This is a genomic window from Acidisphaera sp. S103, from assembly GCF_009765975.1.
Taxonomy (GTDB): domain Bacteria; phylum Pseudomonadota; class Alphaproteobacteria; order Acetobacterales; family Acetobacteraceae; genus Rhodopila.
Genome location: NZ_LMUJ01000064.1, coordinates 338496 through 383589, shown reverse-complemented (window position 1 = coordinate 383589; position 45094 = coordinate 338496). Strand labels below are relative to the sequence as shown.

The window sequence follows — 45094 nt, the reverse complement described above, 5'->3', positions numbered from 1 at the left end:
CGTCGCAATTGCCCGCGTCATTGCTCGAACCCTGCCACGCTGCCCTTGCTGCCAGCACATCACACGCAGAATGAACTTATGACACAGTAAGACTAGTGTCCTGCCCCAGAAGTTCGTCGCATTCTGCGACGGATTTCTGGGATCGGCAGGCCACTGAAAACAAAGAGCTAGTGTCCCGACCGATCTACGCGGCATCCGCCAGGACCAGCCGCCGGCGTGGCACGGCGCGCAACGGCATCGCGGCGTAAACGTCCTTGACCGCCTCGGTCAGGGTGACGCCAGCCAGTCCGGGCATCATCCGGCGCCCCAGCCGCTCAAACAGCGGGGCGCTCCGCAGCACGACACGTATTTGTGACGGGGGCATCCACAGGGCGGCGTCACGCCGTTCGATCCGGAACAAGCCGCCGGCCAGAAGCCGGCCGAGCTGGCCGGTGGAGTAGGGCAGACCATGGCCGAAGGGGGTGCTCTCGCGATAGGCCCACATGCCGCTCCGGTTCGGCACCACGATCAGCAGGCGCCCGTCGTCCTTCAGTACGCGCCAAGCCTCGCGCAGCAGGCGGCGGGCGTTTTCCGCCATCTCCAGCCCATGGACCAGCACGATGCGGTCGAAGGTCAGGTCGCCGAACGGCAGGTTGTCCTCCTCCGCGGCGCAGGACAGGCTGGCGTAGCCAGGCGGCCAGCGGGCGGCGCCCATTTGCGCCGGGGTCAGGGCGATGCAGCGGGCCGCCTGGTCGCGCCAAAGTCGCAGGTACGGCATGGCGTAGCCGATACCGAGCACTGATTCGCCCTGGACCGAGGGCCACATCGCCGACAGCCTTTCGCGCAGGACGCGCGCGGTCACGGCACCGCGTGCCGACCCGTAGAACTCGGCGACAATGTGGGCGTCGGCTGTCATGTGCGTTCTATAGCACGTCCGGCGGTTTCCGATCGAATGAACGCGTGTTAGGCTGCCCGCATGACAGTCACAGCATCCCCCGTCCCCATCCTGAAGGACAACTACGCCTGGCTGCTGCGCGACAGCGGCACGGGCGCCACCGCGATCGTTGACCCGGCCGACGCCGAACCGATCATCGAAGCCATTGAAAAGGCTGGCGGGCGGCTGGACATGATCCTGCTGACCCATCACCACGCCGACCATACCGCTGGCGTCGATGAGGTTCGCGCTCGTTTCAAATGTCCCGTGGTCGGCGCCGCGGCCGATCAGCACCGGCTGCCGAAGTTGGATGAGGCGGTCAAGGAAGGCGACACCGTGCGCCTCGGCAATGCGACCGCGCAGGTGATCGACACGCCGGGCCACACCCGCGGGCAGATCAACTTCTTTTTCCCCGACGGCGATATCCTGCTGTCCGGCGACACGCTGTTCAGCCTCGGCTGCGGCCGGCTGATCGAGGGCACGCCGCAGGAAATGTTCGCCAGCCTGCGCAAACTGGCCGCGCTGCCGCCCGACACGCTGGTCTGCTGCGGTCATGAATACACCGAGAGCAATGCGCGTTTTGCCCTGGCGGTCGATGCGGATAACGCCGCGCTGCACGAGTTCGTCGGCAAGGTCGAGCAGTTGCGCGCCGCAGGCCAGCCCAGCGTGCCGTCCGTCCTGCGCGACGAACTGAAAGCGAACCCGTTCCTGATGGCGCCGGATGCGGCTCGGTTCGCGGTGCTGCGTGCGCAGAAAGATAAATTCTGAGGAGATCGACGTCTGTGAAGCTCTACTACTCGGCGACCAGCCCCTATGTCCGGAAAGTCATGGCATGCGCGATCGTGCGTGGCCTGGGTGGCCGGATCGAAAAACATGCGAGCAATCCGCATGCATCGCCCGCCGATCTGGTGGCCGACAATCCGGTTTCGAAAGTGCCGTGCCTGATCACGGATGACGGGTTGTCGCTGTTCGGCAGCCAGTTGGTTTGTGAGTATCTCGATAGCCTGGGCGATGAATTGCCGCTGTTCCCCGAACATGGAGCGGCGCGGTGGCGTGCACTGAAATTCCAGTCGCTGGGGGATGGCATCCTCGATGCCGCGGTGCCCTGCCGTGGTGAGCAGGGCAGGCCGTCGGAAGCCGCTCGGGATGCGGTGATCGAGCGCTATAAGGCCGCCATCAGCCGGTCGGTTGACGTGCTGGGGGCTGATCCGCCGCATAAGCATGTGGATATCGGGTCCATCACCGTTGCCTGCGCGCTGGGATACCTGGATTTCCGCTTCGCGTCCGATCCGTGGCGTTCAGGACATCCGAAGCTGGCGGCCTGGTATGAAGGGTTCGTCCAGAACAAGGGACTGGCGGAGACCGCACCCGCGTAGGGCCGTTGCATCGCGACTGAAATCGACGGGTATGGTCCCCGCTGTCGTGGCGGGGCGCCAGTCCGGGTTATTTATTTGGATCAGATGGCCTGGACTAACCGCCGGGCTATGACGAGGTGATATGGCAACGTCGACGTGACGTGGCGTAAAAGTCGGCCGGACGGGATTTTCAGTACTCGAACTGATACGTAATCCCGATGCTGGCCGCATCGCCGCTGCTGGCGGCGCCGGTGGCGGAGGTCGATCCGGAACCGGCGGTGGTTTCCAGCTTCAGGCCTTTGGCGAGGTCGATCTGTACGGTCGCCTGGGTCCCGCCGCCGGAGGCGCTTTGCTGTGCCCCGACATAGACACCGCGCGCCACGTATCGTCCGGCTTGCAGTGTCGGGGCGCCGGTGCTGCTGCTGCCGATCGACAGGCGATCGAGCCCCAAGCCCGTTCTCAGGCTTTCCAGTGGATCGAATCCCGCCGTGGCGCCCGACAGCGAGGCCAGTGCCGCCGCGATCTGGGCCAACTGCAGCGCACTCAGTTTCGATGTGCTCGTGTTGAACAGAAGCTGCGAGAGGATCTCGTCCTGCGGCATATCGGGCACGCTGGATAGCGTGATCTTGGGGTCCGATGCGTAGCCGCTGACGGTCAGGGTCGCGACAATCGAGGCGGTCGTCGATGTCGCCACGAAGTGGATCGAGGGGTTGGCAATGCCGGCGCCGCTGAAATCGATCGTTCCCTCGGTGAAGTTCAGCGTGGTGCCGATGACGCTGAGCGTTCCCTGGCGCAGATGCAGGCCGCCGTCCGGGATCGGTTGCGTCGCTGTCCCATGAATGTGGATGGTACCGCCAAGTTCCGCGTTGAGGCCGCGGCCGCGGATGAAGACCTGCTGTGGAGCGCTGATCGTCAGGTTCAGCGCGATCGACGATTGGGTCGCGGGCGGCGGTGGGGGGGGCGGCGGGGCGCTCGCGTTGCGGACGGGCAGGACCGCCACGCCTGGTGGCAGCTTGTCGGGAATCCGGATGTCCGCGCGCCTGACATGCAGTGTGCCGCCGGCTTGCAAATTGCCTTTGATGTCGCCTTGCACAGTCAGATTGGCGTCGATCATGGCGCTCATCAGGTCGCTGGCCAGGGCGCGTGCGTTGTTGGCGGTGAAGTGCAGATCGACCGGCATATCGCCGGCCAGGCTGATCGAGCCGCTGCCGCCGAGGGTGCCCGGACCGGCCTTGCCGCTGAACTGGGTGAGTCGGATGGTATCGCCGGTGGCCTGGATCGAGGCGGACAGATCGCTGACATGGGCGCCGATCGTGTAATCCGCCAGGTCGCCCTTGCTGAGTTGCGCGGTGCCGCTGGCGAGCGGGGACGCCGCAGTGCCGGTCACGCTGGCGTTCAGGTCGACTTCACCCCGGGCTCGGCGGCCTTCGGCGGTCAGCAACGGATCCAGCATGGCCAGATCGACATGGCCGTCGGTTTTCAGGTTCAACGCGCCCGTCTGGGACAGTGGGACCGAACCGGTGACCGAGAGATGCGACGGACCCGCCGTCAGTTTGGTGTCGAGTTGAGCCGAGGTGCCTTGCAGGACAGCGTTTGCGGTCAGGTTGGCCGCGGGCAGGGCCTGTCCGGGGCCCTGGCGTTGCCGTAACCCGGTTGCGGTCAGTTTGATGGTGCCTTGCGGGTGTGCGGTGGTGCCGTTGAGGCGTGCGTCGGCGGCAATCATGCCGTCGGCGGCGAAGGCGGGGTTGACGATGCTGCCGATATTGGCCGGCAGGTTGCGCAGCGAGGCGGTCAGATCAAGTTTGCTGCCCGCGCTGCCGGAAAGGGTCAGTTCCGCTTGCTGGAAACCCAGGCGCAGACGGTCGACCGACACGCCGTCAGCGAAGGTGAGTTTTGCCGGGGCGAGCAGTCGCAGGGTCTGCTGTTTCCAGGTTGCCTCCAGCTTGGCCAGCGCCACGGTGCGCGCCTGGACGTTCAGCGTGGCGGCGGTGGTCAGCTTCGCGGCGGCGCCGGCCACTGCCGGGGCGTTGGCGTCGATGGTGATGCCGAGGGCGTCGATTGGGCCTTTGGCGGTGACGCGTGCAGTCGCCGATTGGGTGGTTCCGGCGGATACGCCGTCGGCCGCGAAGGTGGCATCGACGGCCGGGTGTCCAGTCGGATCGGTGACCGTGGCGTTCAGCACCGCCTTGGCGATCGCCGCCGTGCCGGGCAACGCGGCGTCGCGCACGGTCAGTGCCAGTTTGGCCGCCCTGTCGTCCGACTCCAGGGTGGCGTTGGCCTGGCCGGTGATCTTGCGTCCCAGTAGGGGCTCCAGATCCGCGAGACGGCCGAGATCGACGTGCAGGTTGCCGATGGGAAGCGTCGCCGGCGGCGTCAGGCTGGCGGTCCCGCCAGCTTTGAGCGACTTCCAGGATGCCTGGTCGATGCTGACCTTGAACGCGCCGGCGGCCTCATCCGCCGTCAGCGCGAGCGACAGCGGCGCGTCCAGCAATTTGCCGTCGGCGTTGACCGTCGCATGGGGAGCACCGGGCAGGCCCGTGGCGTCCACCTTGGCGGTGATGTGGCCGGATGAGTAACCTTTTGCGGCCAGATCGGCGCCGAGTTCCGCCTGCACTGCGAGATCGTTCAACGTACCGCCGGCGTGGCCCTTCACGTCCAGCCGGCCGGACAGGTTGGGTTGGATGGCGGTCAGGTCGGCCAAGGCGACGGTCCAGTCGGCGTTGACCGTCTGGTCGGACAGGCCACCCTGGGCTGTCACCGTCAGCGACTTTCCATTCAGCGTCAGGTGCGAGAGGCTGATGTCCTGGCCATGCATGGACGCCGCCACGTCGATCGTGCCGCCGTCGCCGATCAGTGCCGGAACCGGCGCCATGCCGCCGGTGATGGCGACCTTGCCCTTGGCGGAGGTGGTGGTTGTCCCGTTTTGCATCTCCGCCTGGATCATAATATCGGTGCTGCCATGCACGTCGGCGCCGCCGGCTTCCGCAAAGGGCGACACGTCCGGTAGCACCAGATGCGCCTGGACCCGCTGAACGCCCGCGGTCTTGGCGGTGCCGTCGAGGGAGAGCAGCGGATGATGCACCGCGAAGGTTACCGGCCTGTCCGGCGCGTCCAGCCGAACGGATGCATCGAGTGTGACCGGGTTTGCGGCGAAGAGGCTTGGCTTCGGCCCGGGAATGTCCAGGTTGCTTACTGTCGCGTGCAATTGGACCTGGCCGGCATTGCCGTTCACGTCCGCGGCCAGGGCACCGATCTGGACGCCTCCGGCGCTGAGCGACGCTATTTGTACGGTGCCCTTGGCGTCGGGTCTGGTGAACGGGCCATGCACGGTGGCGTCCACCAGGACCGATTGCCAGGAGACGCCTGCGGCGGGCGTCATGGCGGGGGCGTTTGCCTTCACCGCGAGGTCGGCGACCTGGTGGGTCAGATCGACGGTGCCGGACACCGAAGCGGTCAGCGGGCCGGCGGTCACTCCCACCTGGGTGCCCAGCGCGTCTTTCGGACCGTTGATCGAGGCCTGGATCGAGACGGCACCCAGGTCGGGAAGATGGGCGATACTGGCGATGAGGCCCCTGGTGGGCTCCTGCGCCGTGACCGTGGCCTGGATGGCGTCCGGTGCGATGCGGCCGGTGACGGTGTAATGGCCGGGGCTGTCCAGGCGATGAACGTCGAGTTGGACCGAACCCTCGGTCAGCGTTTGCAGCGTTGCCGAACCGTCCAGGGCCAGCGTGGCGGCGGTGCCGGCGACCGGCGCGCCGATGATCGCCTTGCCGACGTGAAGCTGGCGCAGGTCGACCTGGACCGGCAGATTGAACGTGCCGCTGCTGCTGGACTGGCCACTGGATACGGGCAGGCGGGCGACATCCACCGTCTCGGCCTGCAATTGGTCTATCAGCACGGTGCGGTTCAGCAGATCCGATGGCGACCAATCGAGAGTCGCATTGGTCACGGTGACGTAGGGGCCTCTGGCGTCCGATACCTCGATCCGGCCAACCCGCAATGCATCGGGGAAACGGCCGGCCAAGCCCTCGATCCGGACCATCCCACCGGTCAGGCTGGCTGTTTCATTCTGTATGAAGCGGCGGCCGGGATTGACATTGGCCAGGATCAGCACGGCGGCGACGGCCAGCACCGGGATCGCCAGCAGGATCAGGAGGACCACGGCGGCCCATTTCAGCACGCGTCTCAAAACGCCTGTCCGATACCGATATAGACTTCAAGCGAATCGCCGCCCGGCAGCTTGTTCAGCGGAACCGCGACATCCAGCCGGATCGGGCCGATCGAGGTGTAATAGCGTGCGCCGATGCCGGCCCCGGCGTGCCAGTTGCTGGTAAACGGTGCTCCGTTCGCGCTGACCTGCCCCACGTCCATGAACCCCACGATGCCGTAGTTCTTCAGGATACGCTGCCGCCACTCCACGGTTCCCGTCGAGATAGCGGTGCCGCCCATTGGTGTCCCATCCTTGAACTGCGGTCCCAGCGTCTGATAGCGGTAGCCGCGCACCGTGGCACTCCCACCGGCGTAGAAGCGCTGATCGGGCGGAAGGCCGAACACGCCGGCACCGGACACCTCGCCGACCAGGCCGCGCAGGGCCAGCACGCTGCGGCCATTGCCGAAGATGTCGAAATAGGTCGAGCCGGCGATCTGGGTGATGAAGAAAGTCGTGCTGGGGGTACCGAGCGACTCGGTCGGGGTGATGGAGAACGTCGCCCGTATCCCGTGGGTCGGATCGAACAGGCTGGTGGTGCTGTCGTATTTCAGGCTGGCCGGGATGCCGATCAGATTGTAGGTGCGGGTGACGTCTTCCTGCTCGATCGACTCCTGCTCCGCCGACAGGCCGATACTGGCGGTCCAATGCGGGCTCAGCTTGCGGTTGAGGGCGATTTTCTCCATCAGCGCGGTCTGGTCGTAGGCCTGCAGGCTTTGCTTGATGGCGTTCAGGTCGAGTTCCAACGTCTGGTCGCGCGCCAGGTAATCAGGCTTGAGGAATTGCGCGCCGAGGGCGTAACCGGGTTTGGTGACGGCGTCGCCGCCCAGGTTGATTGACCCGGTGATATTCAATTGTTCGGCGTTGCCGAACAGGTTGCGGTCGTGCCAGGCGGTGGTGAGGTCGATACCCAGATCGGTCGAGTAGGCGACGCCCAGGTCGACCGCGTGCAGTGGCCGTTCGGTCAGGTCGAAACTGATCGGCAATTGCCCGTTGGGATCGAGTGCCGAGGCTGGCACCGCCCTGACCACCGAGAACACCCCGATGGAGGACAGGTCGAGGCGGGCTTTTTCGATCGTTTCCGGATTGAATTTCTCGCCCTGGTGCAACAGCAGGCGCTTCCGGACGAAGGACTCATGCATGTCCTTCAGGCCATTGATGCTGACGGGGCCGATATCGGCCTGGGGGCCGGTGACCGGCTGAAAATCCACATCGAGCAGGTCCTGGTCCGGATGCAGGATCGCCACCGGGGTGGGAACCTTGGCCAGTGGGTAGCCGTCGGCTTCCAGGGCTGCCAGCAAACGGCCTTGCGCCGCCAGGACGTCCGCCGCCATCGCGGGGTCGCCCGGCTTGATCTGAAGGTGGGGTGGAATGTCGGGCGGCACCGTGGTGGAGATGGTGACGGTGCCCAGCTTGAAGCGCGGACCCAGGTCGAAGGCGATCGCGACCTCCAGTGGTGGCTTTGCCGGGGCATTGTCGATGAAGGCGGGCAGGGCCGGATCGTCCAGCTTGTGGCCGGCGATCGTCGTGGAGACTGTCGCCTTGTAGTAGCCGAAGCTGTGCAGGGCGGTTTCGAATCGCCCGGCATCCTTGCGTGCCCGTTCGGCCATGGCGAAACCCGCCACGGGGGCGGATTTCTGCAGCGAGATCAGGGTGGAACTGCCCTTCAGGGCGGCGTCGAGCGCATCATCGCCGGTTGGCTTCAGGGTGACGGTGTAGGGCTGCGGATCGGCCGCCAGCAATCGTTCGGCCAGGAAGATGCCGATCAAAACAATGAGTGAGGCGGCAAGCCACCGCACGGCGGTCGGCAAGCGTGTACGGAGGCGGCGCATGGACGAAGCTTAACCACAAAATGTCCGGTTGGCTTTGGTCGAACGGTCACGGTTACGCCATTGTTCGTTTGGATCACTGGGGCTATCCAAATCGGCATGGGAAACGAGTCGCGACCGGGTCGGAATCATAATGATGGCCGTCCGAACCGGCGATCCAACCTGATGCCCGACCTGAATCGGGTGCCGGGATTTCTGCTGCAATTGCCGAGTGGCCGTGACGGCTGGCTAGTGGCGCGCAGGGTCCGGGTTGTCCGCCGGGCACTCGCGGTATTGGCGTGGACGATCTCGGCGATGCCGATCCAGGCCGTGTGCCTGGTTTTGCCAGGACATGCGAAGGTCGCGTTTGCTCGGTTGTACTGGGCGGCGTTCGCCCACCTGATCGGAATCGAGGTTCGGGTCGTCGGCACGGCGGCCAAGCGTAACGGCGGCCGGCCGGTAGTGTTTGTGTCGAACCATTCCTCCTGGGTTGATATTCCCGTGATCGGGGGGGTGCTGGATGGTTGCTTTGTCGCCAAGGGTGAGGTTGCGACCTGGCCGGTCATCCGCACGATCGCCCGGCTGGGACGATCGGTGTTCGTATCGAGGGCCCGGTTGTCCACCGGCAAGGAGCGCGACCTGATGTGCGCGGTGCTGAGGGCGGGCGACAACCTGATTCTGTTCCCGGAAGGCACCAGTTCCGACGGATCGCGGGTGCTGCCGTTCCGCACCTCTTTCTTTGCGCTGGCCGAGGCGAAGGCGGGTGAAAACCTGGCCGATCTGCCACTGATCCAGCCGGTTTCGGTTGTTTATGACCGGTTGGGCGGTTTGCCGGCGGGACGAGCCAGCCGGCCGGTGTTTGCGTGGTATGGCGATATGGACATCGCCTCGCATTTCTGGCGCCTGGCGCAGCATATCGGGCTGCGGGCGACCGTGCTGTTGCATACGCCACTCGATCCGGCCCATTTCGAGGACCGCAAAGCGCTGTCGCGGGCGGTCTGGCAGATCGTCGCCGATGGGGCCTCGACGCTGCGGCAGAACCGTCCCGCGAGTCCGCTGGATGCGCCGGAGCAACGTGCCTCCGGCGAGGCGGCGTTCGTCTGACGATCAGTCCATCTTCACCAGCCGATGGTGCTTCCGGCCGGCTGACAGCTTGATCGCCCCCTCCTGGAGTTGGTCAGCGGCCACCAGGTGTCCTTCCTCGGTGACGGCGACGTCGTTGACTTTTGCGCCGCCGCCGCGGATCAGGCGGCGCGCCTCGGCGTTGCTGGCGGCCAGGCCGGCAAGGACGAACAGCCGGAAGGCTGGAATGCCTGCCTGCAATTCCGCTCTTGGCAGCGTGACGCTTGGAAGGTTCGCCGCCGCTTCGCCTTCCTCGAAGGCCTGGCGTGCGGTTTCGGCGGCCTGGGCCGCGCGTTCGGCACCGTGCGCGAGGGTGGTCGCCGCGGTGGCCAGGATCTTTTTCGCCTCATTGATCTCGGCGCCGCCCAGGGCTTCGAGTCTGGCGATTTCGTCGAGCGGCAGATCGGTGAACAGGCGCAGGAAGCGGCCGACGTCGGCGTCCTCGGTATTGCGCCAGAATTGCCAGTAGTCGTAGGCGGACAGCCGGTCCCGGGTCAGCCAGATCGCGCCCTGGGCCGTCTTGCCCATCTTGCCGCCGGACGCGGTGGTGATCAGCGGCGTGGTCAGGCCGTAGACCGCCTTGCCGTCGGTGCGCCGGGTCAGCTCCATGCCGGCGACGATATTGCCCCACTGATCCGATCCGCCGATCTGCAACGTGACGCCATGGCGGCGGCTGAGTTCGCGGAAATCGTAGCTTTGCAGGATCATGTAGTTGAATTCGAGGAAGGTCAGCGGCTGCTCCCGGTCTAGCCGCAGTTTTACGGAGTCGAAGCCAAGCATGCGGTTGATGGTGAAGTGGACTCCGATGTCCCGCAGCAGCGGGATGTAGCCCAGTTGGTCCAGCCAGTCCGCGTTGTTGGCGAGCATGGCCTGCGACGGGCCTTCGCCGAATCGCAGGAAGGGTGCGAAGCATTGGCGGATGCCCACCATGTTGGCGGCGATGGTTTCGTCGGTCAGCATCTGGCGGGCCTCGTCCTTGCCCGAGGGATCGCCGATCCGTGTCGTGCCTCCGCCCAGCAGCACCACCGGCTTGTGGCCGTGTTTCTGCAAAAGCCGGAGAATCATGATCTGCACCAGGCTGCCGACATGCAGGCTGTCCGCGGTGCAGTCGAAGCCGATATAGGCCGCGATCGGGCCGGCCTGCATCGCGGCGCGCAGGGCGTCGATGTCGGTGCACTGAAAGACGAAGCCGCGGGCGATGGCTTCGTCGAGAAAAGAATCGGTCGTCATGACGAGGTATCCGTGGTTTGCAGACCACGCGAGTTATCACACAGCAGGGCGGGGGGAAAATGCCGCGAACGATAGGGCTGATGAGCGGAACGTCGCTGGATGGGGTCGATGCCGCCTGGCTGGAAACCGACGGGGTCACGGTCACCGCGTTCGGACCGACCCTGACGATTCCTTATGATAACGTCCTGCGCGCGGATCTTCGGGCAATCCTGGATCGGGCACCGGGGCTGATGCCGGATGATCCGGGGCTGGCCGGTGCTGTGGTTCGGCTAACCGATTACCATGTCCAGGCCGTCGAGGCGCTTGGTCGGCCGGCCGACCTGATTGGCTTTCATGGGCAGACCATCCTGCACCAGCCGGATCGGCGCCGCACCTGGCAGATCGGCGATGCCGCCCGGTTGGCGCGCCGGCTGGGCGTGCCGGTGGCGCACGATTTCCGGTCCGCCGACGTCGCCGCGGGCGGGCAGGGGGCGCCGTTTGCCCCGGTTTATCACGGTGCCCTGGCGACCGGTCTGGCGAAACCGCTGGCAGTCTTGAACATTGGCGGAGTCGCCAATGTCACCTGGATCGGGGCGGATGGGGCGTTGCTCGCGTTCGATACCGGGCCGGGGAACGGGCCACTCGATGACTGGGTGTTCCGTCATACCGGCCAGGCATTCGATCGGGATGGTGCGCTGGCCCGAGCGGGCCGAGTGGATAACAACGTCCTCGCGCGGCTGATGTCGCATGCGTATTTCGGATTACCCGGACCCAAGTCGCTCGACCGGCTCGATTTTGCTCAGGCGCTGGCTGATAGCGGGCTATCCGGGCTGTCCGCCGCCGATGGGGCGGCGACATTGGTGCGGTTCACCGTCGCGTCGATCGCGGCCGCCGCACTGCCCGAACCGCCGACGCGCTGGCTGGTTTGCGGGGGAGGGCGGCTGAACCCGGCGATCATGGACGGTCTTCGGCAGGCGTTGGCTGTCCCGGTCGAACCGGTTGAAACCACCGGATGGGGCGGCGATGCGCTGGAAGCTCAGTGCTTCGGTTTCCTGGCCGCTCGGGTTGTGGCCGGATTGCCGTTGAGCTTTCCCTCCACGACGGGAGTGCCGGCACCAATGCCGGGCGGAAAGATCGCTATGCCTGGTTAGCTGACCGGCCCGGGCGGCGGCCGAGGGCCGCGCCGACGGGTCATCGGACAGGGGTCAGTCGGCGGCGAGCGCCATCTGCTTGCGGGCAATCGCCTTGCCGCAGAAATCGTCGATCGCGTCCGACACGGTGTCGGCGTGACTGGCGAAAACATGGTCCGCGCCGGGGATGACCCGGTAGTCGACATGCACGTTCTTCTGAGTGTTCAGTTTGTCGACAAGCTTGCGCACCGCGGGTTCCGGCACCAGTTCGTCGGTGTCGCCATGCAGCATCAGGCCGCCGCAGGGACAGGGTGCGAGGAAGCCAAAATCGTAGTGGTTGGCCGGCGGCGCGACGCTGACCCAGCCGGAAATCTCCGGCCGGCGCATCAACAACTGCATGCCGATGAAGGCGCCGAAGGAATAGCCGGCGATCCACAGCCCGCCATGGCCCGGATTGACCGCCTGCATCCAGTCGAGTGCCGCCGCCGCATCGCCGATCTCACCAATGCCGCCGTCATAGCGGCCCTGGCTGCGGCCGACACCGCGAAAGTTGAAGCGCATCACCGAGCAACCAAGCTTCTGAAAAGCCTGGTACATGGAATAGGTGATGCGGTTGTTCATAGTCCCGCCATGCAGCGGATGAGGATGTAATATCAGGGCGACCGGCGCACCCGGCTCCTTCGAATGATGGTAGCGACCTTCGAGCCGGCCGTCAGGGCCGGCGAACATTACCTCTGGCATGGCAATACGAAACCTGTTTCTGTCCCACCGGCAACGCATGCACCGAAGCCACCGCGGCTTTGGGCACCCCTGCCGGGCCTGCTGTTTGTAACGAGCCGGGAAGTTCCCCGCTTGGCCCGTACGGTCCCCCTTAAATAGGAACGCAATCCCTTGATGTCAGTTCCACGACATCCAATCAACCATCAAATCTTGACCTGTGGGGTCGGAAATTTTAGGCTTGGTGGAGGACTTCGTGGGGAGTTCCGGGTTCGCGTCTCCTTTTGCCTTCTCACCAACCTGCCTGCGACGGGCCCTCTGCGGAGCTCATTCGTCCAGCCAGGAAAGTGTTATAGGACAAGTGAAGCGATCTTTCATAATGGAAATGTCGCATGGCTTTCATGTTCCTGCATGAGACAGTCGAGGCCCTTAGGGACCGAATCTTCCCCTTATGGTATTCGAAGGCGCGCTATTTTTGCTATCTATGCGTGTATGTAATTCTTTCGGATAAACCAGACTATGCTCCGTTTGGCCAATATGAACGTATTATAGGTTGTATTTCTCGCCAACTTAGACACGTGATCGCCTGGCCGCATGGCCGGCATGCGGTAATTTGACAAGCCATGCAACTTTCCACCAAGGGCCGTTATGCCGTCATGGCGATGGTTGACCTCGCAACCCGCGAGACGACCGACCGGCCGAACGACCTGAGCTGCCTCGCCGACATCGCCGACCGCCAGCAACTCAGCCAGTCATACCTGGAGCAGTTGTTCGGCAAACTGCGGCGGGCGGGCCTGGTGCGGGCGGCGCGCGGTCCCGGCGGCGGCTACCGGCTGGCGCGTGCGTCGTCCGAGATTGCCATCGCCGACATCGTCGCGGCGGTGGACGAACCGATCAAGGCCACGCGATGCGAGATCGGCGGCGGCGGGTGCATGATCGCCCCCGGGCCGCACCCGGGGATGGCCGTCTGCGGCGAAAAGTGCCAGACGCACGATCTTTGGGCCGAACTGGGGCACCAGATCGCCTTGTTCTTGCGCAGGGTGACCCTGGCCGACGTCGTTTTGGGTCGCGTGGCGGGACGAGCCGCCTGCCCGACGCCAAAGGCGGCTCAAAATGACTGAGATGCGCTACCTCGACGCCAACGCGACCCAGCCGTTGCGGCCGGCAGCGCGGGACGCGGTCATGGCGGCGTTCGCGGCCTCCGGCAATCCGTCGTCGGTGCACCAACCCGGCCGTCACGTTCGCCGCATCATGGAAGACGCTCGGGAGGTGATCGCGGCCCGGTTCGGCGGGCAGCCGCAGGACCTGGTGTTCACCTCGGGCGGCACCGAGGCGGACGCGGCGGCAATCCATGCGATGTCCCCGGGGCGTCGCCTTGTGATCAGCGCGATCGAGCACGACGCCGTCCGGTCGGCCGCCGTTGGCGCGGCCGTGGCGCCGGTGGGCCGGGATGGTATCGTCGACCTCGCGATGCTGGAGGCACGGCTGGCCGACGGCGAGGCGTCGCTGGTCTGCATGATGCTGGCCAATAATGAAACGGGTGTGATCCAGCCGGTGCGGGAGGCGGCGGCGGTTTGCCGCCGGCATGGTGCGCTGCTGCACGTGGATGCGATCCAGGCGGCTGGGCGCATGCCGGTCCATCTCGGCCAACTGGGTGCGCACAGCCTGGCGATTTCCTCGCACAAGCTGGGCGGTCCGGCGGGCGTGGGTGCCTTGCTGCTGGCGCCGGACGCGCCGTTCGCCGAGGCACTGATTGGTGGTGGCGGCCAGGAACGCGGCCGGCGTGGCGGCACCCCTTCGGTGGCGCTGATCGCCGGGTTCGCGGCGGCGGCCCAGGCCAGCGAGGGTGATGATCTGGTCCGGTTGGCTGGTCTGCGCGATGCGGCCGAACAGGCGGCGGTCGCGTGTGGTGCGGTGGTGTGCGGTGATCCGGCCCACCGTCTGCCGAACACGACCTGCCTGGCGTTGCCGAATGCCGCCGCCGGGGTGCAGGTGATCGCGCTTGATCTGGAGGGGATCGCCGTCAGCGCGGGGGCGGCTTGCAGTTCCGGCAAAGTGCAGACCAGCCACGTGTTGCAGGCGATGGGCCTTGGCGCGCTGGCCGGACAGGCGATCCGCGTCTCGCTGCCGTGGAATGTCACGCCGGCGGACATCGACGCCTTCGTGGCCGCTTACAAACGCGTGGCTGGGCGGCTTTGTCCCACCCTGGCCCCGCACGCCGCCTGACCCTAATTGACTGTCATGACCGAAGCTCCACCCCGCCCCAACCAGCCGGTGTATCTGGATAACCAGGCGACGACGCGGTGCGATCCGCGCGTCGTCCAGGTGATGCTGCCGTATTTCTCCGAGGAATATGGCAATCCCCACAGCGCGGAACACGTCATGGGCCGCAAGGCTGAAGCCGCTGTCGAAACCGCCAGGGCGCAGGTCGCGGCGCTGATCGGCGCCGAGGTCAGGGAGGTCATTTTCACCTCCGGGGCGACCGAATCCAACAATATCGCGATCAAGGGGGCGGCGCGGTTCGCCGCCAGCATGGGCGATCCGCGCCGCCGGGTCATCACCGTGGCGACCGAACACAAATGCGTCCTGGAAGCCGCCGCCGACCTGGCGGCCGAAGGATTCGAGCCGGTCGTGCTGCCGGTGCGGCCGGACGGGTTGCTCGATCCCGAGGTGCTGCGGGAGGCGTTGGCGGTGCCGACGCTGCTGGTCAGCGTGATGGCGGTGAACAATGAGACCGGGGTTATTCAGGACATTCCCGGACTGGCGGCGATCGCGAAAGCGGCGGGCGCGCTGTTCCATACCGACGTGGCGCAGGCGACAGGCAAAATCCCGCTCGACCTGACCGGCTGGAAGGTCGACCTGGCTTCGGTCAGTGGCCACAAGCTGTATGGCCCAAAGGGAGTCGGCGCGTTGTTCGTCCGCCGTCGTCCGCGTGTGCGCGTCGCGGCGCTGTTTTCCGGCGGCGGGCAAGAGAGGGGGCTGCGGTCCGGCACCCTGCCGGCGATGCTGATCGTGGGCCTGGGCGAGGCCTGCCGTCTGGCAGCGGCGGAAATGGCGGCGGAAGCCGAACGGGTCGGGCAGTTGCGGCTGGGACTGCTGGAGCGGTTGCGGCGAGACATTCCTGGCATCCAGGTCAATGGCAGCTTCGAGACACGAATTTCCGGCAATCTCAACGTGACGTTCCCGGGGGCGACCGCCACCGCGCTGATGGAAGCTGTGCCGGATTTGTGTGTGTCCACCGGGTCGGCCTGCTCCTCCGCCGAGGTTGAGCCGTCCTATGTCCTGCGGGCGTTGGGGCTTTCCGATCAGGAGGCGGCGCGGACCTTGCGCATTGGGATCGGACGCTTTACCTCGCCCGCGGATATCGACTACGCCGCCGCGGCGCTGTCCGCGGCCCATGCCGCCTGCGAAGCGGCTCCTCCCGACATCAAGGCCTGATCCGAATGACGTTCCCCGATGCCTAAGATGACCTTTATCGAGCGCGACGGCACCCGTCGCGAGGTCGGCGCGCCGATGGGCCTGTCGGTGCTGGAGATCGCCCACAAGCACGGAGTGGATATCGAGGGCGCATGCGAGGGATCGCTGGCGTGCTCCACCTGCCACGTCATCGTCGATGCAGCCTGGTTCAAGAAGCTGGAAGCACCCACCGAGGATGAGGAGGACATGCTGGACCTCGCGTTCGGCCTGACCCAGACCTCGCGCCTGGGCTGCCAGTTGGTGATGAGTCCTGAACTCGACGGTTTGGTGGTGAAGTTGCCGGCCGGAACGCGGAACGCACAGGGCTGATCATGCGCGTCGTGGTCGCCATGTCCGGAGGCGTGGACAGCAGCGTCGTTGCCGGCCTGCTGCACGAGGCGGGGCATGAGGTCATCGGCGTCACCCTGCAGCTTTACGACCACGGTGCGGCGACGGGCCGCAAGGGCGCCTGTTGCGCCGGCCAGGATATCCACGATGCGCGGCGTGTGGCCGACCGCCTGGGCATCTCGCACTACGTGATCGATGCCGAGGAACGGTTCGCCAAGGCGGTGATCGGAAACTTCGCGGACAGCTACGCGCAGGGCGAAACTCCGGTGCCGTGCATCACCTGTAACCAGACGGTGAAGTTCGCCGATCTGTCGGCGCTGGCGCGTGACCTGGGGGCCGAACGTCTCGCCACCGGCCATTATGTGCGCCGGATGGATGGGCCGGATGGCGCCGAACTGCACAGGGCGACGGATCCGGCGCGGGATCAGAGCTGGTTCCTGTTCGCGACGACACGGCCGCAGCTCGATATGTGCCTGTTTCCGCTGGGCGGCATGGAAGACAAGCGCACGGTGCGCGATGTGGCGCAGCGGCTGGGGCTTGGCGTGGCGGAGAAGCCGGACAGCCAGGATATCTGCTTCGTCCCCTCCGGCGCCTACACGGATGTCATCGCCAAGACGCGTCCCGACGCTCTGGCGGCCGGTGAGATCGTCACCGCCGATGGGCGCATCGTCGGAAGCCACGACGGCATTGCCCGCTATACGGTGGGGCAGGGCAAGCGTCTCGGGTCCGCGGCGGTGCTGGATGGGCAGCGCCAGGTCGTGGTGGCCACCGAACCCGGCCGGCGGCGCGTCGTCGTGGGACCGCGTGGGACGGGCACTCATACCGTGCAGTTGCGTGACGTGAACTGGCTGATTCCCATGCCGGCCCATGACCTGCGCTGCGCGGTGAAGCTGCGGGCGCGTGAAGAGCCTCGGCCGGCGATCGTGCGCACCGATGGCATCACCACCACGGTCGCGCTCGACGATCCGGCGTTGCCGGCGCCCGGGCAGGCCTGTGTGTTCTATCTGGCAGACCGAGTCCTCGGTGGCGGCATCATCACGCGGGCAGCCGCACCGGCGCTTCAGGAGCGCTTGACCGCCTGACCTCACGGGCGCACATCCCGAGCAGCCAGACAGTTGGACGACCGCTGCTGACGGGGCAATCCCGTTGGTGGAGGAAAGTCCGGGCTCCACGGGAATACGGTGCCGGCTAACGGCCGGCGGGGGCGACCCCAGGGATAGTGCCACAGAAAACAAACCGCCCGTGCAAGACTGGCCGGCGCAAGCAGGCTGGTCCCGCGGGTAAGGGCGAAACGGTGCGGCAAGAGCGCACCACGCCCCTGGCAACAGGGGCGGTTCGGTAAACCCCACCGGGAGCAAGACCGAATAGGAGCGGCTGTGATGTTGCGGGCCAAAATCCCGTGATAATCACGGGGACGTTCCCGTCCCGCCGTTCGGGTTGGTCGCGTGAGGCGCATCGCGAGATGCGTCCCAGAGGAATGGTCGTCCCGCCTCCTCAGGGGGGCGGACAGAACCCGGCTTACAGACTGTCTGGCAACTTTCCCTTCGCGTCGTCAGCGTCAATCCGTTGCTTCGGGACGGTGGAGCCAAATTCCCTCACAAGTTTATCCACAAGAACGAAACGCGAATATTTTCGTGATGCAGAATTGGCTTGGGGTGACTCGGTTCGCAGCCGGTAAGTGTCTGACGAAGCCGGGTAATTTTCGGTCGAATCGTCCGGTAAAGGGGGCAAATCCTTTGACGTCCCAGATATTCCCATGCTATCCCATGTTCACCCAACGTGGACCATCATCCACAGGGGTGTGCGACTGGATACGGCCCATCGTCCCAACATCCGTAGCCGGTCGTCACAGCATTCGTGCCTTGCTCACCCATGGCAGAACCACTCGGCAGGAAAGGCACACGGGTCTGAATGGCGCTTTTCATCGGCACCCACCAGAACAAGCTGGACGCCAAAGGGCGTGTGTCGATACCTGCGCAATTTCGTTCCGTTCTCAAGAAGATGAGCCATGCCGGCGAAGGCGCCGCGGTCGCACCGATGTATCTACGCCCGTCGCACCAGCACGCCTGCATCGAAGGTTGGACGGAACTGGGTTTCGAGGCGCTGAGCGGACCGGTGGCGGAAGGCTACAGCCTTTTCAGCCCGGAACACGAGGATATTGTATTGGCGCTGTTCGGCGACGCCTGCACGATGGAAACCGATAAGGAGGGGCGGATCATGCTGCCCGCCAGCCTCGTCGCGCATGCCGGCCTGACCGAAAACGTCGTGTTCATCGGCACGCGCAACACATTCCAGATCTGGGAACCCGAAGCCGGTGCCCGCCGCCTCGCCGAGGCGCGTGAGAAGGCAAAAGCGTCCGGCTTCAGCGTGCGTGCGGGAGCGCTGGCATGAGCGGCCATATCCCCGTGCTGCTGGATGAGGTGCTGGCGACCCTCGCGCCGCGCGACGGCGGTGTTTACCTGGACGGCACGTTCGGTGGCGGCGGCTACGCCACGGCGATCCTGGAGCAGGCGCGCTGCACGCTGTGGGCGATCGACCGCGACCCCGAGGCGATCGAGCGTGGCGCCAGCCTGGTAGCCAAGTTTCCCGGCCGGCTGCATCTGCTGCACGGGCAGTTCGGCGACATGGTCTCGCTGCTGGACCAGGCCGGGGTGACCGAATTGGACGGCGTGGTGCTCGATCTCGGCGTTTCGTCGTTCCAGATCGACGACCCCGAACGGGGCTTTTCGTTCCGCCACGACGGCCCGCTCGACATGCGCATGGGAAAACATGGGACGAGTGCCGCCGACCTGGTGAACACGCTGGCCGAACCGGCGCTGGCCGACGTGCTGTATGAACTGGGGGAGGAGCGGGCGTCCCGCCGGATCGCCAAGGCCATCGTCGCCGCTCGTCTGGAAGCCCCGATCGAGACCACCGGCCGGCTGGCGGAGATCATTCGTTCGGTGCTGCCGCCGGACCGGTCGGGCAACCATCCGGCCACTCGCAGCTTCCAGGCCTTGCGCATCAAGGTGAATGACGAACTGCGGCAGATCGAAGATGCACTGGCGCAGGCGGTTCGCCTGCTGTCGCCCGGTGGACGGCTGGTGGTGGTGGCGTTCCACAGCCTTGAGGATCGCATCGTGAAGCGCTTCATGAGCGAGGCCACCGGACGTACCGGGGCGCCGTCTCGCCACAATCCCGCCGGGCTGATGACGCGGGATGCGCCTGACTTCCGGCTGCTGACCACGCGGGCCTTGCGCCCTGGACTGTCCGAAACCAATCAAAACCCGCGATCGCGCAGCGCTCGGCTGCGTGCGCTTGAACGCCTCGGCAAAGGCCGCGACACATGATCCGACCTCTCACCATCGCCACCTGCCTGCTCGCCTGCGGGTCCGGCCTGTACCTCTACCAGTCAAAGCATCAAGTCTCGATGCTCGATCGGACGATCGAGAAGACCGTGCATGACACCAACGCGCTGCGCGAGCAAAGCCGGCTGCTGGCGGCGGAATGGACGATGCTGAACGACCCGCAGCGGTTGCAGCAGTTCTCCGAAACTTACCTGACGCTGAAAAGCATAGCGCCGACCCAGTTCACCAGCCTGGCCGATCTCGACAGCCGGTTGCCGGCACCGGAGCCGGTGGCACCGCCCGCGCCTGCGCCGGATGCAACCCCTGATGGGCAGGCGCCGGCGGCGGTCGTGGCGGACGCGGCGTCGACGGACGCAGCCGATCCTGCATCTGACCAGTCTGCTGCGGCCGTCGTCGCGGAGGACGCGCTGCCGCTTCCACCCATTCCGGTTGCCCCGGCGATGCCCAAGGCGGCAATCGCCGCCGCCGTGGCGCGGCCGGAGGTGAAAACCGCGGAGCGGATCCCGGTTTCCAGACCTGCTGACAGCCCGGGCCGTTCCGTCGCGATCGCCGACGCCCGGTCGTTCGACCAGCGTCCGAATGAGCAACGCCAGTTCGATCCACGTCCTTCCGAACCGCGCCAATTCGAACCGCGCCAATTCGAACCGCGCCAATTCGAACCGCGTCAGTCGGAACAGCGGGTTGCCCCGCGACTGATGGAAGCCCGAACGGACGTTCGGCCGGTGCCGGCATCGCGGCCGATCGTGCTGGCCGCACCGCGGCCGTTGCCCACCTATGCCCCGGTCAATACGCCGCCGCGGCAGCAATACCGCCCGCCGATGGTGGCAGAATCGACGCCATATGGTGGGGGAGGCTCTCTGCTTGGCATGGCGCGCGGCTCGATGCCGCCGGCGCCTCGCCCGACGCCGGTGAACGCATCGTACAACGCCAATTGAGCTGGTATCATGAGCGATCAGGACGATCCCGTTCCACCGCCTGATTCACCGCCGCTGAATGGCGGCCGGCATGGCCGGCCCGCGCCACGCCAGGGGGCCAACAGGTCCGATGCCGTGCCGCGCATGGAAAATGTGCGGGTCACCGCACCCGACCTTGCACGCCGAGCGGCGTTGGAGAAAACGCGTTCGCGGCTGGTGATTACTGCGGGCGGCTTCATCGTGCTGTTCTCCGCTGTGTTGGGGAAGCTGGCGCTCGCGACCATTGTGATGCCGCTCGCCCCGCACCGGGCCGAACGGACGGTGACCCAGATGGTCGAGTCGATCCCGCGTGACCCGGTCGAAGCGACGTTGCCGGGCCAGCGCGCGATGATCACCGATCGGAACGGCCAGCCGATGGCGATCTCGCTACCCACCGTGGCGTTGTACGCCGATCCGCGTCAGATCGGCGATCCCGAGGAAGCGGCGACGAAGTTGAAGAGCGTGCTGCCGCGCCTGGACATGGATGAGACGGTCGCGCGGCTGAAACGCGACAAGAAGTTTATCTACCTGGCGCGTGAGATTACTCCGCGGGAAGAGCAGGCGATCAACAACCTGGGCATTCCCGGTGTCGATTTTCAGCCAACCCAGCACCGGGAGTATCCGCTCGGGCGGACTGCCGCGCAGGTTCTTGGCGGCGTCGATGTGGATGAGAACGGCTTCGCCGGTGTCGAGAAATACTTCGACCGCCGCCTGCGCACCGACACTGACCCGCTGCGGTTGTCGATCGATTTGCAGGTACAGGCCGTGGTACGCGAGGAACTCTCGTCCGCCATGGCGGAATTCGAGGCGATCGGCGGGTGCGGCATCGTGATGGATGTCAATACCGGTGAAGTGCTGGCGATGGTCAGCCTGCCGGACTACGATGCCAACTTCGTCCGTACGGCGCCGGCGGAGGACCGCTTCAACCGCGCCGTCGAGGGGACATACGAGCCCGGTAGCACATTCAAGCTGCAAACGGCTTCGATGGCGCTGGACGGCGGCATGGCTCACATCTGGGATGAATTCGACGCGTCCCGACCGATCCACATCGGCCGGTTCACCATCACCGATTTCGAGGGCAAGCACCGCTGGCTGTATCTGCCGGAGGTGCTGGCCTACTCGTCCAACCTGGGGGCCGCGCATATCGCCCTGACCGTGGGGGCGGAGCGTCAGCGGGCGTTCCTCAAGACCATGGGCATGTTCAACCGCACCGGCATCCAACTGCCTGAATCGGCGCTTCCAATCGTTCAATCGGCGGCCAACTGGAAAGAAGTCGTCACCATGACCGTCGGGTTCGGTCACGGCATTTCCGTCACGCCGCTGCACATCGTCCGTGGCACGGCGGCGGTCGCCACGGGCGAACTGGTCCGGCCGACGATCCTGGCGCGCGATCCGGACCAACCGGTTGACGAGACCCGGGTAATACAGCCGTCGACGAACGAAATCATGCGGAAGCTGATGCGGCTGGTCGTCACCGACGGGTATGGCAAGGCCGCGGAAGTGGCAGGCTATTACCCGGGCGGCAAGACCGGCACGGCGGAAAAGGTCGGCGTCCACGGCACGTACCGGAAGCATACCAACGTGTCCGCGTTCATCAGCGTATTCCCAATGAACGCACCGCGTTACGCCGTCTACATGATGTTGGACGAACCACACGGGAACAAGAGTACATATGGCTACTCGACCGCGGGTTGGGTGGTTGCGCCGGCGGCGGGCAAGGTGATCGCTCGGATCGGCCCGATGCTGGGCATGCTGCCCGATATCAAGGACGCGGCGACGATCAACCAGGAGCTGTCGATCCCGCTGCAGCCCGCCCGGCCGCCGGGTGCGGTGGCGCTGGGGCCGTGGTCGCCGCCGATCCCGACCGAGACTTCCGCCAAGACGGCCGGCCGTAAAGGCCGTCCCGATCTGACTGTGCCCGCCACGATCCTGCCGCCGGCCATAAGCCATCCGGCGCGGATTATCAGACGCGAAACGAAGGACGACCGGCCCACGGTCAGGGCGGTTCGCGTCGTATCCACGGCCGCGCCCGTTGCGGGCCGCTGATATCATGCGGCAGGTGTCCAACATCACCGGCGCGTCCCGCGTTCGGGCCTGGGAGGCCGTGGCGCATCTCGACATCGCCGGTGTTACGGCCGACAGCCGAGCGGTCGTGCCGGGCGATCTGTTCGCGGCATTGCCGGGATCGCGCGCCGACGGACGGGCGTTCATCGCCGATGCGGTGAAGCGAGGTGCGGTGGCGGTGCTAGCGCCGCAGGGAACGCCGTGGCCGCCAGGCGTGCCGCAACGCCCGATCATCATGGACCCGGAGCCCCGCCAGTGCCTGGCGCAGATCGCGGCCGTGCTGGCCGGTCCGCAGCCGGCGACGGTGGCCGCGGTGACCGGCACCAACGGCAAGACCAGTGTCGTCGATTTCACCCGCCAGCTCTGGGCCTCGACAAGCGCGAAGGCGGCCAGCCTTGGGACGCTGGGCCTGATTGCTCCCGGTTTCGATCCCGGTCCGGGTCTGACCACGCCCGATCCGATCAGCCTGGCGGAGATGCTCGCCGGCTTGGCGCGTCATGGAATCGATCGGGCGGCGATCGAGGCGTCGTCGCACGGTCTCGATCAGTTCCGGCTGGATGGCGTCCGGTTGGCTGCCGCGGCGTTCACCAATCTGACGCGCGATCACCTGGATTATCACGGCACGCTGGATGCCTACCGACGGGCGAAGCTGCGCCTGTTCGGCGAGTTGCTGCCCGCCGGGGCGCCCGCCATCGCCCATGCCGATATGGAGCCGGCGACGCTGACGGCGCTGCGCGAGATCGCCAGCCGCCGCGGGCTGGATTTCCGCACCGTCGGCGAGCAGGGCGACCGGTTGCGGCTGGTGGAAGCGCATCCGCGGCCGGACGGCCAGGATTTGTTGGTGATGGTCGATGGACAGGTGCGCTCCATCGCCCTGAACCTGCCCGGTCGCTTCCAGGCGGATAATGTGCTGGTCGCCGCGGCGTTGACCGAGGCGTTGGGCATGACCGACGTCCTGGATCGGCTGGCCGTGCTGCGCGGCGTGCGCGGCCGGATGGAGCGGGCTGCTCTGCTACCGAACGGCGCGACCGCTTATGTCGATTTCGCTCATACGCCGGATGCGCTGGAGCGGCTGCTGACCGCGCTGCGCCCGCACGCCACAGGCCGGTTGCACGTGGTGTTCGGCGCGGGTGGCGACCGGGATCGCGGCAAGCGGCCGCTGATGGGTGAAATGGCGGCGCGGCTCGCCGATTTCGCCATCGTCACGGACGACAACCCGCGCAGCGAGGATCCGGCCAGTATCCGAACCGCGATCATGGCGGCGTGTCCGGACGCCAGGGAAATCGGCGACCGCGCGAAGGCGATCGAAACGGCATTGAACGATCTGTCCGCCGGGGACGTTCTGGTCGTCGCCGGTAAAGGCCACGAGCAGGGCCAGATCGTGGGCGGCACCGTCCTGCCGTTCGACGATGTGACGGTTGTTCGCCGCCTGGCCGGCTGTCAGGAGCCGTCGGCATGAACGCTCCGCTGTGGACCGCGCATGAATTGCTGGAGGCGACGGGCGGCGTTTTGTCGGCTCCGTTCGAGGCCAGCGGCGTGTCGATCGACACCAGGACGCTGGCGGCGGGCGATCTGTTCGTCGCGCTGATAGGCGAGGGCCGCGATGGGCATGGTTTCGTGGCGGATGCGCTCGCCAAGGGCGCGGCCGGTGCGATGGTGCATGACGATGTGCCGTCGGCCGGACCCGTTCTGCGCGTCGACGATACGTTGGCCGGGCTGGCGCGTCTGGGAGGATTTGCCCGTACCCGATTCGGCGAGAACGGCGGACGCCTGGCCGCCGTCACCGGCAGCGTCGGCAAGACCACGACCAAGGAAATGCTGCGCGGGGCGTTGTCGGCGTTCGGCACGACGCATGCCGCCGCGGCGTCCTACAACAACCACTGGGGCTTGCCGCTGACGCTGGCGCGCACACCCCGCGATGCGCAATTCTGCGTCGCCGAGATCGGCATGAACCATGCGGGTGAGATCGCGCCGCTGGCTCGCTTGGCGCGTCCGCATGTTGCGGTGATCACGACGATCGCCAAGGTGCATATCGGATACCTTGGCAGCATTGAGGCGATCGCCGATGAGAAGGCCGATGTGATGCGCGGGCTGGAACCGGGCGGTATTGCGGTGCTTCCGGCTGACTCGCCGCAACTCGCCCGCCTGAGGGCAGCGGCCGGTGATGCCGTCGTGCTGACGTTTGGCACCGATCCAGCGGCGGATATCAGGCTGACCGGGATGGACCCGGATGCCGACGGCTCGCTGATCCAGGTCGATATCGTTGGTCACCAGGCTTCGTTGCGGCTTAATGCGCCCGGGCGGCATATGGCGATGAACGTGCTTGCCACGCTTGGTGCCGTCGCCGCGCTTGGCCTTGACCCGGCCACGGCGATTGAAGCGCTGCGGGCGTTTGTTCCGCTCTCGGGCCGCGGTGCGCGGCGGCGAATCGCGGTGGGCGGTGGCATCGCGTTGCTGCTGGACGAAAGCTACAACGCCAACGGGACGTCGATGCGTGCCGCGCTGGACGTGCTGCGATTGCAGCCGGCGCGGCGGCGCATCGCGGTGTTGGGCGATATGCTGGAACTAGGCGACGAAGGACAGGCCGAGCATGTGGGCCTGACAGATTCGGTCATCGGTTCGGTGGATTGCCTGTTCACCTGCGGTCCGCTGATGCGTCACTTGTTCGACGCCGTTCCCGCCGCCTTGCAGGGGGGTCACGCCGTGGATTCGGCCGCCCTGGCACCGATGGTCGCTGCTTCCATCGCGCCGGGCGATGCGATCCTGGTGAAAGGCAGTCTGGGCAGTGGCATGAAGCGCGTGGTCGACGCTATCGAGGCTGTCTCCAGCCGGTCATCCACCGTAATCGCCGGGGCAGCCTGATGCTTTACATGATTTTTCGGCCCCTCGCGGACCAGTTCATCCTGTTCAACCTGTTCCGTTACATCACGTTCCGAGCGGGCGCGGCCTGCATGACGGCACTGGTCGTCAGCTTCCTGCTGGGACCGTCGGTGATCCGGTGGCTGAAGTCGGTACAGAAGCAGGGCCAGCCGATTCGCCTGGACGGGCCGGAGCGGCATCTGATCGAGAAAAAAGGCACGCCCACAATGGGCGGCCTGCTGATCCTGGGTAGCCTGACGATCTCGACACTGTTGTGGGCCGATTTGCGCAACGGTTACGTCTGGGCGGTGCTGTTCGTCACGCTGGGCTATGGCATCTTGGGCTTTGCCGACGACTATCTGAAGGTCACCAAGCGCAATACGCGGGGCGTTTCCGGACGCGTGAAGCTGTTGGTTCAGGCGATTGTCGGGTTAGTCGCCGCCGTCTGGATCACATCGCTGGCGCGCGGTCCGCTCGGTACTGCGGTGACGTTCCCGGTGTTCAAGGAAGCCGTGATCCAGCTGGGCTTTCTGTTCCCGATCTTCGGGGCGCTGGTGATGATGGGCGCGTCCAACGCGGTGAACCTGACCGACGGGCTGGACGGACTGGCGATCGTGCCCACGATGATCGTCGCCGGCGTATTCACCCTGATCGCATACCTTGTCGGCAACCGCATCTTCGCGGATTACTTGCAACTGAACCCGGTGTCCGGGGCTGGCGAACTGGCCGTATTCTGTTCTGCGCTGGTGGGCGCCGGCATGGGCTTCCTGTGGTTCAACGCGCCGCCCGCTGCCGTGTTCATGGGGGACATCGGTGCTCTGGGCCTCGGTGGTGCGCTCGGCGCCGTGGCGATCGTGACCAAGCACGAGATCGTGCTGATGATCGTCGGCGGCCTGTTCGTGGTGGAGACGCTGTCGGTCATCATCCAGGTGTTCTGGTACAAGCGCACCGGTCGCCGCGTCTTCTTGATGGCGCCGCTGCACCATCACTTCGAGAAGAAGGGCTGGGCGGAGCCGACCATCGTCATCCGTTTTTGGATCATCTCGATGATCCTTGGGCTGGTCGGTCTGGCGACCTTGAAGATCCGATGAGCACGTTCGCCCCCACGCTGTTCAGCGGCAAGCGCTACGCGGTGGTCGGTCTGGGCAAGAACGGCCTGCCGGCGGCGCTGGGCCTGCGGGCGATGGGTGCTGAGGTCGTGGCGTGGGACGACAATCCGGCGTCACGCGCGGTGCCCGACGCCGGAATCGAGGTGCGCGACCCAACCTCGGGGCCGTTCGACTTCGACGCGCTGGTGCTGTCGCCGGGCATTCCGCATCGCTTGCCGAAACCCCATCCTGCCGCGGTTCGGGCGATCGAGGCGGGCGTGCCGATCCTGTCCGATGTCGAACTGCTGTACCAGGCGGTCCGAGCATCCGGCTCGCGGGCTCGATTCGTCGGGATCACCGGCACCAACGGCAAGTCCACCACCACGGCGCTGCTGGCACACATCATCGAACAGGCCGGAACCCCGGTGGCGGCCGGAGCCAACCTAGGGCCGGCGGCGCTGTCGTTGCCGCTGCTGCCACATGATGGTGTGTACGTGCTCGAGATGTCCTCCTACATGTTGGAGCGACTCGCGAGCATACGGTTTGATGTAGCGGTTATGCTCAATCTTAGTGCCGACCACATCGATCGTCATGGCGACATGGCTGGATATGCCCTGGCCAAGCGTGCGATCTTCGATCGGCAGGTCAGCGGCGACCTCGCGGTGGTCGGAATCGACGATCCCGGTGCCCGCGACATGGCGGCGTGGCTGGACACTCGGCCGGCCCGCGTGGTTCGCGTGTCGGGTTCAGAAGTGCCGTTGGCGTCGGGTCCGGCGCTGCCAGGAGCACACAACGTCCAGAACGCCATGGCGGCGACCGCGATGGCTCGTTTCCTCGGGGTGCCGGACGAGGTGATCGCGGTGGGACTGCGGACCTACCCCGGCCTGCCGCATCGCCAGCAGCGCATCGTCACGATCGACGGGGTGACTTTCATCAACGACAGCAAGGCAACCAACGCCGAGGCTTCCGAGGTGGCGCTGGTCTGCTACGATCGAGTGATATGGATCGCCGGGGGCATGGCGAAGGAAGGCGGGATAGAGCCGCTGGTGCCGCTGTTCCCGCGCATCGCCCGAGCGCTGCTGATCGGGCGGGATGCGCCGGATTTCGCGGCGACGCTGACCCGCCACGGGGTGCCGTTCGACATGGTGGGCACGCTGGAAACCGCCGTGCCGGCTGCCTTCGCCGCTGCCAAGGCCGACGACGCGCCGATTGTCCTGTTGTCGCCGGCCTGCGCCAGTTGGGATCAGTTCACCGGTTACGATCAGCGCGGCGACCGCTTCGCCGAACTGGCCCGTGGCATGCAAGCGGGAGGCATCTGATGCCGACTCTGTCGCGCGCGGATAACTCGCTGCTGGGCCGCTGGTGGTGGAGTGTCGACCGCTGGACGCTGGGCGCGATCGGCACGTTGATCGGCTTCGGCTACATCATGATGCTCGCCGCCAGCCCCGCCGTCGCCGAACGCATCGGCACGTCGCGGGATACGTTCATTCTGAAGCAGGTGCTTTTCCTGGCTGTCGCCGGGGCGATCGTCGTCGCGGTGTCGCTGCTGTCACCGCGCGACATCAAGCGCCTGGCTATCGTGGGCTGCCTGATCGCGCTGGCGCTGACCGCTGCGACCATGGTGATCGGCGTTGAGATCAAGGGCGCTCGGCGGTGGATCTCGTTGCCGGGCATGTCGGTCCAGCCGAGCGAATTTCTGAAGCCGTGCTTTGCGATCGTCGCAGCCTGGTTGCTGAGCGAGGCCAAGAAATCGCCGCGCTTTCCTGGCACGACCATTGCCTGCCTGATTTTCGCGGTGATCCTGCTGTTGCTGAAGTCGCAGCCGGATATTGGCATGCTGGTCGTAATCACGGCGGTATTTTTGACCCAGCTTTACATCAATGGCCTGCCGTTGGTGCTGGTTGGCATCGCGCTGGGCATGTTCGGCGGCGGTGGCGTCCTGGCCTATTGGATCTTCCCGCATGTCCAAAGCCGCTGGACTCGGTTCTGGGATGGCACCGGCGACAACTATCAGGTGACCACCGCGCTGGAGGCGTTCGGCAATGGCGGCCTGCTGGGCCGCGGCCCGGGCGAAGGACACGTGAAGGACATCCTGCCCGACGCCCATGCCGACTTCGTCTACGCCGTGGCGGGTGAGGAATTCGGCATGATCATCTGTGTCGTCATCCTGGCGGTCTTCGCCTTCATCGTGTTGCGCGGCCTGCTGCGGCTGTTGCGGGAACAGGATCAGTTCGTCGTGCTGTCGTGCACCGGGCTGGTCACCGGTTTCGGGTTGCAGGCATTCGTCAACATGGCCTCCACGCTGCGGCTGATCCCGACCAAGGGAATGACGTTGCCGTTCATCTCCTACGGCGGGTCGTCGGTGATCGCGATTGCGTTGGGCATGGGGATGCTGCTGGCGTTGACCCGCCGGCGTGGCCGGGATGAGCCGGCATGAGGGGCCCGGCGGTGAAACCGATCGTCATTGCGGCCGGCGGCACGGGCGGCCATTTCTTCCCGGCCGAGGCACTGGCCGCTGAACTTGTGGCGCGCGGCCACCGAATCGTGCTGATGACCGATGCGCGTTCGGGCGGCCTGTCCAGCCCGACCTTCGCGGGGCGGGAGCAATACGTCATTCGCGGCGCTGGCATCGCTGGGCGTGGGGCGTGGCGCGGGGCGAAGGCGGTCGGGTCGCTGACTGCCGGCGTCGTCCAGGCGCGCGGCGTCCTGGCCGGACTCGGGGCTGCCTGCATCGTTGGATTTGGCGGTTATCCGTGCGTCGCACCGGTGCTCGCCGCCAGGCTGCTGCGCCGCCGGCCGGCGGTGATCCTGCAGGAGCAGAACGCGGTGCTGGGACGGGCGAACCGGTTCCTAGCCAAGCGTGCCGACGAGTTGGCCTTGGGGTTCGAGGACACCAAACGGGTTCCGCCGGGGACGCAGACTGCGGTGACCGGCAACCCCGTGCGGCCGGCGATCGCCGCACTGTCGAAGACCGGCTACATCGCGGCGACGGACCGGATCAGGCTGTTGGTCCTCGGCGGGTCGTTGGGAGCGCGCGTGTTTTCCGATGTCGTTCCGGCGGCGTTGCGGGCGTTGCCGGAGACGTTGCGCGACCGGCTTTCTGTTGTTCAGCAGACCCGGCCGGAGGACCTCGAACGGGTCAAGGCCGCCTATGCCGAGGATGGAATCCCGGCGGAACTGTCGCCCTTCTTCCCCAACGTTGCGTCCCGACTGGTGGCGGCGCATCTGGTGATCGCGCGTGCCGGTGCGTCGACGGTGGCGGAACTGGCGGTGGCCGGGCGGCCGGCGATCCTGGTGCCGCTCCCGGGCGCGATCGACGATCATCAGACGGCGAATGCGCGCGCCCTGGCTGAGGCGGGCGGTGCCTGGGTGGTGCCTCAGCCGCAGTTCACGCCGGCATTCTTGGCCGAACGCCTCGGACAGGTCCTGGCCGATCCGGCTGGCCTGGCCGAGGCGGCTGTGGGTGCCCGCAGCCAGGCACGGGCCGATGCGGCCGCCCGTCTGGCCGATCTGGTCGAAGCGCGCATGGCCCACACCCAACCGGGAGAGCGCGTATGAGAGCGTTGCCGCTTTCCATCGGAACCATCCACTTCGTCGGCATCGGTGGCATCGGCATGTCCGGCATCGCCGAGGTGCTGCACGAGTTGGGCTACAGCGTCCAAGGCAGTGACATCGCCGAATCCGGCAACGTCCTGCGGCTGCGTGAGGCCGGGATTCGGGTGATGATCGGCCATGATGCCGCCAACCTGGGCGAGGCGCAGGTCGTCGTGGTGTCCACCGCGGTGAAGCGCGACAACCCCGAGGTCGCCACCGCACGTGCTCGCCTGATTCCGGTGGTGCGGCGTGCGGAAATGCTGGCGGAGCTGATGCGGCTGAAATGGTCGGTCGCGGTGGGGGGCACGCACGGGAAGACCACCACCACCAGCTTGATCGCCTGCGTGCTGGAAGCCGCTCGCCTGGATCCTACCGTCATCAACGGCGGCATCATCAATGCCTACGGCACCAATACGCGCATGGGCAGCGGCGACTGGATGGTCGTCGAAGCCGATGAGAGCGACGGATCGTTCCTGCGCCTGCCTGCCATCATTGCCGTCGTCACCAACATGGATCCGGAACATCTGGATCATTGGGGCAGTCCCGATGCCATGATCGCGGGCTACGACCAGTTCGTCGCCAACATTCCGTTCTATGGTTTCGCGGTGCTGTGCATCGATCATCCCGAAGTGCAGCAGATGATCCCCAGACTTTCGGATCATCGCATCGTCACCTACGGATTTTCGCCGCAGGCCGATGTGCGGGCGGAGCGGGTGAAGCCCGACAAGCTGGGCTCGACATTCGATGTCGTGGTCACCGACCGGTTCCGCAATCGCTCCCGCAAGATGGGTCCGTTCCGGTTGCCGATGCTGGGCGCGCACAACGTGCAGAACGCGCTGGCGGCGATCGCCGTGGGCATCGAGATGGAGATCGATGACACCACGCTGCGCGACGCGTTCCTCGGCTTCAAGGGCGTCAAGCGCCGCTTCACCAAGACCGGCGAGTCGGGTGGCATCTCGGTGATCGACGATTACGGTCACCATCCGGTGGAAATCGCCGCGGTACTCAAAGCCGCTCGGCAGGCAGGTGCGCGCGATGTCGTCGCGGTGGTGCAGCCGCACCGCTATACGCGGCTGGAATCGCTGTTCAACGATTTCTGCACCTGCATGAATGACGCCGGCACGGTGATCGTCGCTGATGTTTATGCGGCGGGTGAGCAACCGATCCCCGGCGTGACTCGCGATGCGTTGGTGGAAGGGCTGCGGGCGCGTGGTCATCGCAGCGTCGTTGCGCTGCCGAATCCCGGACGGTTGGCCGAGATGGTGCACGCGATCGCTCGTTCCGGCGATTTCGTCGTTTGCCTGGGCGCAGGATCGATCACGCAATGGGCGGCGACGCTGCCGGCTGAACTCGCGGCGCTGCAGGCGGCCGGCGGAAAGCGGGCGTCATGATGGCAGCGCAACGCATTCCTGGCTTCCTGGAGCAACTGCCGACAGTGCGCGGCCGTATCCAGGCCGACGCGAAGCTGGCGCCGTTCACCTGGTTCAGGGCCGGCGGCGCGGCCGAGGCGCTGGTGCGGCCGGCCGATGCCGAAGACCTGTCGGGCTTCCTGCGTGATCTGCCGCATGAAGTGCCGATGCATGTGATCGGCGCGTGCTCCAACCTGATCGTGCGGGACGGCGGGTTGCCGGGCGTCACGATCCGTCTGGCGCGCGGCTTTTCCACCATCACTGCCGAGGCTGACGGCATCATCGCCGGCGCCGCGGCGCTGGATGTCACGGTTGCCGAACATGCCGCCGCCACGGGATTGGGCGGGTTGGAGTTCCTGTCCGGCATTCCGGGGTCGATCGGCGGTGCGGTGGCGATGAATGCCGGTGCCTATGGCGGCGACATGGCCCACGTGCTGGACTGGGCCGAGATTGTCACCCGCACCGGGGAGCAACGCCGGCTGACCGCTGCGCAGTTGGCGTTCGCCTATCGCCATGCAGCGCTGCCGGCGGGTGCGGTCGTGACCTGTGTTCGGTTGCGCGCGACCCCAGCAGCGCCAACGCTGATCGCCGCTCGGATGTCGGAGATCAGGATCTCCCGGGAGACCTCGCAACCGGTGCGGGCGCGCACCGGCGGATCGACGTTCCGGAACCCGGACGGCATGAAAGCCTGGGAACTGATCGACATCGCCGGTTGCCGCGGCTTGGTTCGCGGCGGTGCGATGGTGTCGGAGAAGCACACCAACTTCCTGATCAACACCGGCACCGCGACCGCCGCCGACATCGAGGGGCTGGGTGAGGAAGTGCGCCGCCGTGTGCTGGCCGCGACCGGCGTCACGCTGGAGTGGGAAATCCGCCGCATCGGCATGCCCGCCGGCAGGCCGGAGGTGGTGGCATGACCCGGATCGTGGTGCTGTATGGCGGCATTTCCGCCGAACGCGACGTCAGCCTGTCCACCGGCATCCAGGTGATCGCCGCGCTGCGGGAATCCGGTTTCGATGTCGTTCCGGTCGAGGTCGGCCATGATCTGGGTGCGGTGATCGCCGCGCTGACGCCGAAGCCCGACGCAGTGTTCAACGCATTACATGGCCGTTTCGGTGAAGACGGCGCGATCCAGGGCGTGCTGGATTGGCTGGACATTCCGTATACACATTCCGGGGGGCGGGCGTCTTCCCTGGCGATGGACAAGCAGGTGGCCAAGGCGCTGTTTGCCGCCGCCGGCCTGCCGGTCGCGTCCGGCCGCGTGGTATCGGTGGCGGAGCTTGAAGCGGGCGATCCGTTGCCGATGCCCTATGTCGTAAAACCGGTGAACGAAGGATCGTCGGTTGGCGTAACCGTCGTGCGCATTGGGGATAATCGGCGGCGTGAGATCGCGCGAAACTGGACATTCGGATCGACGGCGCTGGTGGAAGAATACATTCCGGGCCGGGAATTGACGGTCGGCGTGCTGGACGACCAGGCACTGGCGGTGACCGATATCAAGGCAGTGGCGGGCACTTTCTACGACTACGAATCCAAATACGCCGATGGTGGGTCACGCCACATCATTCCGGCCGTGGTCCATCCGGATATCTACGCGCAGGCCATGGATGTCGCTGTCGCGGCGCATCGCACGCTGGGCTGCCGTGGCGCCTCGCGCTGCGATTTCCGTTACGACGACACGGCCGGTGAACCCGGTCGGCTGGTGCTGCTGGAGATCAATACGCAGCCAGGCCTGACCCCGACATCGCTGCTGCCGGAGCAGGCGGCGCATCGCGGCATGAGTTTTCCGAAACTCTGTGCCTGGATGGTGGAGCACGCCGCATGCCGCGGGTGAAACAATCGCCCCGTAATTCGGTCAACGACCGGCCGTCCTGGTGGCGCCTGGCGTTGCGCCGCCAGCGCCGCTTGCTGCGGCCGGCGGCATGGGGTGCGTTCGCCTCATTCGTCGGCCTGTTGCTGCTGGTCGTCTTCCATTCCGCCGGATCGCACACCGGCACGTTGTCCAACCTACGCGAAAAGCTGGGTGCGATGACCGCCGTGTCCGGTCTGCGGGTGACCGATGTGGTGATCGAAGGCCGTGCCAACACACCGGAACCGTTGTTGCGCGCCGCCATTGGCATCAACAAGGGCGATCCCATTCTGGGATTCTCGTTGGAGGAAACGCGGGCACGGATTGAATCCATCCCGTGGGTGGAGCAGGCGACGGTCGAGCGCCGGCTGCCGGGCACAGTGGTGGTCAACCTGCAGGAGCGGCGGCCGTTCGCCGTGTGGCAGAACCAGGGCAAATTCGTGCTGGTCGATCGCAACGGCCAGATCGTTACGAATCAGGACGTCACCGAATTCCGCCGGTTGCCATTGATCGTCGGGCTTGGAGCGCCGGTCGCCGCCGCTGAACTGCTGGATGCGTTGCAGGAACGGCCGGCGCTGGCGGACAAAGTCGCAGCCGCCGTCCGCGTCGGGCAACGCCGGTGGAATCTGCGGATGACCAACGGCACCGATGTGATGCTGCCGGAAGGACACGTGATCGTCGCGCTGGACCGGCTGACCCAGTTGCAGCAGGACCACGCGGTGCTGGATCGTCCACTGGCCGCCATCGATATGCGGCTGGGTGACCGGCTGGTGTTCCGTCCGCGCCCGCCGGACACCAAGGACAGCGCCGTCATTCCGCCGGTGCCGCCCGGATCGAACCCGCCCACCGTCGCTGTCATCGCCAAGAAACCCACATAGGAGCACGAACGGATGGCAGACAATCCTCGTCGTGTGCTTCCCCCCGCGGAAACCGGTCCGCCGGAGATCGATCCGCCCAGGCATCATCGATCCGGCCCGTTCGGTATCGTCGATATCGGCACGACCAAGGTCGCCTGCCTGATCGGCCGGACAGAAAGCGACGGCTCGCTGCGTGTCCTTGGCTTTGGCTGGCAGAAGGGCAGGGGCCTGAACAGCGGCGACATCACCGATCTGGAGGCGGCGGAAAGAGCAATCCGCGCCTGCGTGGGTCAGGCCGAGGACATGGCCGATACGCGGCTGCGCTCCGTCACCGTCAACCTGACCTGCGGCCAGCCGGAATCGCGGCTGTTCAACGTGCAATGGCCGGTCGGCGGGCGGGCGGTGACGGAAAACGACATCCGCGGCGTGCTGAATGAAGGACGAAACAGGGCGGAGGTGGATGGGCGTGAACCGATCCATGTCCTGCCGTTGAATTTCGCGGTCGACGCGACCGACCATGTGATCGATCCGCGCGGTCTGTTCTGTACCACCCTGAATGCGCGTTTGCATGTGATCGATGCCGCGGCGACCGCGCTGCGGACGATGGAATCCTGCATCAGCCGGTGCGACCTGGAAATCGAGGACCTGGTCTCGGCGCCGTTGGCAGCTGGATTATCCAGTCTGGTACTGGAAGAACGGGAACTCGGCGCGACGATCATCGATATGGGCGGCGGCACGACCAGCATGGCGGTCTATGCCGAGAAGCAGATGATGCACACCGCACATCTTCCAATCGGTGGCTTGCATGTCACTAAGGATCTGGCGATCGGCCTGTCGACGACGCTGATCCATGCGGAACGGTTGAAGACGCTGTATGGCAATGTCGAATCCAGCCCGGACGACGACCGTGAAATGCTGCCGGTGCCGCTGATGGGTGAGGAAGACCATCAGCTGGCGAAAGTGCCGCGCAGCATGGTGGTGAACATCATCCGTCCGCGCATCGAGGAAACCTTTGAATATATCAAGGACCGTCTCGATTCGTCGGGCATGGGACGGGCGGCGGGCAATCGGGTGGTGCTGACCGGTGGCGCCTGCCAATTGCCTGGTGTCCGCGAAATGGCGGCGCGCATGTTGGGCCGCCAGGTGCGCCTCGGCCGTCCGGCGGCGTTGCGCGGCTTGCCGGAACTCGCTTCGGGTCCCGCCTTTTCCACCGCGGCCGGGCTGCTGTCGTGGGCAGCCGGCGACGGCAGGGGTTTCCAGGACATCAACCTGGATGGGGAACCCGCCGTCGGCATGTTCCGCCGATTCGTCAATTTTTTGAAAGAACGTGTCTGAGCCCGGCGCGAATCGAGCGTTTCGTCGTAACAAGTACAACCAGCCGTTCCCGTGAACTCGGGGGAGAGAACAAAATGACCCTCAACCTGACGATCCCGCAGATGAACCATACCGATTTTTCACCGCGCATCACTGTCATCGGAGTCGGCGGCGGGGGCACCAACGCGGTCGATAACATGATCGCCGCCAATCTGCAGGGGGTCGAGTTCGTGGTCGCGAACACCGACGCCCAGCAGTTGATGCACAGTCGAGCCGATCGACGGATCCAGCTTGGGCCGCACATCACGCAGGGGCTGGGTGCTGGCGCGAAACCCGAGATCGGCAAGGCCGCGGCGGAAGAGGCGGCTGACGAGCTGTATAGACATCTCGATGGCGCCCATATGTGTTTCATCACCGCCGGCATGGGCGGTGGCACGGGCACCGGCGCCGCTCCGGTGATCGCCCGCATGGCGCGTGAGCGAAACATCCTGACCGTCGGGGTAGTTACCAAACCGTTTGGTTTCGAGGGTGTGCGGCGCGGGCGCTGCGCCGATCAGGGCATCGAGGAACTGCAGCAATACGTCGATACGCTGATCGTGATCCCGAACCAGAACCTGTTCCGTATGGCTAACGAACGCACGACGTGGCGCGATGCGTTCAAGATGGCCGACCAGGTCTTATATATGGGTGTGCGTGGCGTCACCGACCTGATGATGGTGCACGGGCTGGTGAACCTGGATTTCGCCGATATCCGCACGGTGATGGCGGAGATGGGCAAGGCCATGATGGGCACGGGCGAGGCCGAAGGCGAGAACCGCGCGATCAGGGCGGCCGAAGCAGCAATCAACAACCCGCTGCTGGAAGACACCAGCATGGCCGGCGCGCGCGGCCTGCTGATCAACATCACTGGCGGCGAGGACCTGACTCTGTTCGAAGTCGATCAGGCGGCGAACCGCATCCGCGAAGAAGTGGATGAAGAGGCCAACGTGATCTTTGGATCGGCGGTCGACGAGTCTCTGGCTGGCCGGATCCGGGTTTCAGTGGTTGCGACAGGCATCGAGTCGCACAAACTCGCCGAACTGTCGAAGCCGAAGCTGGTCGCGGTCGGCGGTGGTGGAGCGGCGCCCGCGCCGCAACCGATCGTCGTTCGCAATACGGCCCCGGGCGCTGTCGCCGCGCCGACTTTCATGCCTGGTGTGGTCCAGGCGCCAGTGTCGTCCCCCCTGCGGCAAGTGTCGCCGCAACCGGAGACCATGGGTAATACGGCGATGATGATGGAAGCGCAGGCGCCGCAGCCTGTGTCCCAACCGCGGCCGGTCCAGCAGCCGCAGGCGCCGCTCCCGGTCGCGCAACTGACCGAAAAGGCCAATCTGTTCGCCGCGTCGCGTCCAACGGCAATGCCGTCGCAGATCCCGCCGGTTGCTCCCGAACCCGCGCGACCGAGCCTGTTCAATGCGATGACGGGTGCATTTCGGCGACGGGCGATGCAGACGGGCGTGCCGGTTCAGCAGCCGACAATGCGCCGGGAACCGGAAGTTGCCGACCATCAGGGTCAAACACCCCATGTTTCGGTGCGCCAGACCTCGGCAGGCGATGAAACGGGCATTGAGATTCCGGCCTTCCTGCGCCGGCAGCATTCCTGATCCGATCGTTCGCGGGGTGGCATTGGTAAAGTCGGTGCCACCCAGATCAGGTCAGACGATGACGCCGTGACCCGGCGAGGGATGCAGCCACACATCCGATACGAAGCCGCGCAACGCGATCTGTCCGTCACGCACGGCACCTAGCTTCGCAGCGACCCTTTGCGACCGAATGTTCTCGGGCCGGATATAGCTGACAAACCTGTCACGGCGGAGAGTCGCGAACGCCCAGCGCCGGACCTCGGCGGTCGCTTCGGTCGCGAGGCCTCGACCCCAGAAGGGCGAAGCCAGGGTCCATGACAGTTCGGGTTCCGGCCAGTCGGCAAAATGGAGCAGGCCGACGCGGCCGGCGAAGCGCCCTTCCGATTCCACTGCGAAAATGCCGTAACCGCGCAAGGCCCATTGGCCCAGGAAGGTTTCCATCTGTTCCCATGCCTGCTGGCGGCTCAGCAGAGTGCCGCTCAGCCACTGGCGCACAAGGGGATCGGCGTTCATCGCGGCGTAGTCATCCCAGTCGCTGGCCCGCAGGCCGCGCAGGACCAGCCGCTGGGTGGTCAGCCGAGGAATGTCCATGGTTCGCTATGCTCCCTGGGACCGCCAGCCTACGATGAATCCATCATGGTCGAACATATCAGCCCGCTTCCGTCGGTCGATTCCCTGCTGCGCGCCGCCGAAACCGAGGTCCTGCTGACCCGCTTCGGCCGGACCGCGGTCACCGCGACCCTGCGCGATATCCTGGCGACCCGGCGGGCCGCACACACGTTCGGCGATCCGGCCGCGGCGATCATCGACGAAGCAGCGGATCATCTGGTTCGGCGGTTCGCGCGATCCCAACGGCCGGTCTTCAACATGACGGGGACGGTGCTGCACACGAATCTCGGCCGGTCGCCGTTGCCGCCGGAGGCGGCGGAGGCGGCGGCCGAGGCGCTGCGTAATGCCACCAACCTGGAGTTCGACCTGGCGACGGGCCGGCGGGGCGAACGAGACGACCACATCAGCGGCCTGTTGTGTGAATTGACTGGTGCCGAAGCGGCAACGACTGTCAACAACAATGCCGCCGCGGTAATGCTGGTGCTCAATACATTGGCTTTGGGAAAGGAAGTGCCAGTCTCACGCGGGGAACTGATCGAGATTGGGGGCGCGTTCCGGGTGCCCGACATCATGGGCCGTTCGGGCGCCATTCTGAAGGAAATCGGGACGACCAACCGCACCCATGCGCGGGATTATGCCGGGGCGATCGGCCCACAAACGGGCGCGCTGATGCGAGTGCATCAGGCGAATTACGCCATTGTCGGGTTCACCACTTCCGTCCCCGCCGCGACCCTGAGCGGGATCGCGCGCGACGCCGGCATTCCGCTGATCGAGGATCTGGGCAGCGGCAGTCTGGTCGATCTCGAACGATTTGGGTTGCCGCATGAACCGACGCCGCGGGAGTCGCTGGCCGCCGGTGCCGATGTGGTCACCTTTTCGGGCGACAAACTTTTGGGTGGTCCGCAGGCCGGCCTGATCGTCGGTAACAAACGTGTGATTTCAGCGATCAACTGCAACCCGTTGAAGCGGGCGCTGCGTCTCGACAAGGGCCGCCTCGCCGCACTCGAAGTTGTGTTCCGGATGTATCTCGACCCCGATCGGCTTGCCGACCGGGTGCCGGCATTGCGTCTTCTGACCCGGCCGGAGTCCGATATTCGCGCGACGGCGAAGCGGATCGGCGCGGCGATCGCGATGCGCTGGCCGGACCGGGATGTCGCCATCGAAGCGTGCCGCAGCCAGATCGGATCGGGGGCGTTGCCGGTCGATCTGCTGCCCTCAACGGCAGTGGCAATCGGCGGCAAGGCATTGGAAGAACTCGCTAAATTCCTACGGGACCTGCCACGTCCGGTGATCGGACGGATCGCGCGCGGGCGTCTGATATTGGACTGCCGGTGTCTGGAAACAGGCGACGAGACGGCGTTCATTGCCCAACTCTGTTGAGAAGGCGATACTGGCCGACGGAGGAGAAGCGGCCCCGGTGGGTCGGCCGGACTTCAAACCCGGTTGGGGCTGCCGAGCGGTCCCGGGTAGGTTCGACTCCTGCTCTCTTCCGCCACTGTCAATTTTTTGGCTGTATTTCGTGCCGGATTTTCTGTGGCTTTGCCGCAACAGTGTGTCTGTATCGATGTTGCCCCCCTCGCTATAGCCAAAGTAGATCGCTATGGTAATAACAGCGAAAGAGCAGGCCGGCAGTTGCTTCATGCTATCCCGTTTTCGCGCCGGTTAAAAACTGAGGAGAAGTTATATGAAGTTCCGCAATGCTTTGGTGGCTGCCACGATCCTGGCGCTGCCGATTGCAGCGAAGGCCCAGCCAATTGGCGGCTGGTATATTGCTGGCGGCGCTGGCGCGAACCTGATGCTGAATGAGAACGTAAAGATCAATTCAGTGTCCGGCGCGGGGGGCAGCGGCCACTTCAAGTCCACGGTTGGGCCGGCGTTTGACCTCAGCGTGGGTTATGGCCTGGGAAATGGCCTGCGGGCGGAAATTGAAGGTCTGTACACCTACAACAGCTTCAATGGCGTGTCCGGCGGGGCGACCGGTGGTGGCCAGGAACAGAAGTTCGGCGGCTTCGCCAACGTGCTGTATGATTTCGTTGGCCTATCCCCGTATGTTCAGCCCTACGTCGGCGCCGGCGTTGGTTATCTGTGGGCGAAAGAGGCCAGCCTGCATATCGACACGCCCGCTTTCGCATCCTCGGCCGCCAACGATACTGAAGGCAGCTTCGCCTATCAGGGCATCATCGGCGCGGCTATTCCGATTTCCGGTGCGCCTGGCTTGGCGTTGACCGTTGACTACCGGTTTGTTGGCATGACCGGCGACCGCAACTATAGCGCTACCCTGAATGGTGGGGCCGCGCGATACAAGCTCGACAACAACTACAACAACATCTTCATGGTCGGGTTCCGTTATGCTTTCGGTGCGCCGGCTCCGGCCCCGGTGGCCCCTGCCCCGGCAGCGGTCCCGGCGTCTCCGGTCTCGCGGTCCTACCTCGTGTTCTTCGACTGGGACAAGGCCGACCTGACGACCCGTGCGCGTCAGATCGTCGCGGAAGCAGCGGCGAACTCGACCAAGGTTCAGTACACACGGCTTGAGGTGAACGGTTACACCGATACGTCGGGCACCCCGCAATACAACCAGGGCCTGTCCATCCGGCGTGCCCAGTCGGTTGCCGCGGAATTGGTCAAGGACGGCGTGCCCAAGAGCGCCATCTCCATCCAGGGCTTCGGCGAGACCCATCTGCTGGTCCCGACCGGCCCGGGCGTTCGCGAGCCGCAGAACCGGCGCGTCGAAATCATCATCAAGTAGGCTTGTCTTACGTGATGTTCGGAAATGGGGGCGCCTTCGGGCGCCCCTTTTTTGTTGAGGCTGTCTTCCTTTCGGGTTCGCCGCGCCATGCAACCGGCGGGATCGGTAAAGCGGGCTTTGTCCGGCTAATGTCCCGAATCTGAAGTTCGCCACAGCGGGCGAACTTCAGATTCGGGACATTAGCTCTTTGTTTTCAGTGGCCTGCCGATCCCAGAAATCCGTCGCAGAATGCGACGAACTTCTGGGGCAGGACACTAAAGCGTTTTCACCCTTACTGTGCAGGGAGAAAACGCTCTAACTCTTTGTTTGATCGCATGATTCACGCGCTCTGGATGTCCCGCCCAGCGCGATCATGCTCTAGACGATCAGAATACCCCGCAGGCGTGCTCGACCGTCATGCCGACAAGTTGCTGCCGGTAACGGGTCTGATAGGCAGTGCGGATGCGATTAATCGCGGCCAGGCTGTCGGGCATCTCGGGCAGTGCCACCAGCAGCACCTTGGTATGCTCCTGGACGGTTGCGTGGGTGATTGGATTCATCCACCCGCCGTTCGCATCGAACACGGTGTAACCGTTCGGCAAATTGTCGGTAACGATAGTGTCAAGAAATGCCCGCCATTCCTGGTCCGTCAGATCGTCACGGCCTGGTATTGATTCTCCCAGGTACAAAGTGAAAATCGCCATGGGCGATGCCGGGCCGCATGACAGGTTGGTTTGCGCAGCGCAGCCACCAAGGCTGGCGATCAGGCAAGCCGCCGTGATGAAGCGCGACATGGGGGCTTCTCCCGAAGCGAATAGAAGCGTTCAGCCAAAAACCCGCTTGCCGCGCTTCCACGTCCCCAGCACGACACCTTCCAGCGCTCGGCCGTCGAAGGGCGTATTCTGCGCCTTGCCGGGAAGCTTTCCGGATTCAACCTTCCAGATCCGATCGGGATCGAACAGGCACAGATCGGCGACCGCGCCCTTGGCGATCCGTCCGGTCTGGATACCCAGAAGTGAGGCAGGCCGAGCGGTTAACAGGTCGATGGCGGAGGGAAGCGGAAGCGACCCATTGTGGACATGGGCCAGCGTGATCGCGAGCAGTGTCGCCAGACCTGACCCGCCGGCGGACGCCAACGCGAACGGCAGGCGCTTGTCGTCGGCATCGCGAGGCTGGTGATCGGATGCGATCGCGTCGATCGTGCCATCGGCCAGCGCCGCGATCACGGCTTTCCGGTCATGTTCCTTGCGCAATGGCGGCGACAGTTTCGCGTAAGTCCGGAAATCGCCGATCGAGGTCTCATTCAAGTCGAAATAAGGTGGGGCGGTGTCGCAAGTGACCGTCAATCCGGCTGCCTTCGCCGAACGGATCAGTGCCAGCGCCTCGCCAGTCGAAACATGCGCGAAATGAACGGCGCCGCCGGTCAATTCGGCGAGCCTGATGTCGCGCGCGACGATGATTGCCTCGGCGGCGGCCGGTATGCCGGGCAAGCCCAGGCGGGTGGCCTGCTCGCTTTCCGTCGCGGCGCCGCCGGTGGCGAGTGACGGTTCTTCCGGATGCTGCACGATGCGTGCGCCGAAGCCGTGGGCATAGGACAGCGCCAGCCGCATGAGCCTAGCGGGGCCGATCGTGCGGGACCCGTCGGTGAAGGCAACGGCGCCGGCTTCCCGCAAAAGACCGATTTCGGCCAGTTCTTCGCCGCGACAACCGCGGGTGACGGCGCCGTAGGGCAGGATGGTCAGGCTGCCGGTCTCGTCGCCCTTGGTCCGCAGAAGCTGCACCAGAGCTGGATCGTCGATCGCGGGCTGGGTGTCGGGCAGGGCGGCCAGGGTGGTGATGCCGCCGGCGGCCGCGGCGACGGCGGCGGAGGCGATCGTCTCCCGATACTCGAAGCCGGGTTCGCCCAGGGCGGCTCGCATGTCGACCAGGCCGGGGCAGAGGATCGCGCCGTCGGCCTCGATGACGGTGGCGCCGTCCGGGCGTCCCAGCGATGGGCCAAAATCCGCGATCAGGCCGTCGTGCACCAGCAGATCGCCGAGGACATCGACCCCGGTGCCCACGATGCGTACCCCGGAAAACAGCGTATCAGGATTCATTCCGGCGATGGCCTCGCGATAGCATGTCCAGCACCGCCATGCGGACGGCGACCCCCATCTCGACCTGTTCCTTGATCACGCTGCGCAACGGATCGTCGGCGACTTCACTGTCGATCTCCACCCCGCGGTTCATCGGGCCGGGATGCATGACGATGGCGTCGGACTTGGCCTGCGTCAGCTTCTCCGCGTCCAGGCCGTAGAAGCGGAAATACTCCCGAGCGCTGGGGATCTGGCCGCGCGACATCCGTTCCCGTTGCAGCCGCAGCATCATCACCACGTCGGCGCCGGCCAGGCCGCGTGCCATGTCGTGGAACACGGTCACCCCCAGATCGGCGACCTCGGCCGGGATCAGGGTGGGCGGCCCGATGACGCGGACCTGACAGCCCATCGTCGTCAGCAGATGAATGTTGGAACGAGCAACCCGGGAATGTGCGACGTCGCCGCAGATCGCCACGATCAGGCCGGCGATGCGTCCCTTGCGCCGCTTAATGGTCAGGGCGTCCAGCAGGGCCTGCGTCGGGTGCTCGTGCGTGCCGTCGCCGGCGTTGATCACCGCGGCGTCGACGATGCGGGACAGCAGGTTCGGCGCGCCGGACTGGTCGTGGCGCACGACCAGCAGATCGCAGTGCATGGCGTTTAGCGTGGCCGCGGTGTCGATCAGGGTCTCGCCCTTGTTCACCGAGGACGTGGACACCGACATGTTGATCACGTCGGCCCCGAGGCGCTTGCCGGCCAACTCGAAGCTGGTGCGGGTGCGGGTGCTGTCCTCGAAGAACAAATTGATCAGCGTCCGCCCACGCAGCAGGTCGCGCTGGGTTTTGCCGGACCGGTTGAGCAGCACGTAGCTCTCGGAGAGGTCGAGCAATTGGCTGATCGCGGGCGGTTCCAGCCCTTCGATCGCCAGAAGATGTTTCTGTCGGTAGAACACGGGGCCTCGTTGCCGCAACATGCGCGGGGCGTCAACAGGGGGCATCTTTGGCATCGGCCGATCCGTTCCTGCCACGGTTGCAGGAAGCCGAACGCATGATCAACCAGGGCAAGCCTGGTGAGGCGGAAACGGCCTGCCGGGCCGTTCTGCAGGAGGCGCCGGGTTTGCCTGAGGCCACTGCCCTGCTGGGGTTCATCGTGGCCAGAATGCGCCGGTTGGCGGAGGCCGAGTCGCTGCTGCGGGAAGCCATCGCCAAGCGTTCGGATGTTCCGCAATGGCATTTCGAGTTGCGCAACGTCTTGCGCTACGATTTCCGCCTCGACGAATCCCTGGCCGAAGCTTGGGAGGCCGTGCGGCTAGACCCGGCCAGCGCTCAGTTCCGCAACGGGCTGGCGCAGATTTATTTCGATCGCGGGGAATACGACCAGGGGTATGGGACGATCCTGGATGCACTGGCGTGTGACCCCGAACATCCGGAGTCCCATCTGTCGCTCGCGCACGCGCTGCTGGCGTCGGGGAATTTCCGGGCCGGATGGGCGGAGTATGAGTGGCGGTTTCGCTCGAAGATTTTCATCAAGGCGCTGCCGAAGCCAATTCGGCCGTATTGGAACGGCATGCCGTTGCCGGGCCGGCGACTGGTGATTTCCACGGACCAGGGTTTTGGCGATTCGTTCCAGTTTGCCAGGTACATCCCGATGGCGGCGGCACGGGTTGGGGAGGTCGTCGTGATCTGCCGGCCGCCGCAGATACAGTTGCTGTCCCGGATTCCGGGCGTGCGGGCTTGCATCACGGACCTGAAACGGGCGGGCGACCATGCCGCGTTCTGCTGGCTGGCCAGCCTGCCGTATGTGTTCGGGACCGAAGTGTCGACGATCCCGACACCGATTCCGTACCTGACCGCGTCACCGGTCCGCCGCGCGTACTGGCGCGGGGAGCTGGTTAGGCGGATTGGTGATAACGGCGTGCGGGTGGGCTTGGTTTGGGCGGGCAATATCGAGAACACGGCTGACTGGCGGCGATCAATCCCTCTGGCCGCGTTGCGCGAACTGGCGGCCATACAAGGCGTCCAATTGGTGTCGTTGCAGAAGCCGGTGCCGGACACCGACCGTGACGTATTCGCCGAACTGGGTTTGCAGGATTTTTCCGCCGATCTAACCGACTTCAGTGAGACGGCTGCCGTGATCGCCAACCTGGACCTGATCGTGTCGGTGGATAGCGCAGTGGCCCATCTGGCCGGCGCGATGGGCGTCCCGACCTGGACGCTGATCTATGAACCGGCCGATTGGCGGTGGATGACACGGCGGGAGGACAGTCCGTGGTATCCGACGATGCGCCTGTTCCGGCAGCCCTGCGCCGGGCAGTGGGATGAGCCGATCGGGCGGCTGATCGAGGCATTGCGGCAGTATATGCAGGTTGCACAAAAAGAAATGGCGGCCCGAAAGCCGCCATCCCTGAACCCTTAACCCGGCTGCGGCGCCGGGGCCGCGCCGCCACTGGGTGGCGTGGGGGACGCTG

At 65.6% G+C, this 45094-nt stretch carries 37 protein-coding genes, 1 tRNA gene and 1 other RNA gene; 30 read left to right on the top strand and 9 right to left on the bottom strand.

Annotated features, from left to right (window positions below):
* Positions 1–184 precede the first annotated feature (184 nt).
* Positions 185–895 carry a class I SAM-dependent methyltransferase gene (locus tag GSQ89_RS23730; protein WP_158929874.1) on the bottom strand — a complete coding sequence of 237 codons (711 nt, stop codon included), beginning with the start codon at positions 893–895 and terminating at the stop codon, positions 185–187.
* A gap of 60 nt (positions 896–955) precedes the next feature.
* Here GSQ89_RS23730 and gloB point away from each other — a divergent pair, with 60 nt between their 5' ends.
* Together gloB and GSQ89_RS23720 are read left to right on the top strand one after the other, a co-directional pair.
* Positions 956–1681 (top strand): hydroxyacylglutathione hydrolase, encoded by a 726-nt coding sequence (gloB, locus tag GSQ89_RS23725; RefSeq protein ID WP_158929872.1) that lies wholly within the window; start codon positions 956–958, stop codon positions 1679–1681.
* Between the two features lie 14 nt (positions 1682–1695).
* Positions 1696–2289, top strand: a complete 594-nt coding sequence (locus GSQ89_RS23720; RefSeq protein WP_158929870.1) for a glutathione S-transferase N-terminal domain-containing protein — start codon at positions 1696–1698, stop codon at positions 2287–2289.
* 169 nt (positions 2290–2458) lie between these two features.
* Here the strand turns inward: GSQ89_RS23720 and GSQ89_RS23715 are convergent, their stop codons facing one another.
* Both GSQ89_RS23715 and GSQ89_RS23710 read right to left on the bottom strand, forming a co-directional pair.
* A complete protein-coding gene (locus GSQ89_RS23715; RefSeq protein ID WP_254073337.1) occupies positions 2459–6448 on the bottom strand; it encodes a translocation/assembly module TamB domain-containing protein in 3990 nt (1329 codons plus the stop codon).
* Between the two features lie 5 nt (positions 6449–6453).
* On the bottom strand, positions 6454–8307 hold the full coding sequence (locus GSQ89_RS23710; RefSeq protein WP_158929866.1) for an autotransporter assembly complex family protein: 1854 nt from the start codon (positions 8305–8307) through the stop codon (positions 6454–6456).
* A 162-nt stretch (positions 8308–8469) separates the two neighbouring features.
* Here GSQ89_RS23710 and GSQ89_RS23705 point away from each other — a divergent pair, with 162 nt between their 5' ends.
* Positions 8470–9387 (top strand): 1-acyl-sn-glycerol-3-phosphate acyltransferase, encoded by a 918-nt coding sequence (locus tag GSQ89_RS23705; RefSeq protein WP_158929864.1) that lies wholly within the window; start codon positions 8470–8472, stop codon positions 9385–9387.
* Between the two features lie 3 nt (positions 9388–9390).
* Here the strand turns inward: GSQ89_RS23705 and tyrS are convergent, their stop codons facing one another.
* A complete protein-coding gene (tyrS, locus tag GSQ89_RS23700; protein ID WP_158929862.1) occupies positions 9391–10635 on the bottom strand; it encodes a tyrosine--tRNA ligase in 1245 nt (414 codons plus the stop codon).
* 59 nt (positions 10636–10694) lie between these two features.
* Between tyrS and GSQ89_RS23695 the strand changes: the two genes are divergently transcribed.
* Entirely contained in the window at positions 10695–11765 is a 1071-nt protein-coding gene (locus tag GSQ89_RS23695) for an anhydro-N-acetylmuramic acid kinase (protein ID WP_158929860.1), read from the top strand.
* Between the two features lie 54 nt (positions 11766–11819).
* Here the strand turns inward: GSQ89_RS23695 and GSQ89_RS23690 are convergent, their stop codons facing one another.
* Entirely contained in the window at positions 11820–12485 is a 666-nt protein-coding gene (locus tag GSQ89_RS23690) for an alpha/beta hydrolase (protein ID WP_158929858.1), read from the bottom strand.
* A 599-nt stretch (positions 12486–13084) separates the two neighbouring features.
* On the opposite strand from GSQ89_RS23690, the gene GSQ89_RS23685 reads away from it, so the two are divergent.
* The 22 genes from GSQ89_RS23685 to ftsZ all read left to right on the top strand — a co-directional run bounded on the left by GSQ89_RS23685 (position 13085) and on the right by ftsZ (position 37242).
* Positions 13085–13582 carry an Rrf2 family transcriptional regulator gene (locus GSQ89_RS23685; protein WP_158929856.1) on the top strand — a complete coding sequence of 166 codons (498 nt, stop codon included), beginning with the start codon at positions 13085–13087 and terminating at the stop codon, positions 13580–13582.
* Positions 13575–14687, top strand: coding sequence for a cysteine desulfurase family protein (locus GSQ89_RS23680; RefSeq protein WP_158929854.1), 1113 nt, complete (start codon positions 13575–13577; stop codon positions 14685–14687). Before GSQ89_RS23685 ends, GSQ89_RS23680 begins: the two co-directional genes overlap by 8 nt.
* A 15-nt stretch (positions 14688–14702) precedes the next feature.
* Positions 14703–15899, top strand: coding sequence for a cysteine desulfurase family protein (locus GSQ89_RS23675; RefSeq protein WP_158929853.1), 1197 nt, complete (start codon positions 14703–14705; stop codon positions 15897–15899).
* Between the two features lie 18 nt (positions 15900–15917).
* On the top strand, positions 15918–16247 hold the full coding sequence (locus GSQ89_RS23670; RefSeq protein WP_158929851.1) for a ferredoxin family 2Fe-2S iron-sulfur cluster binding protein: 330 nt from the start codon (positions 15918–15920) through the stop codon (positions 16245–16247).
* Between the two features lie 2 nt (positions 16248–16249).
* Entirely contained in the window at positions 16250–17347 is a 1098-nt protein-coding gene (gene mnmA / locus GSQ89_RS23665) for a tRNA 2-thiouridine(34) synthase MnmA (RefSeq protein WP_158929849.1), read from the top strand.
* A 25-nt stretch (positions 17348–17372) separates the two neighbouring features.
* Positions 17373–17802, top strand: an RNA gene (gene rnpB, locus GSQ89_RS23660) — RNase P RNA component class A.
* Positions 17803–18176: 374 nt separating this feature from the next.
* Complete coding sequence (mraZ, locus tag GSQ89_RS23655; protein WP_158929847.1) at positions 18177–18656, top strand: division/cell wall cluster transcriptional repressor MraZ; 480 nt, start codon at positions 18177–18179, stop codon at positions 18654–18656.
* On the top strand, positions 18653–19594 hold the full coding sequence (rsmH, locus tag GSQ89_RS23650) for a 16S rRNA (cytosine(1402)-N(4))-methyltransferase RsmH (protein WP_158929845.1): 942 nt from the start codon (positions 18653–18655) through the stop codon (positions 19592–19594). The genes mraZ and rsmH overlap by 4 nt, the downstream gene beginning before the upstream one ends.
* Positions 19591–20547 carry a hypothetical protein gene (locus GSQ89_RS23645; protein WP_158929843.1) on the top strand — a complete coding sequence of 319 codons (957 nt, stop codon included), beginning with the start codon at positions 19591–19593 and terminating at the stop codon, positions 20545–20547. Before rsmH ends, GSQ89_RS23645 begins: the two co-directional genes overlap by 4 nt.
* 9 nt (positions 20548–20556) lie before the next feature.
* Positions 20557–22611 carry a penicillin-binding protein 2 gene (locus GSQ89_RS23640; protein WP_254073327.1) on the top strand — a complete coding sequence of 685 codons (2055 nt, stop codon included), beginning with the start codon at positions 20557–20559 and terminating at the stop codon, positions 22609–22611.
* Between the two features lie 4 nt (positions 22612–22615).
* Positions 22616–24088 carry a UDP-N-acetylmuramoyl-L-alanyl-D-glutamate--2,6-diaminopimelate ligase gene (locus GSQ89_RS23635; RefSeq protein ID WP_158929841.1) on the top strand — a complete coding sequence of 491 codons (1473 nt, stop codon included), beginning with the start codon at positions 22616–22618 and terminating at the stop codon, positions 24086–24088.
* A complete protein-coding gene (murF, locus tag GSQ89_RS23630) occupies positions 24085–25491 on the top strand; it encodes a UDP-N-acetylmuramoyl-tripeptide--D-alanyl-D-alanine ligase (RefSeq protein ID WP_158929839.1) in 1407 nt (468 codons plus the stop codon). The genes GSQ89_RS23635 and murF overlap by 4 nt, the downstream gene beginning before the upstream one ends.
* Positions 25491–26579, top strand: a complete 1089-nt coding sequence (gene mraY / locus GSQ89_RS23625; RefSeq protein ID WP_158929837.1) for a phospho-N-acetylmuramoyl-pentapeptide-transferase — start codon at positions 25491–25493, stop codon at positions 26577–26579. The genes murF and mraY overlap by 1 nt, the downstream gene beginning before the upstream one ends.
* Positions 26576–27895 carry a UDP-N-acetylmuramoyl-L-alanine--D-glutamate ligase gene (gene murD / locus GSQ89_RS23620; RefSeq protein ID WP_158929835.1) on the top strand — a complete coding sequence of 440 codons (1320 nt, stop codon included), beginning with the start codon at positions 26576–26578 and terminating at the stop codon, positions 27893–27895. The genes mraY and murD overlap by 4 nt, the downstream gene beginning before the upstream one ends.
* Entirely contained in the window at positions 27895–29013 is a 1119-nt protein-coding gene (locus GSQ89_RS23615) for an FtsW/RodA/SpoVE family cell cycle protein (protein ID WP_158929833.1), read from the top strand. Before murD ends, GSQ89_RS23615 begins: the two co-directional genes overlap by 1 nt.
* Positions 29010–30134, top strand: a complete 1125-nt coding sequence (gene murG, locus GSQ89_RS23610) for an undecaprenyldiphospho-muramoylpentapeptide beta-N-acetylglucosaminyltransferase (protein WP_158929831.1) — start codon at positions 29010–29012, stop codon at positions 30132–30134. The genes GSQ89_RS23615 and murG overlap by 4 nt, the downstream gene beginning before the upstream one ends.
* Positions 30131–31561: a UDP-N-acetylmuramate--L-alanine ligase gene (gene murC / locus GSQ89_RS23605; protein ID WP_158929829.1), complete on the top strand. Its 1431-nt coding sequence runs from the start codon at positions 30131–30133 to the stop codon at positions 31559–31561. Before murG ends, murC begins: the two co-directional genes overlap by 4 nt.
* Positions 31558–32496 carry a UDP-N-acetylmuramate dehydrogenase gene (gene murB, locus GSQ89_RS23600; RefSeq protein WP_158929827.1) on the top strand — a complete coding sequence of 313 codons (939 nt, stop codon included), beginning with the start codon at positions 31558–31560 and terminating at the stop codon, positions 32494–32496. Before murC ends, murB begins: the two co-directional genes overlap by 4 nt.
* Positions 32493–33413, top strand: a complete 921-nt coding sequence (locus GSQ89_RS23595) for a D-alanine--D-alanine ligase (protein ID WP_158929825.1) — start codon at positions 32493–32495, stop codon at positions 33411–33413. Before murB ends, GSQ89_RS23595 begins: the two co-directional genes overlap by 4 nt.
* A complete protein-coding gene (locus GSQ89_RS23590; protein ID WP_158929823.1) occupies positions 33401–34306 on the top strand; it encodes a cell division protein FtsQ/DivIB in 906 nt (301 codons plus the stop codon). The genes GSQ89_RS23595 and GSQ89_RS23590 overlap by 13 nt, the downstream gene beginning before the upstream one ends.
* Before the next feature lie 12 nt (positions 34307–34318).
* The gene (gene ftsA / locus GSQ89_RS23585) at positions 34319–35620 is read left to right on the top strand and encodes a cell division protein FtsA (RefSeq protein ID WP_158929821.1); all 1302 of its coding nucleotides are present in this window, start codon (positions 34319–34321) and stop codon (positions 35618–35620) included.
* A 74-nt stretch (positions 35621–35694) separates the two neighbouring features.
* A complete protein-coding gene (gene ftsZ / locus GSQ89_RS23580) occupies positions 35695–37242 on the top strand; it encodes a cell division protein FtsZ (RefSeq protein WP_158929956.1) in 1548 nt (515 codons plus the stop codon).
* 51 nt (positions 37243–37293) lie between these two features.
* On the opposite strand, the gene GSQ89_RS23575 is transcribed toward ftsZ, so the two are convergent.
* Positions 37294–37812 carry a GNAT family N-acetyltransferase gene (locus tag GSQ89_RS23575; protein WP_158929819.1) on the bottom strand — a complete coding sequence of 173 codons (519 nt, stop codon included), beginning with the start codon at positions 37810–37812 and terminating at the stop codon, positions 37294–37296.
* Between the two features lie 45 nt (positions 37813–37857).
* Between GSQ89_RS23575 and selA the strand changes: the two genes are divergently transcribed.
* The 3 genes from selA (at position 37858) to GSQ89_RS23560 (ending at position 40576) form a co-directional block, all read left to right on the top strand.
* Complete coding sequence (gene selA, locus GSQ89_RS23570) at positions 37858–39210, top strand: L-seryl-tRNA(Sec) selenium transferase (RefSeq protein WP_158929817.1); 1353 nt, start codon at positions 37858–37860, stop codon at positions 39208–39210.
* 19 nt (positions 39211–39229) lie between these two features.
* Positions 39230–39325, top strand: a tRNA-Sec gene (locus tag GSQ89_RS23565).
* A gap of 189 nt (positions 39326–39514) precedes the next feature.
* Positions 39515–40576, top strand: coding sequence for an OmpA family protein (locus GSQ89_RS23560; RefSeq protein WP_158929815.1), 1062 nt, complete (start codon positions 39515–39517; stop codon positions 40574–40576).
* Between the two features lie 365 nt (positions 40577–40941).
* Here GSQ89_RS23560 and GSQ89_RS23555 read toward each other — a convergent pair whose 3' ends face one another.
* The 3 genes from GSQ89_RS23555 to GSQ89_RS23545 are packed head-to-tail and all read right to left on the bottom strand — an operon-like array spanning position 40942 to position 43624.
* Positions 40942–41349, bottom strand: a complete 408-nt coding sequence (locus GSQ89_RS23555) for a DUF3574 domain-containing protein (protein ID WP_158929813.1) — start codon at positions 41347–41349, stop codon at positions 40942–40944.
* A gap of 30 nt (positions 41350–41379) precedes the next feature.
* A complete protein-coding gene (locus GSQ89_RS23550; protein WP_158929811.1) occupies positions 41380–42651 on the bottom strand; it encodes a dihydroorotase family protein in 1272 nt (423 codons plus the stop codon).
* Entirely contained in the window at positions 42641–43624 is a 984-nt protein-coding gene (locus tag GSQ89_RS23545) for an aspartate carbamoyltransferase catalytic subunit (RefSeq protein WP_254073336.1), read from the bottom strand. Before GSQ89_RS23545 ends, GSQ89_RS23550 begins: the two co-directional genes overlap by 11 nt.
* A 2-nt stretch (positions 43625–43626) precedes the next feature.
* Here GSQ89_RS23545 and GSQ89_RS23540 point away from each other — a divergent pair, with 2 nt between their 5' ends.
* Complete coding sequence (locus GSQ89_RS23540) at positions 43627–45042, top strand: tetratricopeptide repeat protein (protein WP_158929809.1); 1416 nt, start codon at positions 43627–43629, stop codon at positions 45040–45042.
* Positions 45043–45094: the final 52 nt, after the last annotated feature.

Excerpts from the sequence above, each read along its gene's own strand:
- GSQ89_RS23730 (WP_158929874.1), bottom strand. The coding sequence starts at position 895 with ATGACAGCCGACGCCCACATTGTCGCCGAGTTCTACGGGTCGGCACGC.
- gloB (WP_158929872.1), top strand. The coding sequence starts at position 956 with ATGACAGTCACAGCATCCCCCGTCCCCATCCTGAAGGACAACTACGCC.
- GSQ89_RS23710 (WP_158929866.1), bottom strand. The coding sequence starts at position 8,307 with ATGCGCCGCCTCCGTACACGCTTGCCGACCGCCGTGCGGTGGCTTGCC.
- GSQ89_RS23705 (WP_158929864.1), top strand. The coding sequence starts at position 8,470 with ATGCCCGACCTGAATCGGGTGCCGGGATTTCTGCTGCAATTGCCGAGT.
- tyrS (WP_158929862.1), bottom strand. The coding sequence starts at position 10,635 with ATGACGACCGATTCTTTTCTCGACGAAGCCATCGCCCGCGGCTTCGTC.
- GSQ89_RS23695 (WP_158929860.1), top strand. The coding sequence starts at position 10,695 with ATGCCGCGAACGATAGGGCTGATGAGCGGAACGTCGCTGGATGGGGTC.
- GSQ89_RS23690 (WP_158929858.1), bottom strand. The coding sequence starts at position 12,485 with ATGCCAGAGGTAATGTTCGCCGGCCCTGACGGCCGGCTCGAAGGTCGC.
- GSQ89_RS23685 (WP_158929856.1), top strand. The coding sequence starts at position 13,085 with ATGCAACTTTCCACCAAGGGCCGTTATGCCGTCATGGCGATGGTTGAC.
- GSQ89_RS23680 (WP_158929854.1), top strand. The coding sequence starts at position 13,575 with ATGACTGAGATGCGCTACCTCGACGCCAACGCGACCCAGCCGTTGCGG.
- GSQ89_RS23675 (WP_158929853.1), top strand. The coding sequence starts at position 14,703 with ATGACCGAAGCTCCACCCCGCCCCAACCAGCCGGTGTATCTGGATAAC.
- GSQ89_RS23670 (WP_158929851.1), top strand. The coding sequence starts at position 15,918 with ATGCCTAAGATGACCTTTATCGAGCGCGACGGCACCCGTCGCGAGGTC.
- mnmA (WP_158929849.1), top strand. The coding sequence starts at position 16,250 with ATGCGCGTCGTGGTCGCCATGTCCGGAGGCGTGGACAGCAGCGTCGTT.
- mraZ (WP_158929847.1), top strand. The coding sequence starts at position 18,177 with ATGGCGCTTTTCATCGGCACCCACCAGAACAAGCTGGACGCCAAAGGG.
- rsmH (WP_158929845.1), top strand. The coding sequence starts at position 18,653 with ATGAGCGGCCATATCCCCGTGCTGCTGGATGAGGTGCTGGCGACCCTC.
- GSQ89_RS23645 (WP_158929843.1), top strand. The coding sequence starts at position 19,591 with ATGATCCGACCTCTCACCATCGCCACCTGCCTGCTCGCCTGCGGGTCC.
- GSQ89_RS23640 (WP_254073327.1), top strand. The coding sequence starts at position 20,557 with ATGAGCGATCAGGACGATCCCGTTCCACCGCCTGATTCACCGCCGCTG.
- GSQ89_RS23635 (WP_158929841.1), top strand. The coding sequence starts at position 22,616 with ATGCGGCAGGTGTCCAACATCACCGGCGCGTCCCGCGTTCGGGCCTGG.
- murF (WP_158929839.1), top strand. The coding sequence starts at position 24,085 with ATGAACGCTCCGCTGTGGACCGCGCATGAATTGCTGGAGGCGACGGGC.
- mraY (WP_158929837.1), top strand. The coding sequence starts at position 25,491 with ATGCTTTACATGATTTTTCGGCCCCTCGCGGACCAGTTCATCCTGTTC.
- murD (WP_158929835.1), top strand. The coding sequence starts at position 26,576 with ATGAGCACGTTCGCCCCCACGCTGTTCAGCGGCAAGCGCTACGCGGTG.
- GSQ89_RS23615 (WP_158929833.1), top strand. The coding sequence starts at position 27,895 with ATGCCGACTCTGTCGCGCGCGGATAACTCGCTGCTGGGCCGCTGGTGG.
- murG (WP_158929831.1), top strand. The coding sequence starts at position 29,010 with ATGAGGGGCCCGGCGGTGAAACCGATCGTCATTGCGGCCGGCGGCACG.
- murC (WP_158929829.1), top strand. The coding sequence starts at position 30,131 with ATGAGAGCGTTGCCGCTTTCCATCGGAACCATCCACTTCGTCGGCATC.
- murB (WP_158929827.1), top strand. The coding sequence starts at position 31,558 with ATGATGGCAGCGCAACGCATTCCTGGCTTCCTGGAGCAACTGCCGACA.
- GSQ89_RS23595 (WP_158929825.1), top strand. The coding sequence starts at position 32,493 with ATGACCCGGATCGTGGTGCTGTATGGCGGCATTTCCGCCGAACGCGAC.
- GSQ89_RS23590 (WP_158929823.1), top strand. The coding sequence starts at position 33,401 with ATGCCGCGGGTGAAACAATCGCCCCGTAATTCGGTCAACGACCGGCCG.
- ftsA (WP_158929821.1), top strand. The coding sequence starts at position 34,319 with ATGGCAGACAATCCTCGTCGTGTGCTTCCCCCCGCGGAAACCGGTCCG.
- ftsZ (WP_158929956.1), top strand. The coding sequence starts at position 35,695 with ATGACCCTCAACCTGACGATCCCGCAGATGAACCATACCGATTTTTCA.
- GSQ89_RS23575 (WP_158929819.1), bottom strand. The coding sequence starts at position 37,812 with ATGGACATTCCTCGGCTGACCACCCAGCGGCTGGTCCTGCGCGGCCTG.
- selA (WP_158929817.1), top strand. The coding sequence starts at position 37,858 with ATGGTCGAACATATCAGCCCGCTTCCGTCGGTCGATTCCCTGCTGCGC.
- GSQ89_RS23560 (WP_158929815.1), top strand. The coding sequence starts at position 39,515 with ATGAAGTTCCGCAATGCTTTGGTGGCTGCCACGATCCTGGCGCTGCCG.
- GSQ89_RS23555 (WP_158929813.1), bottom strand. The coding sequence starts at position 41,349 with ATGTCGCGCTTCATCACGGCGGCTTGCCTGATCGCCAGCCTTGGTGGC.
- GSQ89_RS23550 (WP_158929811.1), bottom strand. The coding sequence starts at position 42,651 with ATGAATCCTGATACGCTGTTTTCCGGGGTACGCATCGTGGGCACCGGG.
- GSQ89_RS23545 (WP_254073336.1), bottom strand. The coding sequence starts at position 43,624 with ATGCCCCCTGTTGACGCCCCGCGCATGTTGCGGCAACGAGGCCCCGTG.